The organism is Lacinutrix chionoecetis, assembly GCF_053604665.1.
The window spans coordinates 519,043-576,713 of the sequence record NZ_JBSHNQ010000086.1 but is presented as its reverse complement, the minus strand read 5'-3'; the positions used below and the strand labels follow the sequence as shown (position 1 = coordinate 576,713).

60 protein-coding genes (2 of these 60 only partly in view) are annotated in these 57,671 nt (G+C 34.2%); 22 read left to right on the top strand and 38 right to left on the bottom strand.

Features of this window, described 5'->3' with window-relative positions; all coding sequences use genetic code 11:
* From ACVC43_RS14800 to ACVC43_RS14790, 3 genes are all read left to right on the top strand, one after another.
* A protein-coding gene (locus tag ACVC43_RS14800; RefSeq protein WP_452225310.1) for a nucleoid-associated protein crosses the window boundary here: on the top strand, positions 1-268 show its 3' end. The gene continues 782 nt to the left of window position 1, outside the view; the window shows 268 of its 1,050 coding nt (coding positions 783-1,050); the start codon falls outside the window, past its left edge; its stop codon occupies positions 266-268.
* A 69-nt stretch (positions 269-337) separates the two neighbouring features.
* Positions 338-1,402: a magnesium/cobalt transporter CorA gene (gene corA / locus ACVC43_RS14795; RefSeq protein WP_452225309.1), complete on the top strand. Its 1,065-nt coding sequence runs from the start codon at positions 338-340 to the stop codon at positions 1,400-1,402.
* 78 nt (positions 1,403-1,480) lie between these two features.
* Positions 1,481-1,612 (top strand): hypothetical protein, encoded by a 132-nt coding sequence (locus ACVC43_RS14790; protein ID WP_452225308.1) that lies wholly within the window; start codon positions 1,481-1,483, stop codon positions 1,610-1,612.
* A 24-nt stretch (positions 1,613-1,636) separates the two neighbouring features.
* Here the strand turns inward: ACVC43_RS14790 and ACVC43_RS14785 are convergent, their stop codons facing one another.
* The 3 genes from ACVC43_RS14785 to ACVC43_RS14775 all read right to left on the bottom strand — a co-directional run bounded on the left by ACVC43_RS14785 (position 1,637) and on the right by ACVC43_RS14775 (position 3,227).
* Positions 1,637-2,209, bottom strand: coding sequence for a hypothetical protein (locus ACVC43_RS14785; protein WP_452225307.1), 573 nt, complete (start codon positions 2,207-2,209; stop codon positions 1,637-1,639).
* Between the two features lies 1 nt (position 2,210).
* Positions 2,211-2,912 carry a lipoyl(octanoyl) transferase LipB gene (gene lipB / locus ACVC43_RS14780; RefSeq protein ID WP_452225306.1) on the bottom strand — a complete coding sequence of 234 codons (702 nt, stop codon included), beginning with the start codon at positions 2,910-2,912 and terminating at the stop codon, positions 2,211-2,213.
* Positions 2,913-3,068: 156 nt separating this feature from the next.
* Positions 3,069-3,227, bottom strand: a complete 159-nt coding sequence (locus ACVC43_RS14775) for a YqaE/Pmp3 family membrane protein (protein WP_452225305.1) — start codon at positions 3,225-3,227, stop codon at positions 3,069-3,071.
* 106 nt (positions 3,228-3,333) lie between these two features.
* Between ACVC43_RS14775 and lysS the strand changes: the two genes are divergently transcribed.
* Together lysS and ACVC43_RS14765 are read left to right on the top strand one after the other, a co-directional pair.
* Positions 3,334-5,028, top strand: a complete 1,695-nt coding sequence (lysS, locus tag ACVC43_RS14770) for a lysine--tRNA ligase (RefSeq protein ID WP_452225304.1) — start codon at positions 3,334-3,336, stop codon at positions 5,026-5,028.
* 478 nt (positions 5,029-5,506) lie between these two features.
* Positions 5,507-6,301 (top strand): hypothetical protein, encoded by a 795-nt coding sequence (locus tag ACVC43_RS14765; protein WP_452225303.1) that lies wholly within the window; start codon positions 5,507-5,509, stop codon positions 6,299-6,301.
* Between the two features lie 655 nt (positions 6,302-6,956).
* Here ACVC43_RS14765 and ACVC43_RS14760 read toward each other — a convergent pair.
* Entirely contained in the window at positions 6,957-8,603 is a 1,647-nt protein-coding gene (locus ACVC43_RS14760; RefSeq protein ID WP_452225302.1) for a dipeptidyl-peptidase 3 family protein, read from the bottom strand.
* A 235-nt stretch (positions 8,604-8,838) separates the two neighbouring features.
* Here ACVC43_RS14760 and ACVC43_RS14755 point away from each other — a divergent pair, with 235 nt between their 5' ends.
* From ACVC43_RS14755 to ACVC43_RS14745, 3 genes are all read left to right on the top strand, one after another.
* Positions 8,839-9,636, top strand: a complete 798-nt coding sequence (locus ACVC43_RS14755) for a DUF3667 domain-containing protein (RefSeq protein WP_452225301.1) — start codon at positions 8,839-8,841, stop codon at positions 9,634-9,636.
* A gap of 105 nt (positions 9,637-9,741) precedes the next feature.
* Positions 9,742-10,863 carry a chromate efflux transporter gene (gene chrA, locus ACVC43_RS14750; protein WP_452225300.1) on the top strand — a complete coding sequence of 374 codons (1,122 nt, stop codon included), beginning with the start codon at positions 9,742-9,744 and terminating at the stop codon, positions 10,861-10,863.
* A gap of 49 nt (positions 10,864-10,912) precedes the next feature.
* Positions 10,913-11,374: a hypothetical protein gene (locus ACVC43_RS14745; RefSeq protein ID WP_452225299.1), complete on the top strand. Its 462-nt coding sequence runs from the start codon at positions 10,913-10,915 to the stop codon at positions 11,372-11,374.
* A gap of 130 nt (positions 11,375-11,504) precedes the next feature.
* Here ACVC43_RS14745 and ACVC43_RS14740 read toward each other — a convergent pair whose 3' ends face one another.
* The 3 genes from ACVC43_RS14740 to ACVC43_RS14730 form a co-directional block, all read right to left on the bottom strand.
* Positions 11,505-11,993 carry a hypothetical protein gene (locus ACVC43_RS14740; RefSeq protein WP_452225298.1) on the bottom strand — a complete coding sequence of 163 codons (489 nt, stop codon included), beginning with the start codon at positions 11,991-11,993 and terminating at the stop codon, positions 11,505-11,507.
* A gap of 83 nt (positions 11,994-12,076) precedes the next feature.
* The gene (locus ACVC43_RS14735) at positions 12,077-12,544 is read right to left on the bottom strand and encodes a hypothetical protein (protein WP_452225297.1); all 468 of its coding nucleotides are present in this window, start codon (positions 12,542-12,544) and stop codon (positions 12,077-12,079) included.
* Between the two features lies 1 nt (position 12,545).
* Positions 12,546-12,704 (bottom strand): hypothetical protein, encoded by a 159-nt coding sequence (locus tag ACVC43_RS14730; protein ID WP_452225296.1) that lies wholly within the window; start codon positions 12,702-12,704, stop codon positions 12,546-12,548.
* A gap of 150 nt (positions 12,705-12,854) precedes the next feature.
* On the opposite strand from ACVC43_RS14730, the gene ACVC43_RS14725 reads away from it, so the two are divergent.
* The 3 genes from ACVC43_RS14725 (at position 12,855) to ACVC43_RS14715 (ending at position 15,438) form a co-directional block, all read left to right on the top strand.
* A complete protein-coding gene (locus ACVC43_RS14725; protein ID WP_452225295.1) occupies positions 12,855-14,363 on the top strand; it encodes a hypothetical protein in 1,509 nt (502 codons plus the stop codon).
* Positions 14,364-14,446: 83 nt separating this feature from the next.
* The gene (locus ACVC43_RS14720; RefSeq protein ID WP_452225294.1) at positions 14,447-14,926 is read left to right on the top strand and encodes a hypothetical protein; all 480 of its coding nucleotides are present in this window, start codon (positions 14,447-14,449) and stop codon (positions 14,924-14,926) included.
* 122 nt (positions 14,927-15,048) lie between these two features.
* On the top strand, positions 15,049-15,438 hold the full coding sequence (locus tag ACVC43_RS14715) for a hypothetical protein (protein WP_452225293.1): 390 nt from the start codon (positions 15,049-15,051) through the stop codon (positions 15,436-15,438).
* A 73-nt stretch (positions 15,439-15,511) separates the two neighbouring features.
* On the opposite strand, the gene hemL is transcribed toward ACVC43_RS14715, so the two are convergent.
* The 4 genes from hemL to ACVC43_RS14695 are packed head-to-tail and all read right to left on the bottom strand — an operon-like array spanning position 15,512 to position 18,881.
* Positions 15,512-16,792, bottom strand: a complete 1,281-nt coding sequence (hemL, locus tag ACVC43_RS14710; protein ID WP_452225292.1) for a glutamate-1-semialdehyde 2,1-aminomutase — start codon at positions 16,790-16,792, stop codon at positions 15,512-15,514.
* A 5-nt stretch (positions 16,793-16,797) separates the two neighbouring features.
* Positions 16,798-17,622, bottom strand: a complete 825-nt coding sequence (locus ACVC43_RS14705) for a glucosaminidase domain-containing protein (RefSeq protein ID WP_452225291.1) — start codon at positions 17,620-17,622, stop codon at positions 16,798-16,800.
* 3 nt (positions 17,623-17,625) lie between these two features.
* Entirely contained in the window at positions 17,626-18,543 is a 918-nt protein-coding gene (locus tag ACVC43_RS14700) for a 1-aminocyclopropane-1-carboxylate deaminase/D-cysteine desulfhydrase (RefSeq protein WP_452225290.1), read from the bottom strand.
* On the bottom strand, positions 18,543-18,881 hold the full coding sequence (locus ACVC43_RS14695; RefSeq protein WP_452225289.1) for a hypothetical protein: 339 nt from the start codon (positions 18,879-18,881) through the stop codon (positions 18,543-18,545). Before ACVC43_RS14695 ends, ACVC43_RS14700 begins: the two co-directional genes overlap by 1 nt.
* 49 nt (positions 18,882-18,930) lie before the next feature.
* Here ACVC43_RS14695 and ACVC43_RS14690 point away from each other — a divergent pair, with 49 nt between their 5' ends.
* From ACVC43_RS14690 to ACVC43_RS14680, 3 genes are read left to right on the top strand one after another with little or no spacing between them, the layout of a single operon-like run.
* Positions 18,931-19,101: a DUF5522 domain-containing protein gene (locus ACVC43_RS14690; protein WP_452225288.1), complete on the top strand. Its 171-nt coding sequence runs from the start codon at positions 18,931-18,933 to the stop codon at positions 19,099-19,101.
* Positions 19,102-19,106: 5 nt separating this feature from the next.
* On the top strand, positions 19,107-21,098 hold the full coding sequence (locus ACVC43_RS14685; RefSeq protein ID WP_452225287.1) for a urocanate hydratase: 1,992 nt from the start codon (positions 19,107-19,109) through the stop codon (positions 21,096-21,098).
* A 23-nt stretch (positions 21,099-21,121) separates the two neighbouring features.
* Positions 21,122-21,664: a DUF4136 domain-containing protein gene (locus ACVC43_RS14680; RefSeq protein WP_452225286.1), complete on the top strand. Its 543-nt coding sequence runs from the start codon at positions 21,122-21,124 to the stop codon at positions 21,662-21,664.
* Positions 21,665-21,703: 39 nt separating this feature from the next.
* On the opposite strand, the gene ACVC43_RS14675 is transcribed toward ACVC43_RS14680, so the two are convergent.
* The 5 genes from ACVC43_RS14675 to ACVC43_RS14655 all read right to left on the bottom strand — a co-directional run bounded on the left by ACVC43_RS14675 (position 21,704) and on the right by ACVC43_RS14655 (position 27,640).
* Positions 21,704-22,030: a thermonuclease family protein gene (locus tag ACVC43_RS14675; protein ID WP_452225285.1), complete on the bottom strand. Its 327-nt coding sequence runs from the start codon at positions 22,028-22,030 to the stop codon at positions 21,704-21,706.
* Between the two features lie 105 nt (positions 22,031-22,135).
* The gene (locus ACVC43_RS14670) at positions 22,136-22,336 is read right to left on the bottom strand and encodes a hypothetical protein (RefSeq protein WP_452225284.1); all 201 of its coding nucleotides are present in this window, start codon (positions 22,334-22,336) and stop codon (positions 22,136-22,138) included.
* A 167-nt stretch (positions 22,337-22,503) separates the two neighbouring features.
* Entirely contained in the window at positions 22,504-24,591 is a 2,088-nt protein-coding gene (locus tag ACVC43_RS14665; protein ID WP_452225283.1) for an alpha-ketoacid dehydrogenase subunit alpha/beta, read from the bottom strand.
* A gap of 464 nt (positions 24,592-25,055) precedes the next feature.
* Entirely contained in the window at positions 25,056-26,123 is a 1,068-nt protein-coding gene (locus ACVC43_RS14660) for a branched-chain amino acid aminotransferase (protein ID WP_452225282.1), read from the bottom strand.
* Positions 26,124-26,365: 242 nt separating this feature from the next.
* On the bottom strand, positions 26,366-27,640 hold the full coding sequence (locus ACVC43_RS14655) for a dihydrolipoamide acetyltransferase family protein (protein WP_452225281.1): 1,275 nt from the start codon (positions 27,638-27,640) through the stop codon (positions 26,366-26,368).
* A gap of 197 nt (positions 27,641-27,837) precedes the next feature.
* Between ACVC43_RS14655 and ACVC43_RS14650 the strand changes: the two genes are divergently transcribed.
* Positions 27,838-28,311: an Lrp/AsnC family transcriptional regulator gene (locus ACVC43_RS14650; protein WP_452225280.1), complete on the top strand. Its 474-nt coding sequence runs from the start codon at positions 27,838-27,840 to the stop codon at positions 28,309-28,311.
* A gap of 77 nt (positions 28,312-28,388) precedes the next feature.
* Here ACVC43_RS14650 and ACVC43_RS14645 read toward each other — a convergent pair whose 3' ends face one another.
* The 15 genes from ACVC43_RS14645 to ACVC43_RS14575 form a co-directional block, all read right to left on the bottom strand.
* Positions 28,389-28,985, bottom strand: coding sequence for an acyltransferase (locus ACVC43_RS14645; RefSeq protein ID WP_452225279.1), 597 nt, complete (start codon positions 28,983-28,985; stop codon positions 28,389-28,391).
* Positions 28,986-29,069: 84 nt separating this feature from the next.
* Positions 29,070-29,822, bottom strand: coding sequence for an enoyl-CoA hydratase/isomerase family protein (locus tag ACVC43_RS14640; protein ID WP_452225278.1), 753 nt, complete (start codon positions 29,820-29,822; stop codon positions 29,070-29,072).
* A 50-nt stretch (positions 29,823-29,872) separates the two neighbouring features.
* Complete coding sequence (locus ACVC43_RS14635) at positions 29,873-30,157, bottom strand: GIY-YIG nuclease family protein (protein WP_452225277.1); 285 nt, start codon at positions 30,155-30,157, stop codon at positions 29,873-29,875.
* 160 nt (positions 30,158-30,317) lie between these two features.
* Entirely contained in the window at positions 30,318-32,855 is a 2,538-nt protein-coding gene (gene paaZ / locus ACVC43_RS14630; RefSeq protein ID WP_452225276.1) for a phenylacetic acid degradation bifunctional protein PaaZ, read from the bottom strand.
* An 83-nt stretch (positions 32,856-32,938) separates the two neighbouring features.
* Positions 32,939-34,150: a 3-oxoadipyl-CoA thiolase gene (gene pcaF, locus ACVC43_RS14625; protein ID WP_452225275.1), complete on the bottom strand. Its 1,212-nt coding sequence runs from the start codon at positions 34,148-34,150 to the stop codon at positions 32,939-32,941.
* A 282-nt stretch (positions 34,151-34,432) separates the two neighbouring features.
* A complete protein-coding gene (gene ypfJ / locus ACVC43_RS14620) occupies positions 34,433-35,293 on the bottom strand; it encodes a KPN_02809 family neutral zinc metallopeptidase (RefSeq protein ID WP_452225274.1) in 861 nt (286 codons plus the stop codon).
* A 27-nt stretch (positions 35,294-35,320) separates the two neighbouring features.
* A complete protein-coding gene (locus ACVC43_RS14615; protein ID WP_452225273.1) occupies positions 35,321-35,731 on the bottom strand; it encodes a PaaI family thioesterase in 411 nt (136 codons plus the stop codon).
* A 136-nt stretch (positions 35,732-35,867) separates the two neighbouring features.
* Entirely contained in the window at positions 35,868-37,022 is a 1,155-nt protein-coding gene (locus ACVC43_RS14610; protein ID WP_452225272.1) for a 3-hydroxyacyl-CoA dehydrogenase NAD-binding domain-containing protein, read from the bottom strand.
* Between the two features lie 56 nt (positions 37,023-37,078).
* Positions 37,079-37,861, bottom strand: a complete 783-nt coding sequence (locus tag ACVC43_RS14605; protein ID WP_452225271.1) for an enoyl-CoA hydratase-related protein — start codon at positions 37,859-37,861, stop codon at positions 37,079-37,081.
* 151 nt (positions 37,862-38,012) lie between these two features.
* Positions 38,013-38,513, bottom strand: coding sequence for a 1,2-phenylacetyl-CoA epoxidase subunit PaaD (paaD, locus tag ACVC43_RS14600; RefSeq protein WP_452225270.1), 501 nt, complete (start codon positions 38,511-38,513; stop codon positions 38,013-38,015).
* A 146-nt stretch (positions 38,514-38,659) separates the two neighbouring features.
* A complete protein-coding gene (paaC, locus tag ACVC43_RS14595; RefSeq protein WP_452225269.1) occupies positions 38,660-39,415 on the bottom strand; it encodes a 1,2-phenylacetyl-CoA epoxidase subunit PaaC in 756 nt (251 codons plus the stop codon).
* Between the two features lie 172 nt (positions 39,416-39,587).
* Complete coding sequence (paaB, locus tag ACVC43_RS14590) at positions 39,588-39,878, bottom strand: 1,2-phenylacetyl-CoA epoxidase subunit PaaB (protein WP_452225268.1); 291 nt, start codon at positions 39,876-39,878, stop codon at positions 39,588-39,590.
* Positions 39,879-39,955: 77 nt separating this feature from the next.
* The gene (gene paaA / locus ACVC43_RS14585) at positions 39,956-40,912 is read right to left on the bottom strand and encodes a 1,2-phenylacetyl-CoA epoxidase subunit PaaA (RefSeq protein WP_452225267.1); all 957 of its coding nucleotides are present in this window, start codon (positions 40,910-40,912) and stop codon (positions 39,956-39,958) included.
* Positions 40,913-41,128: 216 nt separating this feature from the next.
* Positions 41,129-42,202, bottom strand: a complete 1,074-nt coding sequence (locus ACVC43_RS14580; protein ID WP_452225266.1) for a 2Fe-2S iron-sulfur cluster-binding protein — start codon at positions 42,200-42,202, stop codon at positions 41,129-41,131.
* Between the two features lie 59 nt (positions 42,203-42,261).
* Positions 42,262-42,831 carry a TetR/AcrR family transcriptional regulator gene (locus ACVC43_RS14575; protein ID WP_452225265.1) on the bottom strand — a complete coding sequence of 190 codons (570 nt, stop codon included), beginning with the start codon at positions 42,829-42,831 and terminating at the stop codon, positions 42,262-42,264.
* Positions 42,832-42,912: 81 nt separating this feature from the next.
* Here ACVC43_RS14575 and ACVC43_RS14570 point away from each other — a divergent pair, with 81 nt between their 5' ends.
* On the top strand, positions 42,913-43,218 hold the full coding sequence (locus tag ACVC43_RS14570; protein ID WP_452225264.1) for a rhodanese-like domain-containing protein: 306 nt from the start codon (positions 42,913-42,915) through the stop codon (positions 43,216-43,218).
* Here ACVC43_RS14570 and ACVC43_RS14565 read toward each other — a convergent pair.
* From ACVC43_RS14565 to alaS, 3 genes are all read right to left on the bottom strand, one after another.
* Positions 43,213-43,827 (bottom strand): DUF4230 domain-containing protein, encoded by a 615-nt coding sequence (locus ACVC43_RS14565; RefSeq protein ID WP_452225263.1) that lies wholly within the window; start codon positions 43,825-43,827, stop codon positions 43,213-43,215. The genes ACVC43_RS14570 and ACVC43_RS14565 overlap by 6 nt on opposite strands.
* Before the next feature lie 223 nt (positions 43,828-44,050).
* Positions 44,051-45,058 (bottom strand): GSCFA domain-containing protein, encoded by a 1,008-nt coding sequence (locus ACVC43_RS14560; RefSeq protein ID WP_452225262.1) that lies wholly within the window; start codon positions 45,056-45,058, stop codon positions 44,051-44,053.
* On the bottom strand, positions 45,051-47,666 hold the full coding sequence (alaS, locus tag ACVC43_RS14555) for an alanine--tRNA ligase (protein ID WP_452225261.1): 2,616 nt from the start codon (positions 47,664-47,666) through the stop codon (positions 45,051-45,053). The genes ACVC43_RS14560 and alaS overlap by 8 nt, the downstream gene beginning before the upstream one ends.
* A 222-nt stretch (positions 47,667-47,888) precedes the next feature.
* Here alaS and ACVC43_RS14550 point away from each other — a divergent pair, with 222 nt between their 5' ends.
* The 6 genes from ACVC43_RS14550 to ACVC43_RS14525 all read left to right on the top strand — a co-directional run bounded on the left by ACVC43_RS14550 (position 47,889) and on the right by ACVC43_RS14525 (position 51,665).
* Entirely contained in the window at positions 47,889-48,860 is a 972-nt protein-coding gene (locus ACVC43_RS14550) for a M23 family metallopeptidase (RefSeq protein WP_452225260.1), read from the top strand.
* The gene (locus ACVC43_RS14545; protein ID WP_452225259.1) at positions 48,860-49,189 is read left to right on the top strand and encodes a MerR family transcriptional regulator; all 330 of its coding nucleotides are present in this window, start codon (positions 48,860-48,862) and stop codon (positions 49,187-49,189) included. The genes ACVC43_RS14550 and ACVC43_RS14545 overlap by 1 nt, the downstream gene beginning before the upstream one ends.
* Before the next feature lie 11 nt (positions 49,190-49,200).
* Positions 49,201-49,800 (top strand): LemA family protein, encoded by a 600-nt coding sequence (locus tag ACVC43_RS14540; protein ID WP_452225258.1) that lies wholly within the window; start codon positions 49,201-49,203, stop codon positions 49,798-49,800.
* Between the two features lie 8 nt (positions 49,801-49,808).
* Complete coding sequence (locus ACVC43_RS14535) at positions 49,809-50,249, top strand: TPM domain-containing protein (protein WP_452225257.1); 441 nt, start codon at positions 49,809-49,811, stop codon at positions 50,247-50,249.
* Between the two features lie 80 nt (positions 50,250-50,329).
* Positions 50,330-51,115, top strand: coding sequence for a TPM domain-containing protein (locus tag ACVC43_RS14530; RefSeq protein ID WP_452225256.1), 786 nt, complete (start codon positions 50,330-50,332; stop codon positions 51,113-51,115).
* Between the two features lie 76 nt (positions 51,116-51,191).
* Complete coding sequence (locus tag ACVC43_RS14525; protein ID WP_452225255.1) at positions 51,192-51,665, top strand: TPM domain-containing protein; 474 nt, start codon at positions 51,192-51,194, stop codon at positions 51,663-51,665.
* 5 nt (positions 51,666-51,670) lie between these two features.
* Here ACVC43_RS14525 and ACVC43_RS14520 read toward each other — a convergent pair whose 3' ends face one another.
* From ACVC43_RS14520 to ACVC43_RS14505, 4 genes are all read right to left on the bottom strand, one after another.
* A complete protein-coding gene (locus ACVC43_RS14520; protein ID WP_452225254.1) occupies positions 51,671-54,454 on the bottom strand; it encodes an outer membrane beta-barrel protein in 2,784 nt (927 codons plus the stop codon).
* Between the two features lie 114 nt (positions 54,455-54,568).
* Positions 54,569-55,876, bottom strand: a complete 1,308-nt coding sequence (der, locus tag ACVC43_RS14515) for a ribosome biogenesis GTPase Der (protein ID WP_452225253.1) — start codon at positions 55,874-55,876, stop codon at positions 54,569-54,571.
* 77 nt (positions 55,877-55,953) lie between these two features.
* A complete protein-coding gene (era, locus tag ACVC43_RS14510) occupies positions 55,954-56,835 on the bottom strand; it encodes a GTPase Era (protein WP_452225252.1) in 882 nt (293 codons plus the stop codon).
* Between the two features lie 136 nt (positions 56,836-56,971).
* Positions 56,972-57,671, bottom strand: partial view of a T9SS type A sorting domain-containing protein gene (locus ACVC43_RS14505; protein ID WP_452225251.1) — the end only. Its footprint extends 2,807 nt past the window's final position; the window shows 700 of its 3,507 coding nt (coding positions 2,808-3,507); its start codon lies beyond the right edge, outside the window — the gene reads right to left on this strand; its stop codon occupies positions 56,972-56,974.

Sequence of the window (57,671 nt, the reverse complement as noted above, 5' to 3'; positions counted from 1 at the left end):
CGAAGAAAAACACATACGCCTGTTCGAAGATTATAAAAAGGAATACGAAGGCGAGCAAAATGTATTACTTCGCAATCAATTTGATTTGGCAGAAGCCGTTGTAAAAAAAGACAAAAAGAAAATTAAAACCGATATAAAACTCGATACTAATATCCAGATTAAACTTGATATCGATGCACCAGATGCAGCTCAGGAATATTTAGAACGTGGTTACGACGAGGATAAAAAAATGCATTACTATAAGGTATTTTTTAACGCAGAAGGTTAAAATTTTAAGTTGGTCGTGCTCTTTGTGCTATCTTTATAATAAAGAATTTAGCTTAAACCCTCCTTTTGTATGACTCGTATTATAAGAAAAAACAAACACGAAATAGGTCTTGCTCCAGACGATTTAATTTTTAGAGGCGAAAAAAAAGCAGATAAAGTTTTATTAAGAATAATCGACTTTGATGCTACTAACCTCACAGAAGATGCGGTTAAAAGCGTTAGAGAAATTAGTCAGTTCCAGCACACAAACACTGTAACTTGGGTAAATGTAGATGGACTTCATAATACATCTATAATGGAAGAAATAACCGATGCTTTCGATTTGGACACATTAGTTATGGCCGAAGTTTTAAACACCGAAGCAAGACCACGCGTAATAGAATACGATAACTGCACGTTAATCACTATTAAAATGCTTAGAATTAACGAGTCCAACGGTAGAACTTTGGTAGAAAACCTGAGTCTTATTCTTACAAAAACCGTTTTAATATCGTTTCAAGAACAACGTGGTGACGTTTTCGAGCCTGTACGCGAGCGTATTAGAAAACAGAAAAAACGCATTAGAAATGGTGGCACAGATTATTTAACCTTTGCCTTATTAGATATTGTTGTCGATAATTACCTTTATGTAATAAGTATTTTAGGAGAAAAAATTGAGACTTTAGAAGAAACGCTTCTGCTTAATCCCAATCAAAAAGTTATAAACGAAATTAATAATTATAAGCGCGAATTAAACTTTTTACGTAAAAGCGTAAAACCTGCCAAAGAAATGATTTTTTCGTTGGCTAAAACAGATTCCGATTTTATAACCGAAAGCACCTATCTTCATTTTAAAGAATTGGAAGACAATATTAGCCAGGCCAACGATGCCTCGGACGATTATCGCGAAATCCTGTCCGACCAGTTAAATATCTACCACACCACCATTAGTAGTAAACTTAATGACATTATGAAGTTTCTTACTGTGTTTTCAGTAATATTTATTCCATTAACGTTTATCGCTGGAATTTACGGAACCAATTTTGAATACGTTCCAGAATTAAACTACAGATACAGTTATTTCATTATGTGGGCTGTAATGATTGTTGTCGCTATTGGGATGTTGCTGTTTTTTAAGAAGAAAAAATGGTTTTAGATAGTGAATTTAAACTGCTTTAAAATTTGAGTTTATTGAAATAATAAACATCAAAAAATTACTAATCAAAAAGTAACTGTGTATAAAAACCAAGTTTTAAATCTTGGTTTAAGTGTAGATGCTGCTTCATGGGAAACTGGTATTTATTTTTGTAAAATAAAAGGTTCTGAAAATTTTGAGAACACTATAAAAATAGTAGTGTCGCAATAAAAACTATTTTTTTAAGTTTTAAAATTACTGTAAAAAATAATCACGTAACCCTATTGCCTTTCGTTTTAAAAAACCAATAAAAGATTGATTTACGGTTTTTAATTGAGTATCGAAAACCACTTCCTTTTCTGTTTTAAAATAAAAAAACAGATTTCTTAGTGTTAGAGCAAAAGTAAATAGGATGATTATTAAATTTCGGTAGTATCTAACGTCTGTATCGTAAACTGTCTTGTTATTTAATTCTATTCTAAATGGATCCTCCTGTTGTTTTCCTTTGCCTAAATACAAAACAATATCTTGACCTATAGCATCTGGAGATAAAAGTGTTTCCCAATGTTCTTTGTTAATATCGGTTACATAATACTCATGCAATTGCCTATCAGATAAATTAATAATCAATCGTTCTCGCACCAAATTATTAAATAACATCTCTCTGTCTCTACCATCGTTTACGGTTTCTATTTGCGCATTAGAAAGTATGCCACTCACTTTTACAAAATCATTTTTATTTAAAGAAAAGTCGGGAAGTATATTATAACCAACAATAATGAGTAAAATAATGTTTAAGATGTAAAGTTGCCAAGGTTTCAAAAGCATTCTATTTTACAAACTCAGCTTCAAAAAGCTTAGCAAAATGCTTCAGTAATTTGCTTTTTACTTCAGCTTCATCGACCTCTTTTTTGCCTAATTCCACATTAAGCGAAGTCACTGCTTTACCACGAATACCACAAGGTATAATATTATCAAAATAACCCAAATTAGCATTTACGTTCAATGCAAAACCATGCATGGTTACCCAACGACTAGCACGAACTCCCATGGCACAAATTTTTCGGGCAAACGGTGTGCCAACATCCAGCCAAACACCTGTTTCACCTGGAGAACGCTCCGCTTTTAAACCATATTCTTCGAGTGTGAGAATAATCATTTCTTCTAAAAAACGTAAGTATTTATGGATGTCTGTGAAGAAATTATCTAAATCCAAGATAGGATAACCAACAATTTGTCCAGGCCCATGGTAGGTAATATCTCCTCCTCTATTTATTTTATAAAACGTGGCGCCTTTTGCAATGAGCTGTTGTTCATCTAATAATAAGTTAGATACATCACCACTTTTTCCTAAGGTATAAACATGAGGATGCTCCACAATCAAAAAGTAATTATTGGTTGCTAAGCCAGCATTTTCTCTTCTGTTTTTAATTTTCGTGTCTAAAACGCCTTTAAATAATGCTTCTTGGTAATCCCAAGTATCTTTAAAGTCTTTTGTTCCTAAGTCTTGAAGTACAACTTTTTTATTCATAGACAGCAAAATTACACTTTTTTAGGTTTGAATTGAATTTCACTTCGAGTGTTTTTCTGCATTGAAATAAAAGAAAAATGTATTGAGAATTTTTATAAAATAGTTCTCTATACAATTTATTATAATCGATTAAGACTAAATACTGCCGATTGCGGACTACTTCTCCGGATTATTTAATATCACTAAAGCAGCGATAACTCCAGGAACCCAGCCACAAAGCCATAATAAAAAAGTGATTACTATTGAGCCACAACCTTTATCGATAACTGCTAAAGGTGGGCAAATAATTGAAAGGATAACTCTCCAAATACTCATAAAAATATAAATTAATTGATTGATGATGTATAAATAAGACGCAAACTATTGCGATTTGTTACAAAGCATTATCTTTGTGGCTTTAAATTTTTACACAAATTAAATTATGTCACAGTTATCTGAGCAAGAGCTCATACGAAGAGAAAAATTAGCAAAACTTCGCACTATGGGAATTAACCCATATCCAGCCGATTTATTTCCGGTTTCTGAAACGTCTAAACAGATTAAACAGAATTTTAAGGAAGGTAAACAGGTTGTTATTGCGGGACGTTTAATGTCTCGTCGTATTCAAGGTAACGCCAGTTTTGCCGAGCTTCAAGATAGCGAAGGCAGAATACAAGTATACTTTAACAGAGATGAAATTTGTACAGGCGACGATAAAAGTAAATACAACGATGTTTATAAAAAATTGCTTGACATAGGCGATTTTATTGGTATTGAAGGCGAATTATTCACTACCAAAGTTGGTGAAAAAACCGTATTGGTTAAAGATTTTACATTATTAAGTAAAGCTTTAAAACCGTTGCCATTACCAAAAGTAGATGCCGAAGGCAACCAACACGATGCTTTTGTAGATCCGGAAATGCGTTACAGACAACGTTATGCAGATTTAGCTGTAAACCCACATGTAAAAGAAGTATTTGTTAAGCGTACCAAGTTATTTAATGCTATGCGTAACTTTTTTAACGATGCTGGTTATTTTGAAGTTGAAACACCAATTCTACAACCAATTCCTGGTGGAGCTGCCGCACGTCCTTTTATGACACATCATAACAGTTTAGACATTCCATTATATATGCGAATTGCTAATGAGTTATACTTAAAACGTTTAATCGTTGGTGGTTTTGATGGTGTTTATGAGTTTTCTAAAAACTTTAGAAACGAAGGGATGGACAGAACCCACAATCCGGAATTTACAGCTATGGAAATTTATGTAGCGTATAAAGACTATAACTGGATGATGGATTTTTGCGAAAAATTATTAGAGCATTGTGCCATTGCTGTAAATGGTACAAGCGAAGCTACATTTGGAGAACATAAAGTAGATTTTAAAGCGCCTTACAAGCGTATTACTATGGCAGATTCTATTAAAGAATTTACCGGATTTGATATTAATGGTAAAACCGAAGCCGAAATTCGTGAGGCGGCAAAAGGCATGGGAATAGCTGTAGATGCTACTATGGGTAAAGGCAAATTAATAGACGAAATTTTTGGAGAAAAATGTGAAGGTAATTACATACAGCCAACGTTTATTACGGATTACCCGAAAGAAATGAGCCCATTGTGTAAAGAGCATCGTGAAAATCCTGAATTAACAGAACGTTTTGAGCTTATGGTGTGCGGAAAGGAAATTGCTAATGCGTACTCAGAGCTTAACGACCCTATAGACCAGCGTGAGCGTTTTGAGCACCAGTTAAAACTGGCTCAAAAAGGAGATGATGAAGCTACCGAGTTTATAGATCACGATTTTTTACGCGCTTTAGAATATGGGATGCCACCAACGTCTGGAATGGGTATTGGTATGGATAGATTAATAATGTTTTTAACTAATAATCAATCCATTCAGGAAGTTTTATTCTTCCCGCAAATGCGTCCAGAGAAAAAAGCGATTCCTATGAGTGAAGAAGAAAAAGCGGTGTTTACCATTTTAAAAGGCAACTCACCAATAGACCTAAACGATTTAAAATCGCAATCTGGATTAAGTAATAAAAAGTGGGATAAAACCATTAAAGGTTTAACTAAACTTGGAGTTGCCAAGGTTAGCAAAACCGAAGCAGGTTTATTTGTTGAAACCCTGTAAGTAATGTAAAGTTTTAAAAAACATAAAGCATACGGTCTTGGATTGTATGCTTTTTTTTATAATCCCTTTTTATATCACAAATTGCTCATAGCTAAATATTCTAAGACGGAAGATCTTTAACAAAGTATCTAACTATAAACTTATAGTAGACATTTTTTTTCGATAATTTAACACCCATGCGTCTTACATCACGAATCTTCTTAATCTGTAAGTTAATATGTATGGCAAATAGTGAAATCACTAAAAAAGTAATCACTAAAATTATATAAAGAGACATTAAAATTTTATTGATAAATAACAATAAGATTTACGAGAAAACGCACGCATCGGTTTTACTGCAAACAGTTCAACTGGTTTTATATCGTTTACTGCCACCTTAAATTATGATAACTTTAAGAGTCTAAATCACTTGTTTATAGGTTAAAAACCTAATTTTGTTTTAGGGGAAATTCAACTATAACAACTATAATTTCAAATTATGAAAAAAATAATCTATTCGTTTACTCTTATAGCATTATCATTAATGTCCTGTCAAAACAGTTCTGATGACATAGATTCAAACTTAAATGGAGGTGATGGAGATGATAATGGTGATGGCGATGTAACAAACACAATTCTTCCAACTCAATTAGTTATTCAATATGCTAACAACGATACAGAGACTTTAAGCTTCACGTACGATGGTATAAAGCTAATAAAACAAGAATCTACAGATGGTTATTATATGGATTACATATATAATAACGACATATTATCGGAAATTAATTATTACGACACTGCATCTGGAGAAGAAATTTTAGAAACATATGGCTACGATTCTCAACAGAGAGTGGCAAACGTTTCTGTAAATATTGTAGGTGTTGGTGTTTACGATTATACGCAAACCTATAGCACAGACGGTACGATAATGACTCAATCTTCGGTAACTAATCCAAATGCCTCTACATACTCCATGACGTTTATTAATGGAAATATTACAAAGTCGAGTGAAGAATCACTTTATAAAACAAGTTACACTTACGATGATAACAATGCAGCCTTTAAGAACATTTTAGGTAAAGAACACTTTCTATTAATTGATTACGAAAACAATGATGCCACAAACTTTACATTAAATAATCTATTAACCGAAGCAACTGTAGATAACAATAATAATTTTATTAGTGGTACGCAATACACCTACACCTATACCGATTTAAATTACCCTAAGACAGTAATAGAAAACGAAGATGGTGATACTACGACATATACTTACATGTATAACAACGAATAAATTGTTACATGTAGATTGTTAAATAAAAAAGCCGCTGTTAGCGGCTTTTTTATTTAACAATCTTGAGCACGCTCTTCTCGTTTTTCTTTTTTTTGCTTGTTGTAATCTTTAAAATAGCCATCGTCGTCTACAGCATCCGAGAATAAACGCAAGAGTTCTTTTAGGAGTTTCATAGGTTTGAGGGTTTTATAATTTAATGATTTCCAAATACATACGCACATAACACCCTTTAGGTTTTAAAAATATAAAAGTTTTCAGGTAAATTAATTATAGTATTTATGGCTTCTATTAAACTTAAAATAGAACTAAGATTCAATTTTAATTAATTGGAATTATGAGGGAAGATTACGAAGAAATAGAAAAGACAACAACTTATAATAATTGTTTTTGTTAGAAATATTAACACCTCGCTCTCGTAAGTCTCTAATTTTTGTGAGTGTTTTCGCCACTTTTAATATAAGAAAAAGTGCTACAACAACCAGGATAATAATAAATGCCATGCGTTAATATTTAGCTAAATATTAAAAAAAGTATTTTTCAAAACCTTTTAGTTAAAAATAAATTTGAATTTTTTCGATAAGACGCAAATTACAATCGATAAAAAAAGCTTCAGGTTTATTTTCTGAAGCTTTTTTTATATTATTTTTCGTTATAACTACTCATCTAAGCCCAATATCTCAACACCTTGTTCGAAAACAACGTCTACAGGAATATTGTTATCGCTTAAACGGTTTAAATCCTTCTGAAGTGTTTTAGAAATACTGCCATAATTATCTACAAATTTTGTAACACCTTCGTAATCGCCATCACCTTGATAGGTTAAAATTACTTGCGATAACATTTCCATTGCAGCTTCCATTTTCTCGAAATTAACCTTATACGTGCCATCTTCATTTCTTGTAAATGCACCCATTTGATTAAAGAAATTAAATCTTATCATGTTTGCTTTGCCATGAGCACTCGACGCACCAAAGCGCACCGACCTAAAAATACCAGCCATAAAGGTTACCATATTATCTTTTAAATCTTCTTTTAGCTCTCCTTTTTCGTGCAATTGCTGCACCATATATAAACCAAGAATATCTGCTTTACCTTCCTCTAAAGCACTGGCATGCTCTTTAAGCGAAGTTCTAACTGTACCTTTACCACTAATGGTGTTTTTAATACCTAAGCCGTGTGCCACTTCGTGAAACATAGTATTTGCAAAAAAGGCATCGAAAGTAATGTGTTTACGTTGGGTCTCGTCTATTAAAACTTCCGAAATTGGCAGTAAAATTTTATCGAATTTAGCGCGCATTGCATTTTTAAGTTGTAAGCGACGCGTTCCTTTTTTAAGCTGTACTTCTTCGTCGTTTGGTAAATTTATAGCAATGGTTTTACTACCAGAATTACAGTCGCCTGCGTAAAATACCACATCGTAAGCATTTAAGTCGCTATCTGTACCAGGTTTTTCCTTCTTATACTTTGCATCTACAGGTAATCCTGTTTGAAGTTCTGGTAAAAAGCTACTAAACTTTGCCAGTTTTGCACTCCATTCCTGGTCTTTAATTAGCACATAACCTTCGTGTGCTGCTTTGTTACCAAACAATTGATCTTCGTAAGTTTCAATAGGACCAATAACAATATCCAAGGTATTGTTTTTCATATCCATCCAAGCAAAATCACTTTTTTGGTAGTCATCATCCAACAGTGCTTGGGCGCGCAAGGTCAGGTAATTTTTTAGTCCGTTATCTTCTGCTAAATCGGCCGCTTTTAATAATAACTCTGATACTTCTTTAACTTCTGCTTCAAATTTCTTGTGATAAGGTATGGTATATAGTTTACCTTCACCATCACGCCGTAAAAAAGTATAAAGGCTGGATTTGTCTTTTAAATTTGCATTTTCAAACTCTACTTTTGTAATATCTGCAGGATAGAAATTAGCACCTTTTGGCTTTTCGCCAACACCTTCAACAAATGGTCTATTATTTGCTAATCTGTCCCAAGGTCCATAATTTATTTTTACATATTTTTTGGTGTCTGCATCTGTAATACTGCTTAGTAAAGCATTACAATCGCCATATGCTTCGTACCAAAATAAGTCGTTCATTTTATTGGCTGCCTCTATTAATATAGGTAGCATTTGTTTTTCTTTTGCAGACAAAACACCTAAATCTGCTGTTAATTTTACACTTACGTATTTGTCTAAATTGGTTTGCATTTCTGTTTTCGTGGTTTCTGTTTCCGTGATTTTGGTTTGCTTTGGTTCGTCTTTACAAGAGAATATTAAAGCGAATGCTAAAAGAAATAATATTTTTTTCATGAGTTATAGTGCGTTAATTAATGGTTGTTGTAAAGGTAATTAATTTTGAAGCTACTTTAAAGTGTAGTACTACAGTTAATTATACAACACTTTAATTAGTCGATAAAAAAAATATTAAATTAGTGCTTAAATATAAACATTACAATGGTTTGAAGTTTCATTTTTTATCGACGGAAAAATTCTCGCTCACAAAACCATATAAAGTTATAATCATTACGCTAAAAACGATGTACAAATGAATATTTGCAAAAATTGTCAAAATAAATTCTCTGGGAATTTTTGTAATAGCTGCGGTGAAAAAATAATTTCGGATTCAGACTTTTCAATTAAGAACCTATTATCCCAAGCATTTGGTGCCATAACAAATTTCGATTCTAAACTGCTAAAAAGCTTTAAACTCATGTTTAAAAACCCTGGTAGTTTGGCTAAAAAAAATATTACTGGAATTAGAGTTCCCTATTTAAAACCATTTCAAATATTTGTGATTTGTAACCTTATATTTTTCATTTTCTTATCTGATACCGATTTGTTTCGCACACCTTCAAAGTGGCTTTTTAATGAGAATTTTAATTTTTTTGGAACTAATGTTTTAGACAAAGTCGAAGACATTATGCGAACTAAAAACATATCGGTAGAGGCAGTAAAGATAGAATATGATACTATATCCTCGAATTTATCAAAATCTCTTCTGATATTATTAATACCCCTTATTGCGTTAATTGGCGTTGTAATAAACAAAAAACTTAAATTTGGAAAACATCTTGTTTTTGCAACAATTTACTTTTCGCAACTACTGTTATGTACAACAATTATATATTTAATTGTAACCAACTTACCTGTACCAAATAAGTGGTTTTTTATAGTGCCTGTTATGTTAGTTACTTTTGGATATTACATTATATCAATAAAATCATTTTATAATAAAAACATGCTGTTTTCATCTGCATTCGGCATTTTTGGGATGTTTATAATTGCTATTTATATAAATCTTTACAGAACTTTTATAAATTTGATATCGTTAGCACTCGTGTAAAATATTTATTATAAAAATACTGAGTTGCACAACATGCAAATTTCATTTTTTCTAACCATTACGCTTAACTAACTTAATAAAACCAATATTTCGTCTGTATTTAAAATGACCCAAAACAATAAACTTATAGAAATTGCCAAGCTCTTTTTTAAATTAGGAAGCATAGCTTTTGGTGGTCCTGCGGCACATATAGCGATGATGGAAGACGAGGTTGTAAAAAAAAGAAAGTGGATGACACAAGAACATTTTCTCGATCTTGTTGGTGCCACTAATCTAATTCCTGGTCCAAATTCTACCGAAATGACCATGCATTGCGGGCATGAGCGTGCAGGATGGCAAGGGCTAATTGTAGCCGGTTTTTGTTTTATTTTTCCAGCGGTTGTAATTACCGCAGTATTTGCATGGCTTTATCAAGAATATGGGCAATTACCTAAAGTTGAACCTTTTATTTACGGTATAAAACCAGCTGTTATTGCAATTATAATAATGGCAGCTTACAGACTTGGTAAAAAAGCAGTAAAAACTATAGAACTCGCTATTTTAGGTATAATAACATTAGTTGCTTGCTTATTAGGAGTAAACGAAATAATTGCTCTTTTTGGTTGCGGTTTACTTGGACTGGCTATTTATTTTTACAAGAAAAACACCGGAAACTTAAAGAGTTTTATACCGCTATTACTATTTCAGTTAGGAGATCCTACCAAAATTGGAAGCCTTAAAATATTATTGACTTTTTTAAAAGTGGGCGCCATACTTTATGGTAGTGGTTATGTTTTATTTGCGTTTCTCGATACAGAATTAGTAGGAAATGGATGGCTTACAAGACAAGCTTTAATAGATGCCGTTGCTGTAGGACAAATAACACCTGGACCTGTATTATCGACAGCGACATTTATAGGTTGGCAATTAGACGGCATTACAGGAGCCTTGGCGGCAACTATTGGAATATTTTTACCATCCTTTATTTTCGTGTTGATACTAAATCCGTTAATACCAAAAATGCGAAAGTCTAAAATTATAGGTACCATTTTAGATGCCGTAAACGTTGCAGCAGTAGCATTAATAATAGCTGTCTGTATAGAAATGGCAAAAGACACACTTACAGATTGGCGTACAATCGCCATTGCTCTGGCGAGCTTAATTGTTGTATTTGTTTTTAAAAAACTGAATAGCGCCTTTATCGTTTTGGGTGGTGCCTTTTTTGGGTATGTATTGACATTTATCTAAAACGTTTAATGGTGTGTATATTTAAAATGATAAACCCAACAAAAAAGTCATGAATACAAACCAACACATAGAGCAATTAAAACAGATTCTTAAAAAAGAAAAACACCTTTTTAAAGCCAAAGCTTACATAAACGAACAAAATATTGATGTCGATGAAAAAGCTAACTTAATGGCGCACGCTCAAAGCATATTGAGAAAAAATAGAGAAAACAAAATGGCATGGACTTTAGTGAGCTGTCTTGCTGCAAGTGGTTTATTTATTTTTGCTACTTATTTTGTGGTTGTAAAATATAGCGCTAACGCACCTAATATAAATGAGCTTTTAGATACTATAGATATATTTTTATTTAGAGTTATCCCTATTGGCACAGCCTTACTTTCTCTTATTATAGCAACGGTATTATCTGAAGAAGAATCTTATGGCATGCGCTACATTAGAGCTTCTGTAGTGTCTGCATTAGTATGCTATATCCTTGCATTTTTTGTAGTGCTGGTCAGGTCTTTAGGATAATTTATTATTGCATAATCAATCTGTTTAATTATTAGTATTTCAAAAACAAAAAAAACTGCATTTGTTAGAATTTAAAATGGCACAACTTAAGTTGTGCCATCTAAGGTTTATTCATGACAAAAACCTATCATCAAAACAAAAAAATCATATAAATAATAATCCCTTCTGCAATACCTGTAATAATAGACATTCCAAGTATATCTTTAATTTTGGCTCTTAAAAAAAACACAGCACTTAAAATAGCTATAATTGCTGCTAAAAGAATTTCTAATGCACCTATTTGAGAAAGTAAATACGTGATTCCTGTAAAAGCTGCTGTGATTATTATAGTAATAATTCCGAATTTAATAATCTCTACTTTAGAGTAATTACCTTCTATAAAGCCGTTGCGTAAATCACGTAAAATAGATAAAATAAATAGTAGCGGTACCACAGATAGAAATGGTGCAAAAATTACTTTTATTCCTTTAACAATGGCTAAATCGTTATAATAGAAAAAGGCAATAGCCGTAAAGGCTAACAAGCCTGTTACAATTATAGATTGAAACGTGAATAACAATTCTCTTTTATTGGTATTCGATTTTGGTTTAGGGTTCTGGGTATTAAATACTTGATTCATAATGTTTAAATTTAGTAGACCTTTATAGTCTTAACAAACTTGAAATGTTGTTAAGGATCTTGATTATTTGTTTTGATTTTTTTTTAAACTGATAAAAAGAAAACATGGATGGCAAGCGATAATAAAACACCGCTTAGAACTCCGTTAACTTTTAAATTATTATAGAGTATAAAATTGAGCACATAACTACTAATAGCAGTAGAATTAATTAAATGTGCAAAAATTAGGTTCTGCTCTAATTTTTGATGGGTTACAAACTCTATAAGTTGCATCATTAATAAGCTTATTACAACAGAAATAATTAAAAGCAATGTTGCTGGTCTTTGGTTTTTTTGTTTGTAAGCATCTGTATTAGTAGGCATAAAATGCTCTATTAATATAAACCGCACAAAAAACAACAACGGTATAGGAAAAAGAATAGAGGCAATAATTTTTATCACATCTTTAACCGTTTTAATGTCGTCGTAGCCTAAAAAAACTAAATAGACAAAAACCAAAACAGAGATTCCAGTTGTAACTAAAAAAGCTGTATTTACTTGTTTAAGCTTCATTTTAAATGCCTAAAGGTGAAATAACACTGCTATTGTGCTTTTGTACAAACACGACACTTTTATTATACTCACTTATAAGGGTATTTTGAATGTGTTTAGAAAAAAGAGTTACCAAACTAAAGGCAACAACTAAGGCTATGGTTTTAAAATAATTTTTCATTGTCTTTGTTTTAATGATTATAGGGCAAATGTGCAACACAATCTTAAACTGAAAAAAACAATGTTTTACAAAAACTGACGATATATTTATTAAGTAAAATAAATTAAATACTATATTTATTGAAATAATAGAATATTAACTGACGATTAAATGACAAACCTAAACGAGATTATTTCCACCTTTTCTAAAGACGAACAACAACAATTCGTAAATTATCTTGAAAAAAAGAACAAAAGAAACGATACCAAAAACATTACATTATTTAAGTTGTTAGTTAAAAATGATGGCGACTCTAAAGCTATTTTCCATAAACTCTACAATAAAAATCAAAAGGATGCCTATCACGCGTTAAGAAAGCGCTTATACCAATCTATAATAGATTTTATTGCCAACAGCAATCTGGAGGAGGAAAATTCTACAGATATGCAAATTATTAAATACATTTTAGCGTCCAGAACCTTTTTAAGACATCAGCAATATACAGTGGCCTACAAAATTTTAAATAAGGCCGAGACACTTGCTTCAGAAAATGCATTGTTTCCTATTTTAAACGAGATATATCATACTAAAATTCAATATGCACATACAAATCCATCAGTGGATGTAGACAACTTGATAGCCAGGTTTGAAGCCAATCAACAAAACTATTTCTTAGAAGACCAGCTAAATATTGTCTATGCTAAAATAAGACGAGCCATTAAAGAGGAGACATTTAATAACAACAGTTTAGATTTTGAAGCGTATTTAGAAAACACCTTTAAACAAAACAATATTAGTTTAAATGATGCTATGAGTTTTAAATCGTTTTACCAACTCATCACCATTGTTAGTCTTTCGGCTTTTGTAACCAGTAATTATTTAAAAATTGAACCATTTGTAATAAAAACCTACCAGAAATTACAGACACATATAAGCAAAGAGAAGCAGCTATTCTACCATATTCAGGTACTCTATCTCGTAGCAAACACACTTTTTAGAAATAAAAAATTTAAAGAATCTATAGCTTATTTAGATGTTATGTTTGAGCATATGCTTAAAAAAAATAAAAAATACTATTCAACCTTTAAATTAAAATATAATCTTTTACTCTGTTTAAATCTAAATTACTCCAACAAACAAGAAAAGGCAATTTCTATTTTAGAAACACTAATCGCTAAAAAGCATAAAGATATTGAAGCTTTACTGGACATTAATTTAAGCTTAGCCATGTACTATATACAGTCCGAAAATTACAGAAAAGCATTTTCAATATTTAAATCTTTTTATCACACAGACCATTATTACGAAACTAAAACAAGTAAAGAGTGGGTGATAAAAAAGAATTTAACTGAAATTATTCTACATATCGAATTGCAGAATTTAGATTTAGTAGAGTCAAGATTATTAAGCTTTAAACGTAATTACAATTCGTATTTAAAAAGTATTAATCAACACCGCGTAATCACCTATTTACAATTTGTGGAAAGCTATTATAAAAAACCAGAAACAATAAATACCAAAGCATTTAAAGATAAAGTTGAGCAAGCTTTTGTTTGGGTTGAAGCAAAAAGAGAAGATATTTTTGTAATGAGTTATTTTGCATGGCTAAAAAGTAAGATGGAACATAAAACACTCTATAACACAACGTTAGAACTCATTAAAAAAAGCACAAATTGTTAATTAGAAGTTAAAAATTTATAGTTGTTTAAACCATTTGTTTTTTCTTATGTCATAATAGTGTTCAACAATTAAAAAAATATATCATGAAAAAATTATTATTAGTAGCATTGGCTTTAGTCGCTTTACAAGTGAATGCCCAAGACAAAAGAGAAGATAAAAAGGAGTTAAGAAAAGATAGAATGGAGCGTTATCAAAATTTGAAACCAGAAGAGGTAGCTAATTTACAAACGAAGAAGATGACTTTAGCTTTAGATCTATCAGAAGCTCAACAAAAACAAGTTGAAGCTTTAAATCTAAAAAATGCTAAAACCCGTAAAGCAAACATGGAGAAAAAAATGGCATCTAAAGAGGCAAAAAAAGAACTTTCGCAAGATGAAAAACTTAAAAGAGCCAACGATAAGTTAGATGCACAAATTGCAACGAAAAGAGAAATGAAAAAAATCTTAACTCCAGAGCAATATGAGAAATACAGCAAAATGTCTGGAAAAAGAAAAATGAAAGGCAAACGTGGTAAAATGAAGCACAAAAGAGGCACTAAAAAAGCCGAAGAAACCAAAGAATAATAGCAATCTGTTAAAAACGAATAAAAGTAAAAAAGTGCCGATTATCTAATCGGTACTTTTTTATTTGCAAAATTTAGCTAAATAGCTTTTCTTTGAGATATAAACGTTTAATAACTACGATAATGAAAAAAATATTTACATTTTGCTTTTTCGCTTTTGCACTTTTAATAGGTACGCAGTCTGCGGTAGCACAGGATAAAGTTGAAATTAATGAGAAAGCATCTAATACAGCTAAAGCATTAAAACAACAACTTAAGTTTGATGATAATACTTTAGAGCAAGTATATTTAGCTTACCAAGGTTATGAAAATAAAATGTATTCGATAGATACAAACTTAGAATCGGGAACACAGTATTACAAAGATGCTGTAACTAAAACTGATGCTGTGCTTCAGGAGAGAATGAAAGAACTACTTGGCAACGACATGTATGCAAGATATTTAATTATTGTTGAGCAAGACGGTTTAGAGAACACAGCCAATAAGAGTACTGCTGTTAAAAGAGTACGATAGAGAAAAAAAATCATATCAATAAAAAAAGCGATTACTTTGTAGTAATCGCTTTTTTTGTGCTTGTGTATATACTTTATTTAAACACCGCGTCACAGGCAGCAATTGTTTTATCTAAGTCGTTATAAGTTAGAGCATCTGTAATAAACCACGTTTCGAAAGCACTTGGAGCGATGTACACACCTTCTCTCAGCATGCCATGAAAGAACGATTTAAACGTATCATTATTCCCTTTAGCTGCAGTTTCAAAATCAACTACTTGAGCGTCATCAAAATGCACAGAAATCATAGAACCTACTCTGTTAATAGTGTGCACAACATTGTGCTGATTTAGCACTTTCACTAACCCTTTATGAAGATATTCGGTTTTTTTGGCTAAGCGATTAAAAACTTCAGCATCATTATTTAAAGCGGTAAGCATGGCTAAACCTGCAGCCATTGCCAATGGGTTTCCGCTTAACGTTCCGGCTTGATAAACTGGCCCTAAAGGCGCTAAATAATTCATGATTTCGTTTTTTGCAGCAAACGCACCAACTGGCAAGCCACCTCCTATTACCTTTCCAAAACAAACAATATCTGCCGTTACGTTGTATAATTCTTGAGCACCACCTTTTGCGAGGCGAAAACCCGTCATTACCTCATCGAAAATTAACAAAATATTGTGGGTATCGCATAATTGCCTTAAACCTTCTAAAAAGCCTATAACAGGAGGAATACATCCCATGTTTCCTGCCACAGGCTCAATTATTATACATGCTATTTCATTTTTGTTGGCTTGAATTAATGCTTCAACATTTGCTAAATCGTTATACCTTGCAAGTAAAGTGTCTTTTGCTGTGCCTTTAGTTACTCCTGGGCTATTTGGACTACCAAAGGTTACCGCTCCACTTCCTGCCTGTATTAAAAAGGAATCGCTATGTCCATGATAACAACCAGCAAATTTTATAATTTTATCTTTTCCAGTATAACCTCTAGCGAGTCTTACAGCACTCATACAAGCTTCTGTTCCAGAGTTGACAAAACGAATTTTATCTATATTAGGTACCATTGAAACTGCTAATGCTGCAATTTCGGTTTCTATTTCGGTAGGCATTCCAAAAGAAGTTCCTTTTTTTGCTTTTTCGACAACAGCATTCACAACCGGCTCAAAAGCATGACCTAAAACCATTGGTCCCCAAGAATTAATATAATCTATTAAGGTATTGCCATCTTCGTCGTACAAATAGGCTCCTTTAGCTTCTTTAACAAATATTGGTGTTCCGCCAACTGCCTTAAAGGCACGAACTGGTGAGTTTACACCACCAGGAATTACTTTTTCTGCTGCTGCGAAAAGTGTACTACTACGTTTATAAATCATTATTATTAATCTTTTGGTAAAGGCTTAACAAAAAGAACTTGTCCAACAAATAAATCGTTAGTTTCTAAGCCATTTAAATTTTTAAGTTCTGGAACCGAAATATTATATTTTCTTGATAAAGAATATAATGTGTCACCAGCTGCAACAGTATGCTTATCGTTTAAATCTATTGTTACACCTAACACCTCATTATCAAAACGATATAATTGGTAACGCTCAATTAGGCTTATTAATTTTTGAGGATATTTTCGGTCTGTGGCATAACCTGCCGCTCTTAAGCCTTTTGCCCATGCCTCATAATCGCCTTTACCTAACTCAAACAACCCTGCGTAACGCTTACGTTCTTTTAAAAACAAGGAATGGTCTCTAAAAGAATATTTTGAATTTTTATACTTACGAAAACACTCTTGGCTCGCATCGTCATCATGATATATTTTAGCGCCACTCCACTCTTTATGGCATTTAATGCCAAAATGATTATTTGCTTCTACAGAAAGTCTGCCTTTTCCTGCGCCAGATTCTAAAATACCTTGTGCTAAGGTAATACTGGCAGGTATGCCATAGTTACGCATTTCGTCTTGAGCAATATCGCTGTAAATAGCAATATACTCGTCTGTAGGTGTAGCGTAGACCTCAGGTGTGTCCTCAACAATTATTTCGGTATTTGTAGGCGCACTAATAACAACCTTGGTGTCTTTGTTCGTTTTATTTTCTGAAGTTTTAATAACACGTTTGGTTTTATTTTGCGATTTACGTGTAGTCACTTTTTTGCTTGAGCCACAGCTTAATACTAAAAACACTAAGCAAATAATTGTAATTATTTTATTCATTAATTATTGTATTAACGGTAATTTTTTTCTTTTTAGAATTGCATTCATTCCTGCAATACCTTGTAAACCTCCTGTATGAATGGCTAAAATTTTAGAACCATCTGGAAAATAGTTTTTATCAATTAAATCCATTATCCCAAAAAACATCTTACCAGTGTATATTGGATCTAATGGAATGTTATTTTTTGCCTTAAACTGATTAATAAACGTTACTAATTCTTCATTTATTTTAGCATAACCACCAAAATGATAATCGGTATTAAGCTGCCAGTTGTTTTGTTTTGCAAATTTACTAATATCTTCTTGTAAAAAGTCACCTTTTAAGGCCGAAAAACCCAAAATTTGTTGACAAGGATCAGCGCTATTTATTAAACCTGCAATTGTTCCGCCAGTTCCCACAGCTGTACATATATAATCAAAATTATAATCGCTCTCGGTTAAAATGGCCTCACAGCCTTTTACGGCTAATGTGTTTGTACCTCCTTCAGGGATAATATAGGCCTTGCCAAATTCATTTTTTAAGTTGTTTATAAATGTGGCGTCTTCTTTTTCTCTAAAATCATTTCTGCTAATAAATTTAAATTGCATGCCACACTCTCGAGCATATTTTAATGTGGGATTATCTGCTATTTTATTAATCAATTCCTCTCCTCTAATAATACCAATGGTCTTTAAACCAAACGCTTTACCAGCGGCAGCTGTTGCTGCAATGTGATTAGAGAACGCACCGCCAAATGTGAGTAAGGTGCGGTAATCTTGATCTTTAGCTGCAATAATATTTAATTTTAATTTTCTAAACTTATTACCCGAAATAAAAGGATGAATTAAATCTTCGCGTTTTATCTCCAAACTTATATCATTTTTTAATGATAGCTTAATGGGCTGGTTTATAGATTTTTCGGTTTTAAAAATAGAGTCCACTAACAATTTTTGCTTTTAAAATATGAAATAAATGCCCAAAACGGTCTTGATTTTAAATAATTAAGATTGTGTTCATTATAATAAGCTTCGCGTTCAAAAGAAATATTTCTGTAAGCACCGTACCAGTTTTTATATTGAATAAACCTTATAATAAATTCTAAAATATAAAACATATAAAAAGGAAGAACAAGAAACTCTAATTGCTGTTTTAAATGAATTTTCTCGTGGTTAATTAAAACAGCATCCTCCTTTAGAGCTTTGCGCTTTAAAAAAACAAAAGGAAAAATGGTTATACCTGTATAACCTTTTGGCACGATATATTTAGAAATGAATATCACAAATAGTGGGTTTCAAAAATCACTGTAATTTACATTATCTTTGTGAGAAATGAAGAAATTTATCCCATTAGAAGAAGGCGATTATTATTTAACGCCAGAAGGTTATAGATGCTTTACCGAACAATACCATTTAAAAAGAGGTTATTGTTGCGAAAGTGGTTGCAGACATTGCCCTTATGGGTTTAATAAAAAAACTAATTCAGCTAAAAAAAAGAATTAACCATAATGAGTTCAGCTTTTAAAACACAAATATTAGAAGGTATTCCAGAGCAATTACCAGCTCCTAAACCTTATGAAAAAGACATAAACCATGCTCCAAAACGTAAGGCTATTTTATCTAAAGAAGAAGAAAAATTAGCACTCCGTAATGCACTGCGTTATTTCGATAAAAAACATCACGAGGTTTTAATAAAAGAATTTAAAGAAGAATTAGATACCTACGGAAGAATTTACATGTACCGTTTGCGTCCAGATTATAAAATGTATGCCAGACCAATTAGCGATTATCCTGCAAAATCTCATCAGGCTGCCGCTATTATGCTCATGATTCAGAATAATTTAGATTATGCTGTGGCTCAACATCCTCACGAACTCATTACTTATGGTGGCAACGGAGCAGTATTTTCAAACTGGGCACAATACCGCTTAACAATGAAGTACCTCGCCGAAATGAACGACGAGCAAACATTAGTTATGTATTCGGGACACCCTATGGGATTATTTCCAAGTCATAAAGAAGCACCCAGAGTTGTAGTTACCAATGGCATGATGATTCCTAATTATTCGCAACCAGACGATTGGGAAAAATTCAACGCTTTAGGCGTAACACAATATGGACAAATGACGGCCGGAAGCTATATGTACATTGGACCACAAGGTATTGTACATGGTACAACTATTACAGTTCTAAATGGCTTTAGAAAAATAGGAAAGGAACCTAAAGGCAACCTATTCGTAACTTCAGGATTGGGTGGTATGTCTGGAGCGCAACCAAAAGCCGGAAACATTGCTGGTTGTATTACGGTTTGCGCAGAAGTGAACCCGAAAATTACACAAGTAAGACTTGACCAAGGTTGGATAGATGAAAAAATTACAGATTTAAACGAATTAGTAGCTCGTGTAAATAAAGCTAAAGCTGAAAAAGAAACCATTTCAATTGCTTACTTAGGAAATATAGTGGATGTCTGGGAGAAATTTGATGAAGCCAATATACATATCGACTTAGGAAGCGACCAGACCTCACTGCATAACCCATGGGCTGGTGGTTATTATCCAGTTGGCTTATCGTTTGAAGAAGCCAATGAGATGATGGCAAACAACCCAAAACAATTTAAAAAAGAAGTTCAAAAAACATTATGTAGACATACAGAAGCTATAAATAAACACACTGCAAAAGGCACCTATTTTTTCGATTATGGCAATGCGTTTTTGTTAGAAGCCTCTCGTGCAGGCGCAGATATTATGGCAGAAAACGGTATTGATTTTAAATACCCAAGTTATGTACAGGACATTATGGGCCCTATGTGTTTCGATTATGGTTTTGGTCCTTTCCGTTGGGTTTGTGCATCTGGAAAACCTGAGGATTTAGCTAAAACAGACGACATAGCGTGCGCTGTTTTAGAAGCAATAAAAAAACAATCGCCAAAGGAAATTCAACAACAAATGGCAGATAATATTCAATGGATAAAAGGCGCACAGCAAAATAAATTAGTAGTGGGATCTCAAGCTAGAATATTATATGCAGATGCAGAAGGACGTGCAAAAATTGCCGAAGCTTTTAATCAAGCAATTTCTAATGGAGAAATAGAAACTGTAATTTTAGGGCGTGATCATCATGATGTTTCTGGTACAGATTCACCATATAGAGAAACCTCTAATATTTACGATGGATCACGTTTTACAGCAGATATGGCTATCCATAATGTTATTGGCGACAGCTTTCGTGGTGCAACCTGGGTGAGTATTCACAATGGTGGTGGTGTTGGTTGGGGAGAAGTAATTAATGGCGGATTTGGTATGGTTCTTGATGGTAGTAAAGAAGCGTCAAAACGCTTAAAATCAATGTTATTCTGGGATGTTAACAACGGTATCTCAAGACGAAGCTGGGCGAGAAACGAAGGTGCCGTTTTTGCAATAAAACGTGCTATGGAAACAGAACCCAATTTAAAGGTAACATTGCCCAATAATGTAGATGACGCTATAATAGACTCGTTATAACTATTAAAAAAAAATTGAAAAAGATGAAATTATTAAAAACTTTACCCATTTTAGCACTGCTTATTGTAGTTAGCTCATGTTCTTCGGTTCGTGTGGTTTCAGACTACGATAAAAATGCAAATTTTAATTCGTATAAAACTTTTGCGTTCTTTAAAACAGGAATTGATAAAGCAGAAATTAGCGATTTAGATAAACGTCGTATTTTACGTGCCATTGAAACCGAAATGCTTGCTAAAGGTTTTACTAAATCTGAAAACCCAGATTTATTAGTAAGTATTTTTACAAAATCGAGACAGGAAGTGAACGTTTGGAATAACGGCTTTGGGCCTTATGGCTATGGTTGGGGTTGGAGCCCATTTTATTGGAACAACTATAACAATGTGAGCACGAGTACTCAAGGTAGCTTATATATTGACCTTATTGATGCTTCTAAGAAAGAATTGGTGTGGCAAGGCAAAGGCTCTGGCTATTTAACTTCTTCTTCTAAAATTGAGAAAAAAGAAGCAAGGATTAAAGAATTTGTAGCAGAGATTATGACAGCATATCCTCCAGGGATGGACAAATAAAAATTTACAAAAGCGATTCTATTTTGAATCGCTTTTTTTTTACGGAAAATAAACCTTCGCATGACCATTTGCAACCAGCCACTGGTTAACATCTATACCATCTACCATAATAGTGGCCAGATACCTACCGTATTTACCTTGCTTATCTTTGTAGGTTATTAACTCTACCTCCTTATCGAGAATCATTCCTCTTACAATGTCTCTTACTTTTTTGCCTTCAACTTTCTCAGGACCTCGCATTTCTGGAGTATCAATACCATAAAGTCTTAATTTCATTTCTTGAGAATGAAGAAACCCTAAATCGACTACAGCTGTTACAGTATCACCATCATAGACACCTATTATTTTAGCGTAATAATTGTACATAATATTTTAATATTAAAATTTAAACATAAAAGTTAATCAATTTTTAATCAATAAAAAAAGGCAATTCATTTAGAATTGCCTTTTTTATCTTATAAGAAGAACGTTTTATTCTTCTTCTACTTTTATTTTAGTATCACCACCATCAGTTTTAATTTTCACCTCTTTATCTTCGGTTTCCATTTTTACTTTCGTTTCATCTCCATCTACTTTTCTCTCAATTTCAGCACCTTCTGCTTCCATTTCTTCAATTAATTCTTCAGCTTCTGTTTTGTTCTCTTCTCTGCATGAGCTAAAAGAAACTGTCATAAAAGCTACAGCTAATAAAGGTAAAATTATTTTTTTCATTTTTAAATGTGTTAATTGGTTAAGGGATAAATGTAAAAGAAAAATTTAAAGCATCAAAGAAAATGTTAAAATACAATCGGTATTCCAATACTATTATTGAAAATATTAAAGAAATTAGATTTTTATACCTAATAACTTAACAACTGCTCTATCTTTTCTTTTACCTTTTCTGTTGAAGGAATCATGGTTTCTTCTAAAACTGAATTTAAAGGAATTGCCGGCATATTTTCACTACCAATAGTCATAACTGGGGCATCTAAATATTTAAAACACTCTTCCTGAATTTTTCCAGCTAAAGCTCTGGCGAAACTATTATTTGAAGGTTCTTCCGTCACAACTAAACACTTGCCGGTTTTTTTAACCGATTTCATGATTGTGTCTTCATCTAAAGGAAATAATGTACGCAAATCAATCACTTCAATTTGATCTTGCATTCCTAATTCTTCGGAAGCATTCATTGCCCAATGTACGCCCATTCCGTAAGTAACAATAGTTAATGTTTCCAAGTTTTCTTGTTTCCAGATTTCTTGTAAAACCCAAGCTTTACCAAATGGTAATACATAGTCTTCACTTGGCTCAATCGACGTTGCTCCTTTTGTACCTGGCACTTTTGACCAATACAAACCTTTGTGCTCTAAAATAACTACAGGATTTGGATCGTAATAGGCTGCTTTCATCAAGCCTTTTAAGTCGGCTCCATTACTTGGATACGCTATTTTTATACCACGAATATTTGTAATCACACTTTCTACTGAAGACGAATGATATGGTCCACCACTTCCGTAAGCTCCAATTGGTACACGAAGTATCATAGAAACTGGCCATTTACCATTAGACAAGTAACAACTTCTACTTACTTCTGTAAATAGCTGATTTAATCCAGGCCAAATATAATCGGCAAATTGAACCTCAACAATTGGTTTTAATCCGACTGCACTCATTCCGACAGTTGAACCTACAATAAACGCTTCTTGAATTGGTGTATTAAACACACGATCGTCTCCAAATTTTTGAGCTAATGTTGCCGCTTCTCTAAAAACACCACCTAATCGTCCACCAACATCTTGACCGTAGAGCAAGCATTCTTTGTGCTTCTTCATTAATTCTTCGACTGCGAAAAGTGCACAATCTACCATCACTACTTTTTCAGCACCTTTTGGAGCACGTGTTCCTTTTTCTTCGGTAATTGGTGTTGGTACAAAATCGTTAGTAAACAAATCTTCAGGTTTTGGGTCTTCGGCTTTTAATGCTCTTTCAAATTGCTTTTGCACTTCCGCGTAGGCGGAAGTCTCAATCTTTTTTACATCACTCACTGAAAAACCAGCATCCAATAGTTGTTGTTTTATTACTGGATAAGGATCTCGTGAACGTGCTTCGTCTAAATCATCACGATACCATTCCATTCGCACACCAGATGTATGATGATTTAATAATGGTACTTTTGCATGCACTAAAAATGGTCTGCGTTCTTTACGAATCGTTTCAATTACTTTTTCTATTGCCTCATAACTCTCTGTAAAGTTTGCACCATCAATAGAAATAGCTTCTAAACCATGAAAACCTTGAGCATATTCAAACGCATTTTGTGCTCTGGTTTCGGCAGCATTTGCACTAATATCCCAACCATTATCTTGTACCAAATACAATATTGGCATTTGTTTTAATGCTGCCATTTGGAAAGCTTCTGAAATTTCTCCTTCGGTTACTGATGCGTCGCCTAAAGAACAGACTACAAGCCCATCCTCGGTCCTTCCCAAAGGGAAGGAAGCCTTTATGTGCTCACTCAACTCTATATTTTCCGCACCTTGTTTTTCAATATACTGCATTCCCATGGCAACTCCTGTTGCTGGAATGGCTTGCATTCCTGTTGCTGAGGATTGGTGTGGAATTTTTGGTTTATCGTCATCCTTTAAACTTGGATGCGAATAATAGGTTTTTCCTGCTGAAAACGGATCGTCTTTTTTAGCCAATAATTGCAACATTAAATCATAAGGTTCTAAACCAAATGATAATAACATTGCATCGTCTCTGTAATACGGAAATGCATAATCTTGTGGTAATAATTGCAAGCCTAAAGCTATTTGAATGGCTTCGTGACCACGAGATGTTGCGTGTACGTATTTTGAAACTTGCTTAAAATTAGCCTCGTATAATTCTGACATAGCTTTTGCTGTACAGAGTTTTGAGAATCCTTTTTTTAGTATGTCTTTTTTCATTTTATGCTGAATTTATTTCAGTACCAACGACCGCGAAAGCGGTTATCTTATTCATTTCCCACGAAAGTGGGAATCTCATTAATTAAACATTTTCTTTTATTATGGATTCCGCATCACACTTCGACTGCGCTCAGTGGAACAGTGCGGAATGACAATTCTGCTGTCAGTTCGAGTGAAATTGCTTTTTTGCAATTTAGTATCGAGAACTCTTATGGCTTCTCGATACAATTTGTTCATGCTTCACAAATCACTCGAAGTGACAAAACGTTATTTCGTTTCGGACGGTAACTTCCGCGTTAGCGATTGATGCGGTATCCTTTTTTTGCTGCCATATATGGCAAAAAAAGATTTAGCGGAAAGCGCGACTTTTTGCGCTCCTGCAAGGTTTAAAAACCTTGTAGGTATAAGCAAAAAGGAACGCCCAAACAACACTAGAACCTACAGGGTTACGAAAACCTCGCAGGTTAAGCTAACTCGTTCTCAACCTTAATCATCCAACCAAATTTATCTTCTACTTTACCTGTTTTTATAGCGTTTAAGGTGTTATTAACTTCTAAGCCAACTGGGTGTTTTTCTGACACGTGAATGGTGTGATCTCCCATTGCAATTTCTTGAATGTAGGCGATACCAACTGCGGTTCCGGTGCCAAATGCTTCTTCTAAACTGCCGTTTAATGCTGCGTCTCGAATTTCTTGTATGGTGATTGCCCTTTCGGTTACTTCAAAACCTTTATCTCTTAAAATATCCATGACGCTCATGCGCGTAATACCATCTAAAATAGAGCCATCGCGTTTTGGTGTGAGAAATTTTCCGTCTATTTTGAAGAAGATATTCATAGTCCCAACTTCTTGAATATAGTTATGCTCTACAGCATCTAACCATAATACCTGATCATAGCCTTTTGCTTTGGCATATTCGGTTGGTCTTATGGCTGCTGCGTAATTTCCTGCGGCTTTTGCTTCTCCTGTTCCGCCTGAGGCTGCGCGTATGTATTTATTTTCTGCCCATAATTTAATTGGCTTACTAAAAAACGGACCTGCTGGTGATGCCATAATTATAAACTTAAAATGGGTTGCGGCGCGCATACCAATAAATGGCTCATCGGCATACATAAAAGGCCTTAAATATAAGGCGCTTCCGTCTATTGGTGGAATCCAATTTTGTTCTATCGCTACTAATTGCTTAAGTCCTTCGACAAATAAATCTTCTGGAAAAAGTGGCATTCCCATTCTATCTGCACTAAAATTTAATCGTGCTGCATTTTTTGATGGTCTAAAAAGCATTGGATTTCCATCTGTGTCAAGTGTCGCTTTCATGCCTTCGAAAATGGCTTGACCGTAATGCAGTGCCATTGCTGCAGGATGCGTTGGAATTAATGCTAAAGGTTCTATTCTTGGATTAGTCCATTGACCATTTTCATAATCGCAAATAAACATGTGATCTGTGAATGTTGTACCTAATGGGATATTGTTGAAGTCTATGTTTTTGACTCTTGATTCTTTGACTTTGGTTACTGAAATGTGGTGTTTCATATGTTTGTTTTTTTTTGACACGAATTGTACTAATTTTTACTGACCTTGGCTGATTATTCTTGTCGTAATTTTTTAACCTGTTTGTCAGTTCGAGTGAAATTTCTTTTTTGAAATTTTTTATCGAGAACTTTTTGGTGGCTTCTCGATACAAATCTTCGTGCCTCAGATTCACTCGAAGTGACAATATTTTAATTTATAAAAGACCTGTCAGGTTTTAAAAACCTTACAGACATCTTAACATTTTATATTTTCCGATTTACATCAAACTGCTCAAAATAATCGGCTACGCGACGTACAAAGCTTCCTCCAAGAAAACCATCGACAACGCGATGGTCGAATGACAATGATAAATACATCATGCTTCTAATAGCGATTTCATCTCCATTTTCAGTTTCGATAACTTCTGGTCTTTTTTTGATGATTCCTAAGGCTAAAATCGCCACTTCTGGTTGGTTAATTATTGGTGTTCCCATAACACTACCAAAGGTTCCAACGTTGGAAATGGTAAAGGTGCTTCCTTTAATATCGTCGCCTGCTAATTTATTTTCTCTTGCTTTTCCAGCGAGTTCATTTACGTTAGCTGCGATTGTTTTTAAATCTTTAGTATCTGCATTTTTTACTACAGGAACAATTAAATTTCCACTTGGTAAAGCTGTTGCCATACCAATATTAATATCTTCTTTTACGATGATGTTGTTACCATCTACAGATGCATTTATATTCGGGAAATCTTTAACTGCTTTTGCTACTGCTTCTACAAATAAAGGCGTGAATGTTAAACGTTCTCCATGTTTTTCTTGGAATGCTATTTTGTTTGCATTACGCCAGTTTACCATATTGGTTAAATCGGCTTCAACATAAGCAGTAACGTGTGGTGACGTATGTTTTGAATACACCATATGATCTGCAATCATTTGACGCATGCGGTCCATTTCGATGACTTTTCCTTTGCCTTTATCGAATTTTAATTGCGGAATACGATATGCTGTTGGATCTTTCTCTGCAGTTGGTTGCGCGAATTTAAATGGTCGTCCTTCTTCTATATATTGAAACACATCGCTTTTTCGTAATCGCCCTTCGTTTCCTGTTGCAGGAATACGTGCTAATTCTTCAAAGCTAATGTGATGTTCTTTTGCTATTTTTATGATTAATGGTGAAAAGAAAGTATTTGTGTTATTTATTGAAAATGATGTTGGAGTTGAAGGTTTCTGAATAGTTTTTGGTTTTTTAACTTCATTTTTCTTTTTCTGAGACGTCTCGACTGCGCTCGACGAGACAATTGATTTCTTTTCAGATTTAGCTTCATCTGAAACTTCAAGAATTGCCATAACTTCTCCAACTGGCACAACATCTTTAGCCTGAAACAAAGTTTTTACTAAAGTTCCTGAAGCTGGTGCAGGCACTTCGTTATCTACCTTATCTGTTGCTACTTCGAGTATAATATCACCTTCATCGAAGCTATCTCCTTCGGAAATTAACCAATTAATGATTGTTCCTTCAGAAATACTTTCACCCATTTTGGGCATTTTTAATTCAAATTCCTTCAATACTTTTAATTTAATTGTCAGAAATAAAAATAAGTATTTTCAATATTTTATTTAGTTAAAATCTGACTTTAAAAGCTATAACAGAATAAGATTCCTTTATTTGTTAATTTTTAAGAATTAAAAACTTTTTATTAATATATTAGCCTTACTTAAAAAAATAAAATTCTATGGCTGCGACACTCGATAAAATTGATGTAGAAATCCTTTCTCTTCTACAAAAAAACAGTAATCGAACCACTAAAAGTATTGCTACTGCTTTAGGAATGACCACAACTCCTATTTTTGAACGCATTAAAAAATTAGAAAAAGAAGGCTATATAAAAAAGTATGTTGCCATTTTAAACAATAAGAAAATAGGCTTAAAACAGACCGTTTTTATTGGTATTACACTACAAGGACACACAAGAAGTTACTTGGAAAAATTTGTAACTCAAATTAATAGTTTTCCAGAAGTTATTGAATGTCACAGAGTGAGTGGTAATTTTGATTACTTGCTAAAATTAGTGGTTGAAGATATTGAAGCTTACGAAACGTTTATCATCTCAAAACTCACTTTGTTGCCTTATTTAGGGAACGTACAAAGTTTGATTACATTATCTACTGGAAAAGAAACTAATGAGATTGATTTGACTCAGGTTTAGTTGTTATTAGTAATTAGCTGTTTAGCTTCTCGATACAATTCCGATAAAAAATCGGAATCACTCGAAGTGACAATACTTTATTTTTTAAAAGTATCTCTCAACGTTTTATAGGCTTCTTCTTGAGTTGGTAAATCTTTTGGTACTTCTCTTAATGGCTCGACTTCTATAAGTGTTTCGTGACAATCCGTAGGTAATTGTTGATATAACTGCGTGCCTTTTGTTTTCCAGGCTATCATTTCATCACTTACTTGTTTGATGACTTTTGCTGGATTACCAACGACCAAACTGCGTTTAGGGATTATAGTTTCGGCTTTTACGAATGCCATGGCTCCAACTATGGATTCGTCTCCAATCTCGGCATCGTCCATAATTACTGTGTTCATTCCAATTAGACAATTTCTGCCCAAATTTGCGCCATGAATAATGGCTCCATGACCAACGTGTGCACTTTCTTTAAGTGTGATTGATTTACCTGGAAACATGTGTACTGTACAGTTTTCTTGTACGTTTACACCATCTTCTAAAATGATTTGTCCCCAATCACCACGAATGGCTGCTCCTGGACCAACGTAACAGTTTTTGCCAATAATAACATTTCCTGTTACTGCAGCCAATGGATGCACGAAACTGGATTCGTGAACGACAGGTGTGTAGCCTTTGAACGAATAAATCATGTATAATTTATTACTTGTCATTCAGAGCGAAAGCGAAGAATCTTTTAATGAGATTGCTACGTCCTTCGTCCTCGCAATGACAGATTATTTAAATCCTTTTAATTTCTCTTTTGTAAATTCTGAAAGCACTAATCTTCCACTTGTTTCTGCGCGTTCTGCTAATAAATTATCCCAATCTTCTGTTCCTTTCCAGAATACTTTTTTCATTTCCATCATTGCGTCTGTGTTGTACGTACATAAGTGTTCAGCTGTTGTTTTTACAGCTTCGTCTAATGCTTCGGCACTTTCATACAATTGGGTAAATAAACCTTTTTCTTTTGCCCATTCTGGTGAATAAAAAGTATTAGCATCTATAGCAATTTGCGACATGGCACTTAATCCCATTTTACGCTCAATAGCTGGCCCTACGACAAATGGCCCAATTCCAATGTTTAGTTCACTTAGCTTGATTGCTGCGAATTTTGTAGCCATACAGTAATCTGTAGAGGCTGCTAATCCAACGCCTCCACCAACAGTTTTACCTTGGATGCGTCCAATAATAAATTTTGGACATTTACGCATTGCATTTATCACATTTGCAAAACCTGAAAAGAATACTTTTCCTGTTGCTGCATCGTTAATATTAATCAATTCTTTGAAACTTGCGCCTGCACAAAACGTTCTGTCGCCTCCGCTCTTTAGAACGATAACTTTTATGTCGTCGTTAGTTCCTGCATCGGTAATGGTTTGTGCTAATTTTGCTAATACATCTCCAGGCAAGGAGTTGTGAGCAGGATGAAAAAACTCTATGTATCCTACTTCGTTTTGTATATCTATTTTTACGTATGGGTCGCTCATCACATTTATGTGTTCCCGTGAAAACGGGAATCTGATTTTATTAGTTAATATTATAAATTTTTATACAAATCCATCCAATCAGGATTCAATTTTTCTATGAGTTCAATTTTCCAATCTCTATTCCATTTCTTCATTTGCTTCTCTCTCAATTTAGCCTCAGCTTCTGTTTCAAACTCTTCTGAATAAACAAGCTTGTCTAAATTATATCTTGCGGAAAATGTAGTTGGATGAACCTTATTTTTATGTTGATATATTCTTTTCTTTAAATCTTTTGTTTTTCTAATATACAAAACGCCATCTTTTTTATTTGTGATAATGTAGATATAGTGTTTCATGTTCACTTTCCGCGAAAGCGGAAAACTTTTTTATATTAAACCCTGTTTTAATCAGGCTACTGATTTCTCACAATAACTGCGGAAATCTTTTTAATATTAAACATATTGCTTCTATTTATGAGATTCCCATTTTCGTGGGAACTTTGAACAATTCAATTTTTTACAAAAGATTGAATTGTTCAAAGTGATGGTTAAGATGTTTACGTTCTAATAAATAAGACTCATATTTATTCAATTCACCAAAAACTAAGTTTTTTAATTTAGCCTTTGGATGTTCTTTAAAGTACTCAATATATTTTTCTCTCTGTTCTTTAAAAATTTTAATTGCTGTTTCTAAATCAGCATGTTTTAAATCATCTAATTTATCTTTTTCTAACTGCGGAAATTGGCTGTTTTTTGGAAATTTATCGTAATTATATAAACTGGCGTGTACCTTTTCTAAAATCTTTTCCGGTGTGGCAATTTCAAAATCTTGTATCTCACCTGAGGTTATTTTATAGGTATATTCCAAATGCTCAATCATGTGTTGAGGCGTCATGATTCCCCATTTTGGTTTGGTATCTTCTTTCAGTTTATTTAAACATTCTTCAATCTTTTCCGAAGTCATTTCAACAAAAACTTCCTGTTTTTTCTGAACCATAGTTAAAATGGTTGCAACAGCAACTAACGGACTGTCTCTTTCGGTTTTTTCGCTCTCTGGTCTGTTTTCAAAATTAGCATCAAAAACCTCAACGTACCATTTAACAATTCCGCTTGGATGTTCCGCAGAAGCGACATCTCTATCTACTTTTTCTTTACACGTTAAGCGAACATATATCGTGTCGTTATGATATAACGGTCGTAAAAACCGAATACTATCCAAGCCATAATTGGCAGCGACTGGACCTTTGTTTGGATGCACAAATAATCCTGCTGCGGCAGAAATTATAAAATAACCATGTGCTGTACGTTTCTCGAAAATACTACCGTCTAAAGAGGTAATGTCTGTATGTGCATAAAAATGATCCCAAGTAACATTGGCAAAATTCACGATGTCTGTATCTGTAATCGTTCGATTATGCGTTTTTAGAGACATGCCTGGTTGAATGTCTTCCCAATGGTATTTAAATGGATGCATTTCTGCTTCCTTATATTTTGCATTTTGCTGGTAAATGCCTGTAATTTCGGTTATTGTAGTTGGTGAACCTTGAATAGCAGTACGTTGCAAATAGTGTTTTATGCCTCGCATGCCTCCCATTTCTTCTCCTCCTCCAGCACGACCTGGACCACCATGAACCAAGTACGGTAATGGTGAACCATGACCTGTACTTTCTTTAGCGCTTTCTCTGTTTAATACTAAAATTCTTCCGTGATGACTTGCTGCATTTATGACGTATTCTTTTGCAATTTTATCGTCATTTGTAGCGATTGAAGATACTAATGACCCTTTTCCCATTTGGGCTAAAGTAATGGCTTCGTCTAAATTTTTATACGGCATTATGGTACTTACAGGACCAAATGCTTCACGTTCGTGAATAACCGTATTTTGGAAAGGATGATCTGCTCTAAGTAAAATCGGACTAATAAAAGCGCCTTTTTTGGCATCTGCACCAATGGTTTCAATTGTATCTAAACTACCATAAACAATTTGTGCTTCTTTAGCTAAATCATTTACTGAATCTCGAACAGCCTGAACTTGTTGATGACTTACAAGCGAGCCCATCCTGACTTCCTTCAATCTTGGATCACCAATAGTGACTTTATCTAAAGCCTTTCCTAATTGAATTTGAACATCTTCAACTAAATTTTCTGGAACAATAATTCGACGTATTGCTGTACATTTTTGACCAGCTTTAACTGTCATTTCTTTTCTTACTTCTTTAATAAATAAGTCGAATTCTGGTGTTCCAGGCACTGCATCTTCTCCTAATATTGATGCGTTTAAGGAATCTGCTTCCATAGTAAAAGGCACCGATTCTTGAATTAGTCTTGGATGTGCTTTAAGCAATCTTCCTGTTTGTGCAGAACCTGTAAAGGTTACGACATCTTGAGATTCTACGGTGTCTAAAATATTTTTAACGGTTCCGTTTATAATTTGTAATGCGCCTTCTGGTAAAATACCTGAATCGATAATAGTTCTTGCTACTGCTTCAGCTAAATACGATGATGAAGGAGCTGGTAAAACCACAGCAGGAACTCCAGCCATCCAGTTTACTGCACATTTTTCTAACATGCCCCAAACTGGGAAATTAAATGCATTAATATGCACAGCGACGCCTTTTTTTGGCACCATAATATGATGTGCCATAAAGCGTCCGCCACGAGATAAATCAATAGCATCACCTTCTACGTGATACGGTTGATTTGGAAAAAGCTTTCTTAGCGAAGCATTAGCGAATAAGTTTCCGAAACCACCTTCGATATCGATCCAGCTATCCACTTTTGTTGCTCCTGTTCTGTAACTTAATTCGTAAAACGCCTCTTTTCTTTTGGTAAGATATAATGCTAAACTTTTAAGCATGTTACCACGTTCTTGAAAAGTCATTTTCCGAAGAATTTCTCCTCCTTTTGTTCTTCCGTAGTTTAGAATTTCAGGAATATCTAAACCTTCAATTGCGACGCTTGTAAAAGCTTCGCCAGTAACAGCGTCTAATATCGGTGTACCTTCCTCTTTACCTGTAGTCCAGTTTCCTTGGACGTAGTGTTGTATTTTTTTCATACTAATGCCCACGAAAGTGGGTATCTCATTAATTAGACTTATATATTAAATACCTACAAGGTTTTTGAAACCTTGCAGGATTTTTAAGCATTTACATTTTCAATCACGCATGCATAACCTTGACCAACACCAATACACATGGTAACCAAAGCGTAGCGTTTGTTCTGTTCCTGCAACTCTAATGCTGCTGAATACGCCAAACGTGCACCAGTTACACCAAGTGGATGACCAATAGCAATTGAACCTCCATTTGGGTTTAATCTTGCGTCATCGTCTGCAATTCCCCAAGCGCGTGTGCACGCTAAAGCTTGTGCAGCAAATGCTTCGTTAAGCTCAATGATGTCTATATCGTCCATGGTTAAACCTGCTTTTTTGAGTGCTTTATTTGAAGCTTCAACAGGACCAATTCCCATAATCCGTGGTTCTACTCCAACTACTGCAGAACTTACTATGCGTGCCAATGGTTTTAAATTGTATTTTTTTACGGCGTCTTCTGATGCTATAATTGTTGCAGCAGCTCCATCATTTAATCCTGAAGAATTTCCAGCTGTTACGCTTCCACCTTCTTTTTTGAAAGCTGGACGTAATTTTCCTAAAACATCTAAAGAGGTTGTTGGTTTTACAAATTCATCTTTAGAAAATTGGATTGGATCTTTTTTTCGTTGCGGAATTTCAACCGTTACTATTTCTTTTGCTAAGCGTCCGTTTGCTTGCGCTTTGGTAGCTTTCATCTGGCTCCAATACGCAAACTTATCTTGATCTTCTCTTGAAATATTATACTTTTCTACAAGATTTTCGGCAGTGTTTCCCATACCATCTGTTCCATATAATTTTTCCATTTTCGGATTGATAAAACGCCAGCCGAAAGTAGAATCGTACATTTTTGAATCGCCTCCAAATCCAGTTGATGGCTTTGCAATAACGTATGGTCCACGCGTCATATTCTCAACGCCTCCAGAAATAAACACGTCGCCATCTCCTGCTTTTATGGCACGATTGGCGTGAATAATTGCTGATAAACCTGAGCTACACAAACGGTTTACAGTTTCTCCTGGAACTGTAAATGGTAATCCTGCTAAAAGCGACGACATTCTCGCAACGTTACGATTATCTTCTCCTGCTTGGTTTGCACAACCCATAATGACATCGTCGTAAGCTTCTTTTGGTATGTTTGGGTTTCGTTTAACAATCTCCTCAATTACAATGGCGCCTAAATCGTCTGTTCTCACAGCAGATAATGTGCCTTTGTAATTGCCTATTGGTGTTCTAATTCCGTCTATAATATATGCTTCCATGTTAAATGCCTGCGAAAGCAGGTATCTTATTAATTGTTATTACTCTTTTTTTGGCGTTACTTTTTGCTCATACCTACAAGGTTTAGATACCAAACCAAGTTTGGCACTTCGCCTTACAGGATCACAAAAAGTCGGGCTTTCCGTTATATCTTTTTCTCGTTCCTCAAAAAAGGATGCCACTTCAATCCCTAACGCACTTGCTTGCTATGTTTTCACTTAATCAAAGTTAATTTTCGGTTTACTAAAAGATTCCTTACCGATGGCTATCGGGATTAGCAGGAATTAATTGAGAAGTGCCGAAAACGTATCCCCATTTCTAATATCTCCTGTATTATAACCTTTCATAAACCACTGCATGCGTTGTTGTGATGTACCGTGTGTAAAACTATCTGAATTCACACTTCCTCTTGTTCGTTTTTGTATAGCATCGTCTCCTACTGCATTTGCGGCGCTTAAAGCCTCCTCTATATCTCCTTCTTGTAAATACTTTTTATTGTGGTGTGCCCAAACACCTGCATAAAAATCGGCTTGAAGTTCTTGAGCAACAGATAATCTATTGGCCTCAGTTGTACTCGCTCGTTGTTGTAACTGTCTTACTTTTTGCGACGTTCCTGTTATGGTTTGAATATGATGACCAATCTCATGTGCAGTAACATACGCAATAGCAAAATCGCCACCTTTTGCTCCGAAACGCGTTTTTAATTCGTCGAAAAAAGCTAAATCCATATATAGTTTTTGGTCTCCTGGACAATAAAAAGGTCCAGAAGCCGAACTCGCATTTCCACATGCAGTTGAAACTGCATCGGTAAATAAAACCATTGTAGGTTTTTTGTAAGTTTCTAAGTTATTATCCCTGAAAATCTTAGTCCAAACATCTTCGGTATCAGCCAAAACAGTAGCCATAAAGTCACCCATGACTTTTTCTTCGCTTGTTAACTCTCTTTGCTCCACTTGTTGCGTGGTTTGACTACTTCCTACCTGTTCAAGAATTGGCGCTAATTGCTGCCCTGTCTCTCCTCCAAATAGCTGTAAAAGGATTACAACTACTGCAATTGCTCCGCCTCCAGCTACTAATTTACCTTTGTTGCTCATGCCACGTCGGTCTTCGACGTTACCACTTTGTCTTCTACCTTGCCATTTCATGTTTTAATATTTTAATTGTTTGTTATATTAGTTTTCTTCCCAGTTTTTTTGAGTACGATAAACCACGCCTTTAAATAATGCTACCAACTCATCTCCTCGCTTTACTTCAATAATATTGAAGCCTAATTTATTATTTACTTTTTCAATTACAGATTCTGCAATTATATAATCGCCTTCATTTAATGCTTCTATATGATTTATACTTGTTTCAATAGAAACAGCATATTTACCATGCGTGTTTGCTGCAAACCCGAAAGCAGTATCTGCTAAAGAGTAACTAATTCCTCCATGCGCCTTGTTCATGCTATTTAGCATGTCTTTTCTTATGGTCATTGCTACTTTACAACGCCCTATTTCACTTTCTAAAACTTCTATTCCCAACCACGTGCTGTACGCGTCTTGAGATAACATTTTATGTGGGATTTGTTCACCTTTCATATTTATTTCCCACGAAAGTAGGAATCTTATTGTTTTATTATTGAAACTCTTCGACAAGCACAGAGTGACATTTCATTTCAATTTATTCTCGATACAAAATTGCTGTAAAAGCAATTTCACTCGAACTGACATTCTATTAAAAAAATGTTTTGTTTTCTCTTTTCATTTTACGCAATAATGGACTGCAACGGTATCTATCTTCATGGTATTCATTATACAACTCATCCATTTTATTAACGCACCAATCGATTCCTTTTTCATTTGCCCAAGCTAATAATCCTTTTGGGTAATTAACGCCTTTTGTCATTGCATTGTCTATATCTTCTGCTGAAGCAATGTTTAAAAACAAAGCATCTGCTGCTTCGTTGATTAGCATGACTAATACTCTATCAAAAATTGCTTGCGCTAATACTGTATCTTCTTTTGGTTTTGGTTTTACAGCTCCTTCAGAATAATTATAATATCCTTTCCCAGATTTACGTCCTAAATAACCTGCTTCTGCAAAACGTTTTTGGGTGAATGCTGGTTTGTACCTTGGATCGAAATAGAAAGCAGTAAAAACAGTTTCTGTTACTGTGTAATTAACATCGTTGCCTATAAAATCCATCAATTCGAACGGTCCCATTCTGAAACCTCCTAAAGATTTCAAACTATGATCAATCGTTGCAAAATCGGCTAATCCTTCTTCATAAATTCTTAATGACTCTCCGTAAAATGGTCTTGCTACTCTGTTTACTATAAATCCTGGTGTGTCTTTAGCAACTGCTACAGTTTTTTTCCAATCGTTAATGGTCTGTATTGATTTTTCAAGCACTTCGTTTGATGTTTGAATGGCGGGAATGACCTCAACTAATTTCATTAAAGGTGCTGGATTAAAAAAATGAATACCGATACAACGTTCTGGTTTAATAAGTGATGCTGCTATTGATGCAATGGACAAACTTGAGGTGTTGGATGCTATAATACAGTCGTCTGATACGTAACTTTCTAATTCTGAAAATACCGCCTTTTTAATATCAAGATTTTCAATAATAGCTTCGATAGTTAGATTTGAATCTGCTAAATCCTTTAAGCTATCAACGTAAGAAATATTGGACTGGATTCTATTTTTTTCTTCAGAATCCATTCTTCCTTTTTCGATTAAACGCAGTAATATTTTCTCTAATGCAGCTTCAGCTCTACTTAAAGCCGCTTGATTGGTATCGTATAATTTTACTTTGCAACCAGAAGTTGCAGCCACTTGCGCGATGCCACTTCCCATTGTTCCAGAACCTATTATTCCTATATTCATTTTATTGCTTTGAAAACCTACACGGTTTTTAAAACCTTGCAGGTTGATGTCGTTAATTAATTACCTTTAAAATTAGGTTTTCTTTTTTCTATGAATGCAGCTACGCCTTCTGCATAATCTTCACTTTGAGCTGCTTCTATTTGTAATTTAGACTCTAAAGCCAATTGTGACTCTAAATCGTTAGTCATAGATTTATTGTACAATTCTTTAATCATGCCTAAGGCTTTGGTTGGCATATTTGCCAGCTTTGAAGATAGTTTATTAATCGTGTCGTTAAATTCTTCAAGCGGCACGCACTTGTAAATCATACCCATTTTCTCTGCTTCTTCAGCTGAAATTTTATCACCTAACATGGCTAATGCTAATGCTTTTTGAAAACCTATTAGTCGTGGCAAAAAAAATGTTCCTGCACTATCAGGCACTAAACCAATTAAACTAAACGCTTGAATAAAACTCACTTTTTCGTGTGCTACTACAATATCACAAGCCAAAGCAATATTTGCTCCTGCTCCTGCTGCGACACCGTTTACTGCTGCGATTATTGGCTTTTTTATAGCTCTTAATCTTGTAATTATTGGATTATAATGTTCATCGAGAATCTTTTTAAACCCTGGATTTAAATCTGGATCTGTGACTTCTTTTAAATCTTGACCAGCACAAAATGCTTTTCCGTTTCCGGTAAGCACGATTGCTCTTACCTCTTTATTTTTTTCGCAGGCATCTAAGGTGTCGTGTAATAAAAATGCCATTTCACGATTGAAGCTATTGAATACTTCTGGTCTGTTTAGCGTTATTGTTGCTATTTTATTTTCGATATTAAGCAGAATGCTTTTGTTCATTTTTTTTACTTTTATTTTGAGACCTCTCGACTGCTCTCGAGGTGACATTATCATATTTTTAAGTGGATTCCGCATTTAGTGCGGAATGACAAATTCTTCAATTTATAATCTCACTACTCTTTAATGAGATTCCTGCCTTCGCAGAAATTTGTTATTTTAAACATTTAAAATAGTCAAACGGTTCTTGGCAATCGTCACATTGAAATTGTGCTTTGCATGCTGTGGAACCAAACTGACTTATTAATCTTGTATTTTTTGAACCACAATTGGTACACTTTACCAATCGTTTTCCATTTAGCAAAACCTCTTTATCTGCTTCAGCATTTAATGGCGCAGCTATACCATAATCTTCTAAAGCTTTTCTACCTCTTGGTGTTATCCAATCGGTTGTCCAAGCTGGAGCAAGAATTAATTCTATTTCTGAATTATATCCTGCTTCTTTGAGTGCTTTTTTTATATCATCTCCTATAACATCCATTGCTGGACAACCACTATAGGTTGGCGTTATTTGCACTTTTACACTATTATTTTCTATGACTGCCGAACGAACAACTCCCATATCCATAATGGATAATACCGGAATTTCAGGATCTGAAACTTGTTCCAAGATTGGAATTAAGATTTCGTCTATGTTTTGTTCTGTTGTTGTCATGTTCACTTCCCATGAAAATGGGAATCTTATTTTATTGCTTCTCGATACAATTTGCTCATACTTCCCAAATCACTCGAAGTGACGTTTACTTTTTAACCGAATAGCTTTTGCTTTTCGATTATGAGATTCCTGCCTGTGCAGGAATTTTACCATTCCATATTAGGATAAGCACGTTGCATGTATTGCATATCGCTTAATAAATAGCCTAAATGTTCGGTATGTATTCCTTTTTTTCCTCCTTTTTGGAAATATTTTGATTCTGGAATTTCTAAAGTTGCTTCGGTTAAGATGTCGTTTACTTTAGCATAATAAGACTCTTTTAATTTTGTGACATCAACTCCAATATGTTCTGAAACCATTGCTATGTCGGCTTCGGTTTGATGAAATAATTCGTCTGTGTACGTCCATAGGTTATTAACGGCTTCCTGTGTTTTCGCTTTACTTTGTTCTGTTCCGTCTCCAATTCGCTTCACCCAATCTGACGAAAAACGTTCGTGATAACTTACTTCTTTTATTGATTTTGTTGCAATGGCTGCCAATGTAACATCATGACTTTTTTGCAATTCGTTTAAAAGCAACAAGTGGTATACATCGAACAAAAACTGACGTACAATGACGTAAGCAAAATCTGTATTTGGCTGCTCTACTAATAATACGTTTAAATAGTCTCGTTCCTTTCTTAAAAAAGCAATATCATCTTCAGTTGTGTCTTCTCCCTTTATTTTTGCTGCATATTGGTAATAACTTCTTACTTGTCCGAATAAATCTAAAGAGATATTAGTACATGCAATATCAGTTTCTAAACTTGGACCATGACCACATAATTCTCCTAATCGTTGTCCGAGGATAAGACTGTTATCTGCAATACCAAGTATATAATTATATAAGTTTTCGTTTTTCATGTTATAACCTTTCCGCCTTTCAGGCACCTTTCCTTGAAAAGGAAAGAAATTGTTAGTGATTAACTGTTTTTTTAATGAGATGCTTCGACAAGCTCAGCATGACATTTAGTTTCAATTTTTGATTTACTTTCGGTGGATGAAATCCCGAAACAAGTTCGGGATGACGCAAGCGTCACATATGTTTCACCTCATCTGGTAAATCGTAAAATGTTGGATGACGATATACTTTGTCTTGAGCTGGCTCAAACATTTCTCCATTATTCTCTGGGTTTGATGCTGTAATGTGTTTAGATTCTACAACCCAGATACTAACGCCTTCACTTCTTCTTGTGTATACATCGCGTGCATTTTCTAATGCCATATCTTCGTCTGTTGCGTGTAAACTTCCGCAGTGACGATGTTCTAATCCGTTTTTACTTCTTACGAAGACCTCCCAAAGTGGCCAGTTTTTTTTGTTTGACATAATTTATATGTATTTTTTCATCTGGTTCTCGATACAAAATTGCAAAAGTGCAATTTCACTCGAACTGACAATGACAATTATATTGCTTGTTTTTGTTTTCTATCTTGTTTCTTTTCTGCATAAGCCATTGCTGCATCTCTAACCCATTCGCCGCCTTCCCAGGCGTTTACTCTTGCTTTCATTCTTTCTTTATTGCATGGTCCATGACCTTTTACCACTTGCCAAAACTCATCCCAATTAATTTCTCCAAAATCGTAACTTTGGCGTTCTTCGTTCCATTTTAAATCTGGATCTGGAATGGTGAGTCCTATTAAATCTGCTTGTGGTACGGTTTGATCTATAAATTGCTGACGTAACTCGTCGTTAGACTTTCGTTTTAGCTTCCATTTCATTGATTGCTCGGTATGCACAGATTCTGCATCTGTTGGACCCAACATCATTAAACTTGGCCACCACCAACGGTTTAAAGCGTCTTGTGCCATATCCTTTTGCTCTGGTGTACCATTAGCTAATTTTATCATGATTTCGTAACCTTGTCGCTGATGAAAGCTTTCTTCTTTACAAACACGAATCATCGCTCTTGCATATGGCCCATAACTGGTGCTACATAATGGTACCTGGTTAATTATGGCTGCACCATCGACCAACCAACCTATTGCTCCCATATCTGCCCAAGTGACTGTTGGGTAATTAAAAATACTTGAGTATTTGGCTTTTCCAGTATGCAATTGCTCGTATAATTCTTCTCTTGAAACACCTAAGGTTTCGCAGGCACTATATAGGTATAAGCCATGACCAGCTTCGTCTTGTACTTTTGCAAGTAATGCTACTTTTCGTCTTAATGATGGTGCTCTGGTTATCCAATTGCCTTCTGGCAACATGCCTACAATTTCGGAATGTGCGTGCTGCGACATTTGCCTGATGTGCGTTTTACGGTACTTTTCTGGCATCCAGTCTTTAGGCTCTATTTTTTCGTCGCGCGCAATGCGTGCTTCGAATTGTTCTTCCAGATTTTTTATTTGTTCTTCACTCATTTTCTTTAGCTTTAAGCTATTGGCAATTGGCCTTTAGCTGATTGAACTTTGTTTTTTTAGCTGTTGGCTGTTGACCTTTTGCTGTTGCGGACTTCGACAAGCTCAGTCCAAGCGTTAAGGATTGAGGCATTGTTGGAGCTCCTCGAAGAGAGCGACTGCCGAAAGCCTGACGCTTTTTTGCCATTAAAAGCAAAAAAGGGTAACGCCATTATTATTTTACACGTCGAAATCGACCACTACTTTTTTTGATGTTGGCACTGCTTGACAGCTCAACACATAATTTTGTGCAACTTCTTTGTCTTCTAATGCGTAGTTAATTTTCATTTCTACGTTGCCTTCTTTTATTTGACATTTACAGGTGCTGCAAACGCCTCCTTTGCATGCGAAAGGCAAATCGGCTCCTGCACCTAATGCGGCATCTAAAATATTATCGTATTCTTTTGTCATGGTGAAAGAAAACTCTTTACCACCATCTACAATTGTAATTTCTGTGCCTTCTACATTTTGCTTAGAAAGTCTTTCGGCTCTTTTTATATCTTCGTCTGACAATCCGGTTACAAACAACTCGAAATGTACCAAGTTTTTTGGTAGTCCTTTCTTTATTAAATAGTCGCCTACGTAATTTACCATTTTCTCCGGACCGCAAAGAAATACTTCGGAGGTGTCTGGAATATCGATAAATGTTTTGGTTAAGATATCCATTTTTTCATCATCAAATCTCCCGTTAAACAATTCGATATCTCGACGTTCTTTAGTTAGGAAATAGTAGATTTCCAATCTTCCAAAATATTTATTTCTAAGCTGTTCTAATTCTTCTTTAAAGATAATAGATTTTGCTGTTTTATTTACATAAAATAGCTTGCTGGTCGCGTTAGGCTCTTCGGCTAAATGTGTTTTAACCATTGATAACACTGGAGTAATACCACTTCCAGCTGCAAAAAACAAATAATTTTTAGCTGCTTCTGGTTTTGAATCCACACCAAAAGTACCACTTGGTGCCATAACTTCTAACTCATCACCTTTTTTGAGTTCTTTAACGGCGTAATTTGAAAATACACCTTCAGGAATTTGTTTGATTGCCACTTTCCATTCTTTATCCAGAGGACTTGAGCATAAAGAGTATGAACGACGAATATCTTCGCCATTAATTATCTTTTTTAAGGTTAAATGCTGTCCTTGCCTAAATTTAAAAACATCTTGAAGCGCTTCTGGGATATCGAAAGACACTACAGCACAATCACCTGCTTCTATGTAAATGTCTTTAACTTTTATATTATGAAATTCTGCCATTTGTATTTTTTAACTAACACTTGTTAGTTTCAATTACAAATATACAAAAATTCAGAGAATTATTGTTTGATTCCGTTAATTAGGATATTGCTAAGATTGTTTGTTAATTCTAATGGGTTTAAGTCTTCTTTTTTAGGAATCCAAAGGTGCAACGAACGTAAAGTAGATAGTATTGAAAATAGCATAACTTCGGGATTTTCGTTTATAATTTCGCCTTTATTAATACCTTCTATAATTATGGTTCTAAAATTAGCTTCGTAATCTGTTCGTAGTTTTAAGTAATACGCTAAGCTTTCTTCAAGATGCATCCAATCGTTATTTAAAGAGGACATCCCAAACGTGTTTTTGGTAGTTATTGTAATGTGAAGTGATATAACCTGCTTTAGTTTCTGGATATTATTTATTTTTGAAGACATAATCACTTCTATACCATTAGTGAACGCTTCTGCAATAGAAATTATAATTTCGGTTAAAATAGCCTGCTTAGAACTAATATGATTGTATAAGCTGGACGCTTTGATGCCCATTTCTTTTGCAATATCTCGCATACTTACAGCACTATACCCTTTTTCCTTAAAAAGTTTAGCTGATGTTTTTATTATTTCTTCTTTGCGGGTTTGGTGTTTCATTCTTATTTTTAATGCGCTATAAAGGAGAGAGAACCACTATAAATATGCTTAATATTTTGTAAATTTAAACAAAAAGAAACTATGGGATTTTTAGACTTTATTTTTGGCGCTAAAAAGCGACAAGTTGAAACATATTTAAACAATGGCGCTATAATTTTAGATGTAAGAACTCAGCGAGAATGGGATAATGGGCATATTGAAAATTCTAAACATATTCCTTTAAATGAATTAAATAATCGCGTTGAGGAAGTTAAAGCTTTAAATAAGCCTGTAATTGTTTGTTGCCAAAGCGGTGTGCGCTCTGCGAAAGCTGCTAAATTTTTAAATTTAAATAATGTTGATGCTACTAATGGTGGTGGATGGGTTAGTGTTAAAAACAGATTATAGTTTTAAATCCTGAAAGGCTTCTGGAGAATTTATTGGATTTTCGTTGTATTGCAAGGTCCAGCCTAAAGAGTTTGTAAGAATATAAAATTTAGACAACTCACTTATTAATCTGTTTTTTGCATTTGTTTTTAAATCTGAAGCTTCAATTTTCTTCATTAACTGCGCGTTTACTGTTTTCTTTATTGCGTTATAGTCTTTGGCTTCAAATGGATTTAGAAAATCGGCTTGAATGTCGTAATATTCAAAGTCTGGACTAATTTTTATTTCTTCTTCTGGTATACTTAAAATGGTTAAAGTCTTGGTTGCTTCATCTATTTTATATTCAATTTTACTTAAATCGTAGGCAACTGTTACGTCTGCATTTACAACTACAAGCGCCTTTTTTTCTACAGAAATTAAACTCGCAAATAAATTTTTAGAATTATTATAATTGAATACTTGGCTAAAATGGCCTTCTGTAACCACAAGCTTCCCAACATTTTTAATAGATTCTTGAATTAAGGCTGAGTTTTCCTTTAGAACCATTTTGTCTTCACGTTGATCTCCACAATATTTAAAGGTAAAAAGTATGATTAATGTGACGATAACACCAAATAATATTTTTTTCATGAATTGAAAATAAGTAAAAACAATCTAAGACAAAATAGGGAAATAAAAAAACATCAACTTCTAAAAAGCAGTTAGCTTAATTAGGAATTGATGTTTCAAATTATAGTATTGATTAATAGCGAATTAAATATAAAAATAGAAACCTGTAGTTTATAATAAAATCGACAAATGACTTGAAAATTAGCCAAAGAACCTAATAGAGCACATTTAAAAATGCTTAACGTTAATTAAAAGACGCGTTAGGGAAATCTTTTTTAAGTGCTTCCATTTGTTGATTTAATTTTTTAAGAAATATTTGATGCGCCTGAGAATTTTTGTTGAATGGTTTATGCTGAAGTCCTTTTTGAATGGTTTCTACCTTTAGCATTGTTTCTTGTGTTACTGCCGCCATCCAGACTTGCACAAACTTTTCCCAAATATAAGTTACGGCTGTATCGTTAGGGTGTAACATATCGCTCTTATAGAAACGATAATCTCTAAGCTCGTCCAACATAATTTCATAGGAAGGGAAATAATTTAAACTTTTAGACTGCTCTTGCGTTGACAACACCGATTGAATTGCCGAAATTAAATGCGATTTGCTTTGCGTATTTTCAATAAAACCATCTTTTATATGCCTTACTGGCGACACCGTAAACACAATTGTAGCCTCTTTATTTACAGATTTTATAGCTTCAATGCTGTTTTCAATACTTTGCTTGATACTGTCAATAGATAACAAGTGTTTATCGAATTGGTTTTGAGCTACTTTGTGGCAATTAGCCACAGTTTCTCCATTAGAAACCAAATTATAAACCCAAGCAGTACCAAATGTAATTATTATGTGAGTTGATTGGGTAATTTGCTTGTTCGTAAGTAATAATTGCGCGTTTAACGTTTGTAGTAAACCATCTTTAGAAGTATTACTTAAACTGGAATGCGCATCGAAACAATGCCATTGCTCATTGTGTAAAAATATGTCTTTTTCAGAATACAGATTTTTATCGATGGCACGTGCCAGTAAATTTTCGATTGCCTTTGAATGAAATAAAATACCAAATGGATTAGAAACATTCTGAAACTTAAAGTAGCTAAATTTAGCACCAATATTTTCTGAAAAACACGAGCCTAAAAGCAAGAGTTTTGAGTTATAATCTATTTGATTATGTTCTTGCTGTTTAAGTTTTATTTCGGTTTGTAGTTTCATTGCATTAGATTCTGAAACAAGTTCAGAATGGCGTGTATTATTCAATATATTTTTTTGCTTGTGATAGTGCCTCCTCAATACCAGTTGGATTTTTTCCGCCAGCAGTGGCAAAAAACGGCTGTCCGCCTCCGCCTCCTTGTATTAATTTTCCTAATTCTCTAACTACAGTTCCCGCATTAAATCCACGTTCTGCAACCAACTCTTTAGAAATATAGCAGGTTAATAAGGCTTTTCCGCCAGCATCAGATCCAAATAACAGGAATAAATTTTTATGTTTCTGTCCTAGCTCAAAGGCCACATCTTTAATACCTGAAGCATCTAAATCTACTTTCTCTGCTAAAAACAGTACACCATTAATTTCGCTTAAATTACTGGCTAACTCACCTTTCATGTTTTTGGCTTTGTCTTTTAATAAGCCTTCTATTTGCTTTTTAAGATCGGAATTTTCATTTTGAAGTTTAACTAAAGCTTCTTTAGGATCTTTAGCGTTATTTAAAAGCGCCTTCATTTCAGAAAACACCTTGCTTTTTTCAACATAAAAGTTTTTAACAGCATCGCTTGTAATGGCTTCAATTCTACGAATCCCAGCAGCAACAGCTCCTTCACTTACAATTTTAAAATGCCAGATATCACTTGTGTTTTGTACATGTGTTCCACCACATAATTCTATAGATTGCCCAAATCGAATAGTACGTACAGCATCTCCATATTTTTCGCCAAACAAAGCCATTGCACCATCTGCAAGTGCTTTATCCATTGGAACGTTTCGGCTTTCCTCTAATGGTAATTTACCTTCAATTCTTCGGTTTACAAAATTTTCTACTTCTTGTAATTGCTCTTCGGTAACTTTAGAGAAATGAGAAAAATCGAAACGCAAATATTTAGAATGTACTGCACTTCCTTTCTGCTCTACGTGCGTGCCTAGAATTTCACGTAATCCTTGATGTAATAAATGTGTTGCCGTATGATTACATTCTGTTCTGTAACGCTGCTTAGCATCTACTACAGCTTTGAATGTTTCGTTTATATGCTCTGGTAAATTTTTAGCAAAATGAATAATTACATTGTTTTCTTTCTTAGTATCTACAATGTAAATAACATCTCCATGTATGTCTTCCAAGTAGCCCTTATCGCCTACCTGACCACCTCCTTCTGCATAAAAAGGTGTTAAATTGAATACTAATTGATACATTTCACCATCTTTTTTGGAGGTGACTTTTCTGTATCTCGTTATTTTAACATTCGCTTCTAAAGCGTCGTAACCAATAAATTCTTGTTCGGCATCTTCAATTAGTGTAGTCCAATCTTCAGATTTTAGTGATGACGATACTCGACCTCGATTTTTCTGTTTTTCGAGCTCCGCATTAAATTCTTCTAAATTGTAGGTATAACCTTTTTCACGCAGAATCAAATCGGTTAAATCTTCAGGAAAACCATAGGTGTCTTTTAATTCAAAAACTTTAGCTCCTAAAACTTCTTTTCCTTTTGTAGTTTCAACAATACGGTCAAGCAATAGCAAACCTTGATCTAAAGTCCTTAAAAACGAGGTTTCTTCTTCTTTAATTACGTTTTCAATTAATTGTTTTTGTACTTTTAATTCTGGAAATGCGTCTCCCATTTTAGCACTCAAAACATCGACTAATCTGTAAATAAATGGTTCTTTTTTATCTAAAAACGTAAAGCCATAACGTACGGCACGACGTAAAATTCTTCTTATTACATAGCCAGCACCAGTGTTACTTGGTAATTGCCCATCGGCAATAGAAAATGCTACGGCACGCACATGATCGCTTATTACACGAATAGCAATATCTATTTTCTCTTCTTTTCCGTAATCTTTATCTGTAATGGTTTCAATTTCACGAATAATTGGTGTAAAAACATCGGTATCGTAATTAGATTTTACATCTTGCAATACCATGCACAAACGCTCGAAGCCCATTCCTGTATCTATATGTTTGTTTGGTAAATTTTCAAGTGAACTGTCTGCTTTACGGTTGTATTGCATAAATACTAAATTCCAGATTTCCACCACTTGTGGATGATCCATATTTACCAAATCTTTACCGTTTACTTTTGCTTTTTCTTCTTTAGAGCGAATATCTACATGGATTTCACTGCAAGGCCCGCAAGGTCCTTGATCGCCCATTTCCCAAAAGTTATCCTTTTTATTACCTTTTAAAATACGGTCTTCACTAATGTATTGTTTCCAGATATTGTAAGCTTCGGTGTCCATTTCCAGGTTGTCTGCATCCTCACTTCCTTCAAAAACTGTGACGTATAAAATATCTTTATCGATTTTATAAACTTCGGTTAATAACTCCCAAGCCCAAGCAATGGCTTCCATTTTAAAATAATCTCCAAAAGACCAATTACCTAACATCTCGAATAAGGTATGGTGATAGGTATCGTAACCAACTTCTTCTAAATCGTTATGTTTTCCAGAAACACGCAAGCATTTTTGAGTATCTGTTAAGCGGTTATTTTTTGGTTGCGCATTACCTAAAAAAAACTCTTTAAAAGGTGCCATTCCAGAGTTTACAAACATTAAGGTTGGATCATCCTTTAAAACCATTGGTGCAGATTGCACGATACTGTGTTTCTTTTTTTCGAAGAAATTTAAAAATGTAGAGCGAATATCTTGAGACTTCATCTGTTGTTTTTATTCTTTTTTATATTGTAAGATGGAATTTACCAAGGCACACTTTAGTTAGTGATACACTCATGCGTTGGCTCATTCCATGTAATAATGTTAATAATCTTGTTTTGCTAATTACAAACCTTAGAAAACAATTTATATATTTGTTTTACGTTTTTATTGAAAGTTTCTCGATTTCGAGTTCGCTTTCATTGCAAAAATAGCATAAATTAGATAATGAGTAAGGTAAAATATTATTATGATTCTGATACGTTGTCGTATCGCAAGATTGCACGTAAAAAACGTCGTACTTTTAAGTACCTTTTAGCTTTTTTATTTGCCGCAGCTTTATTTGGCGTGCTGACTGTTTTTTTAGCAAGTCAGTTTTTCGAATCTCCTAACGAGAAAGCTTTAAAGCGTGAGTTAAGCAATATGCAATTACAGTTTAATTTGCTTAATAAAAAAATGGATGAAGCAGAAGCCGTACTGGCAAATGTTGAAGAAAGAGATAATAATATTTACAGGTTGTATTTTGAAGCCAATCCGATTCCAGACGAGCAACGTAAAGCTGGTTTTGGTGGCGTAAACCGTTATAAAGTATTCGAAGGCTTTGATAATTCTAAACTCATTAAAGAGAGCAATAAACGTTTAGACATCCTGCAAAAAAGAATTGTTGTACAATCGAAATCGCTTGATGAAATTGCTGTTTTAGCAGAAGAAAAAGAAAAATTTTTAGCAGCTATTCCTGCTATTCAACCAGTTACAAACGAGGACTTAACACGTATGGCCTCTGGTTTTGGTATTAGAACCGATCCTTTTACAAAAGCAAGAAAAAAACATTGGGGAATGGATTTTACCGCACCAAGAGGAACACCTGTTTATGCTGCTGGCGATGGTGTGGTTGAACGTGCAGATAGTAATAGTTCTGGTTACGGAAACCACATAAGAATAGAACATGGCTATGGCTACGTGTCACTTTATGCACATTTATATAAGTATAATGTAGGCAAAAACCAAAAAGTTAAACGCGGAGATTTAATAGGTTTTGTAGGAAGTACAGGTAGAAGCGAAGCGCCTCATTTACATTACGAAATCTTTAAGGATGGTGAACGTATTAACCCTATTAACTTTTACTATGGTAGTTTAACTGCCGAAGAATTTAGCAAACTGCTTGAGCATGCTTCATTAGAAAACCAATCTTTAGATTAATGCAAATCGAACTTCCAGAAAAACGTTATTATGCCATTGGCGAAGTTGCCAAAGCTTTTAACGTTAATACGTCTTTAATACGATTCTGGGAAAAGGAATTCGATATTTTAAAACCTAAAAAAAACGCAAAAGGCAATCGTAAATTTACACCAGAAGATATTAAAAATCTTAAATTTATTTACCATCTGGTGAAAGAACGCGGCTTTACTTTAGAAGGTGCAAAAATCCATTTAAAAGAAGAAAAGCAGAAAAGCCTTACTAATTTTGAAATTATTAGTAAATTGGAAGGCATAAAAGCACAACTTACTAAACTTAAAAACCAACTTTAAAACCATTTATCATGAAAAAATTTTTAATTCCTTTAATTGTTATTGGCATCATTATTTTTGCACTATACTCTTGGGGAGTAGGTATAAACAATACTGCTGTAGAACTCGAAGCCAACGCAAAAACAGCGTGGTCTAACGTAGAAAGCAGTTATCAACGAAGAAACGATTTATACAGTAGCGTAATAAAAACGGTCCAAGGTTCTGCAGATTTTGAAAGAACAACTCTTAACGAAGTTATTGAGGCACGATCTAAAGCTACGTCTGTTAATATTGATGCTAACAATTTAACTCCAGAAAACGTGGCTAAATTTCAAGAAGCACAAAGCCAATTAAGCGGATCGTTTAGCAGGCTTATTGCATCGTTTGAGCGTTATCCAGAATTAAGAACGACTGAGCAGTTTAAAGAATTTATTTCGCAACAGGAAGGTACAGAAAACCGAATTAATGTGGCCAGAGATCGCTATAACGAAGCCGTAAATAAATATGATATTTACACCACAAAATTCCCTAACAAAATTCTTGCAGGCATGTTTGGCTTTAAGGAAATGGCAAGATACAAAGCAGATCCAGGCTCGGAAAAAGTACCTGACGTTGAATTTAAATTTGAATAATTCTATTCATGCAAAATCCAGTTGAAGCATTTTTAACAACTATTGAAGAACAAGAAATTGTAGCTGCCATTCGTGAAGCAGAATTGCTAACCTCTGGTGAAATTCGCGTACATATAGAAACCACTTCTAAAGGCAATATTGAAAATCGTGCTTTAGAAGTGTTTTCTATTTTAAAAATGGAACGCACCGAATTACACAATGCTGTTTTAATTTACGTTGCAGTTAACGACAAAGCTTTTGCCATTTATGGAGACAAAGGCATCAATGCAGTCGTTTCTAATACCTTTTGGGACGACACTAAAAACGCCATACAAAGTCATTTTAAAAACGGAAACTATAAACAAGGTTTAGTTGATGGTATTTTATTGGCCGGACAACAATTAAAAACACATTTCCCATACAAAGCAACAGATATTAATGAGTTGCCAAATACTATATCTAAAGGATGAATATTTTGAATCTTCAGTTTTCAGTCTTCAGTTCTCAGTATGTATTTAAATGCAATAGAAAGGTTATAAAACTAATTGTTTTGTTTCTGTTTTTATGCTCACAGTTTTCATTTGCGCAATATAAAATTCCAGATGTTCCAAAATTTCAAACCAGTGTTTACGATTACATAAATTTACTTTCCCCAGCAGAAAAAAGCACGCTTGAAAATAAACTTGTAAAATACTCCGATACGACCTCAACGCAAATTGTTGTTGCTATCATAGCATCAACTCAAGGCGAATACATAAACTACCTTGGTACGCAATGGGCAGAACAATGGGGAATTGGCGACGAACAAAAAGACAACGGTATTTTTATACTGTTAGCCAAAGACGACAGAAAAATAAGTATTAATACTGGTTATGGCACAGAACATTTAATGACAGATGCCATGTCGCGTCGCATTATTGAACGCGATATTATTCCCTATTTTAAACAAGAAAATTACTTTGGTGGTCTAAATCGAGGTGCAGATGCCATTTTCGAGGTTATGCAAGGCGAATACCAAGGCACGCGACAAAGCAGTAGCGAAGGCGGTATTCCTGTTGGTGTTATCTTTTTTATGTTTATTGTATTTATAATAATTCTTGTTTCTATAACAAAAAACAGAAGAGGTGGTGGTAACAATGGTACCGGTTTCGATAGCCGAAGTACTACTGGTAGTATTCTTGAAGCTATTATACTTAGCAACTCTGGACGTGGAGGCTACAGAAGTGGTTCTGGTGGTTTTGGCGGTGGCTTTGGAGGAGGCTCTGGAGGTGGTGGCTTTGGTGGCGGTTTTGGAGGAGGCGGCTTTGGTGGTGGTGGTGCTTCTGGTGGATGGTAATTTATAACACTTGATGCTACTCTATCATGGTTCCAAGATTTTGTTTGCTTACTAACTCATATCTATATTTTAAAAAATGAAAAACCTCCTGTTTCTTTTAAGCTTTCTATTATGTCTTTCTTGTAAACAGCATGTTCGGGATACATTCTATAATCATGCGGTTGTTCAGGATAATAGTGATTTATTTTCTAATGTTGAAGAAAAAAAACTTTCAGAAAAAATAATTAATTACGAAAAACTCACAACTAACCAGATTTGTATAATTACAATTGATTCTGTACCTAATAATAGAGCTATATTATCTCACGCAACAAACCTTGCCAACCAACTTGATATTGGCTTGAGAGCGAAAGACAATGGGCTTTTAATATTAATTTCTAAGTTCGACAGACAAGTGGCTATTGCAACCGGAGTGGGAACCGAAAAATCTGTTACAGATATAGTAGCCTCTGCAATTATTGAAAAAACAATAGTGCCTAACTTTAAAGATCAGCAATATTTTGAGGGTGTAAGTGTAGGATTAGATTCTATTTTTATGAAGTGGCAGTAAGAGTGTTAATCGAAAAAATAATACCCATTATCTTTAGTTTCTCCTTTAGAGCCTAAACTATTAAATTTCCAACTAAAACTTAACATAAAATACTGTTGTAAGACAGTACTTTGGGAATCTTCAATATAATCCTCGGTTGCTGTACGTCTTGCATTGGTATTTTGGTTTAATAAATCGTAAACCTTTAGAGTAATATCACCTTTATCTTTAAGTATGGAATAAGCTAATGTCGCATTCCAAAACCAAGCCGTTTTTTGAAACCCATCTGCAACATCCGGATTGTAATTAAAACTAATATCGTTTCGCCACTCTACCTTTTTTGGTAAAAATGAAGCGGTCCTTAAACCGGCTGAATGTCTAGTAAAATTTCTATCTTCAAAAGCATCAATATCAAACGCGTTTTTGGTAAATGTAATTCTATAATAGGGTTTAAATTCGAATACTTTATCCCAGATATAATCAACTCCAACATTAGGTGTAAAATTAGTGACGTTGCTAGAATATAAGACATCGTTATTAAAGTTTACATTTCTTGAAAAATTTGTCCAGGCACCTATTTTAAATTTTACTTTTCTAATAGAATCTAACTTAACATCTTTACTAAAACTACCATACAGACCTAAATTATAATTACCGTCTACGTTTTCGAAAGTTCTTGTACGTTTTAAGGTTTCGGCATCTACGGTTGTTTTAGAGACTACTTGATTATTTGCCACTTCGGCATTTGCATTTATATATAAACCTGTTCTTTTTTGCCAGTCGAAATTATTAAAACCTAAATACACTCTATGTCTATTTACTGGTTCCAGATTAGGGTTTCCCACTACTACGTTTAACGGATTAGAAACATCGGTAAATGCTTGTAGTTGTCGTAATGCAGGGGGATCGTTAGACAATCTGTAATTTGCATACACAGATGATTTTTCGCTAAAGCGATAGTTAATGTAGGAATTGATTTCTAAATTATTGAAATCGCGTTCGACGTTAAACTGCGGTCTCAATAAATCTTTATTTTCAAGTGTTCTTAAATTATAACTTACATTAAATCGCGATGACCATTTTTCGCCTTGATAGCTTAAGGCAACACCAGGAATACTTCTTGAATCTGTGTATTCAAAATCGGTACTTAAATCTATATTAAAATCAATAAACGCTTCCGAAACATCATCGAAATCGAAAGTACTCTTCCTGTTTTCGTCTTTATCACGAGCGTACTCGTATTCAAAATTTAAAAATAATTTTTTTGCTACAATTGGCAATCTGTAAGTAAACTCTGCACTTATACCATTACTTTTATTTTCTCCATCTGTGTATTGATTTCGAATAATCGATTCTGGATTGGTACCAAACACTTCGGTATTAGAATCTATAAAGTCATCGCTATCGTTTTCACGAATACTATTCTCTAATTCAAAACGTAAAAATGCTCCGTTCATTCCAAAACGCTTGGTCATAGACAACTTATTTGAAAACTCTTTGGCAATGCTTTCTACGTTAGAGTTTACTGAAGATTGATTGGTTAATACCTGATCTTCATTTAAGGTTTCATCGTAGCTATTAAACAGGGTCCTTGATTTAGAAGCAGTAAATGAAGGCTCAATATTAATTTGGAAGGTGGAATCTGTTTCAATCTCAAAGGCTAAATTGGCCGTGTGTGTATTGGTATCGTTATCTGAATTTGATGAAGAATTTGTGAAAAATCTTGAATCGGACAGAATGGTTTCTCTTTGGGAAGACGCGTCGTTCTCCGAGCTACTTCCGGAGTAAAAATAATCGGCAGAAACATCGGTAGTTTTTCCTATTTTATCTGCAATATTTAATCCAGCATTTTGCGACGTTGTAATTCCTTGCCCACCTCCAAAAGAGCGACCTCCAATAGAAAACGAACCGTTACTGCTAAAAGATGTATTACTACTGCGTCCAAACATTTTAGAAATTTCCCCAAAACTAAAGCCAGGCGAATTTGTATTGTTTCCTCCGGCCAGTATACTCACGCGCTGGTCGTTATCAAAAATATTTACCATGCCTGCAAACTCGTAACGCTCGTCTGTACCTGCTCCAGCAGAGAGACGACCAAAAGTACCTCGATTGTTTTCTTCTTTTATGGTAAGGTTTATGGTTTTGTTTTCTTTGTCTCCGGCTTCTCCTGTAAAGGCTTCAGATTTTGTTTTTGTATCTACAATCTGTATTTTTTCAATAATATCCTTTGTTAAGTTTTTTGTTGTTATAGAAGGATCGTTGCCAAAAAAAGGTTTTCCGTTTACCAATATCTTGTTCACTTCTTTTCCGTTTACCGTAATTTTACCTTCATCGTCTACCTCAACGCCTGGTAACTCTTTAAGCAAATCTTCAACGTTAGCATCTTTTTTCGTTTTAAAAGATTTTACATTAAACTCTAAAGTGTCTTTTTTAATAGTTACAGGTGCTACAGATTTGAGAATCACCTCGTCTAAAGCGTTTGATACTTCTAAAGAAATGGTTTCTAAATTATGAACAGCTTTATCCATTTTAAGCTGCTTAAAATAGGTTTTATAACCTATGTAGGAAACGTATAGATTTAAATAGTCGTCTCCGGTTGAGTCCTCTAAGGAAAACTCACCATTTTTATCTGAAATTGTATATGTAACTAGGGAGCTATCTTTTACACGCTGCATAAAAACGGTAGCTGCTTCTAAAGGGTATTGATCTTCTGCAGCAACTAATTTTCCAATAACTTTAAAATCCTTGGTTTGCGAAAAAGAGAAGGAAACGCACAAAAGTAAAGCGATAAATAGTAGGTTACGAATCATTTTGTTTGATTGGTTTAGTCGATTGGCGAAATCTATAGCGTTAGTTGAAAAACGAAAATAGCACACAAATAGTATGATTCTCTTAAAGGAATGATAAAATTTTAGATTGCAATGTTATTTTTTTCGCATGTAAACACTTACTGGCACACCAGTAAAATCGAACAATTCTCGTAATTTGTTTTCTAAAAAACGCTTATAAGGTTCACGAACATATTGTGGTAAATTACAAAAGAACGCAAACTGTGGTTGCGGTGTTGGTAATTGCATGATGTATTTTATTTTTACGAATTTACCTTTGTATGCTGGTGGTGGATAGTTTTCTATAATTGGTAAAAAGGTATCGTTAAGTACACTGGTTTTAATTTTTTTACTTCGGTTTTTATAAACCTCCACAGCTGTTTCAATGGCTTTATAAATACGTTGCTTTGTTAATGCAGACATAAATACAATTGGCACATCTGTAAACGGCTCGCATTGCTGGCGAATGTGTTTTTCGAAAGCGATTGTTGTTTTGTGGTCTTTTTCTACCAAATCCCACTTATTCACTAAAATTACAATCCCTTTACGGTTTCTTTGTGCTAACCAAAAGATATTTTGTACTTGCCCATCGAAACCTCGATTAGCATCGACAACTATTAAACAGACGTCGCTATGCTCGATAGCACGTACACTTCGCATTACAGAATAAAATTCTAAATCCTCTTTTACTTTAGATTTTTTTCTAATTCCTGCAGTATCAACCAAATTAAAATCGAAACCAAAACGATTGTATTTTGTATCTATAGAGTCGCGTGTAGTTCCTGCGATGTCTGTAACAATGTATCTGTCTTTTCCAATGAGTGCGTTAATAAAAGAAGATTTTCCTGCATTTGGGCGACCAACTACAGCAAAGCGTGGTAACTCGTCTAACTCTTGATCTTGTTCTTTTTCTGGTAAAGCTTCCACTAAAGCATCTAACAAATCTCCTGTTCCACTTCCATTTATACTAGCGACCGTGTAATAATCTCCTAAACCTAAAGAATAGAATTCTACAGCGTCTTCGGCGCGTTTTCCATTATCAACCTTATTAACCACCAAAAATACGGGTTTCGATACTTTTCTAAGCAGCTTAGCAACATCCTCATCCATGCCAGTTACACCAGACTCCACATCTACCATAAATATAATAGCATCGGCTTCATCGATTGCCAATTCTACTTGCTTATCGATTTCTTCTTCAAAAATATCGTCGCTTCCTTTTACATATCCTCCTGTATCGATTAATGAAAATTCCTTTCCATTCCAATCGCTTTTCCCATAGTGACGATCACGTGTAACACCACTTACGGCATCTACAATCGCCTCTCGACGTTGAATTAATCGGTTAAAAAAAGTTGATTTCCCAACATTTGGTCTTCCTACAATAGCTACTATATTACTCATATCTTATATTTTATCTGCATTACATATCCTGTAAGCGGCTGCAAAGGTACTCTTAATTAACGGATTATCAATTTTTATTATTGATTGTACCCAAAACGTTTTAATTGACGTTGATTACTACGCCAGTTCTTATTTACTTTAACATAAAGCTCTAAATGAATTTGTTTGCCAAAAAACTTTTCTAAATCCTTACGTGCTTCTACACCAACACGTTTTAACGCGCTTCCTTTATGCCCTATAATAATACCTTTTTGTGTTTCGCGCTCTACCATAATTACAGAGCGAATTCTAATAATATTTTCTTCTTCAAAAAACTCTTCGGTATCGATTTCTACAGCGTATGGAATTTCCTTTTTATAATGTATTAAAATTTTCTCACGAATGGTTTCATTTATAAAAAAACGCTCTGGCTTATCTGTTAATTGGTCTTTTGGATAGTAAGGTGGTGATTCTGGCAGTAATTCGATAATTCTATCGAAAACAGCTCTAACATTAAATCCTTCGAGTGCAGAAATAGCAATAATTTCGGCGTTTGGTACTTTTTCTGCCCATAACTGTACTTGTTCTTCTAATTGTTCTTGATTAGATTTATCTATTTTATTTAATAATAATAAAACAGGGATTTTAGCATTGGTTATTTTTTTAAAAAATGCTTCATCTTTTAGCTCTTTTTCGCCAATTTCAACCATATAGATGAGCAAATCGGCATCATCGAAAGCAGACTTTACAAAATCCATCATTGAGGCCTGTAGCTCGTAAGCTGGTTTAATTATACCTGGCGTATCGCTTAATACTACTTGAAAATTTTCTCCGTTTACAATACCTAAAATACGATGTCTTGTTGTTTGCGCTTTAGAAGTTATGATTGATAATTTCTCTCCCACAAAGGCATTCATTAATGTCGACTTACCAACATTAGGATTTCCAATAATATTTACAAAACCTGCTTTATGACTCATAGTAATTTTTGTTTTATAGACTGTAAAGTTACGATGTTTGATTTTTATATGGCAATTATGTAAGTAATACTTAAAAATAAAAAGGAAGCTCCTTAACAAAAAAGAAGCTTCCTTTGAAAATTAAAATACTAAATTATTAATCTTTAATTATTCGTAATAATTTAATTTTATCCAATTGCTTAATTTTAACAATATACATTCCTGTCTCTAATTTGTCTCCAAATTTGTAAGTTACATTGCTGTCAAACCTATCGTTAATTAATCTTTTATTGAATAAATCGTAAACTTCAATTTCAATTTGACTATTTAAATCTGTAGAAACATGCAAACTAAAAGAATTACTTGATGGGTTAGGAAACACATGAGCATCGAATAATTGTATTTCTAAATTTGCTTGTTTTTGGTCAACCATACATAATGGTCCATTATTACGGCTTTCGCCTGCAATGATTGTAAAGTCTCCAATAACCATCCCTACATAAATTGGTTGAGAACAACTGGTATGCAATTCACCAACTACTACTCCATTGACAATAAGATATATAGTATTAGAAATCCTGTTGTTCTTACCAGTACCAATAAATGTAAATTGCTCACTGGTAGAATGGGTTCCGCTATAAATTATTTCACCTTTCTTTGTTTCTATTTCAATATAAGCATTGGAAATAGCACCATTATACTGTAGAGTTAATGATACCATACCTCCATCGCACTCACAATCATCATCTGTTGGTGGTGCTGAAGGACAAGTGTCTATACTACTAACACTACCTTGACTATCAACATAACCAATAACTTGAATACCTCCTGCGAATGTTACACCCAAAATGTCCTGA

Bases quoted from the DNA above. Each gene is read 5' to 3' on its own strand.
- alaS (WP_452225261.1), bottom strand. From the start codon at position 47,666: ATGAAGTCTCAAGATATTCGCTCTACATTTTTAAATTTCTTCGAAAAA.
- lysS (WP_452225304.1), top strand. From the start codon at position 3,334: ATGTCACAGTTATCTGAGCAAGAGCTCATACGAAGAGAAAAATTAGCA.
- ACVC43_RS14670 (WP_452225284.1), bottom strand. From the start codon at position 22,336: ATGACAGTTTCTTTTAGCTCATGCAGAGAAGAGAACAAAACAGAAGCT.
- ACVC43_RS14575 (WP_452225265.1), bottom strand. From the start codon at position 42,831: ATGAAACACCAAACCCGCAAAGAAGAAATAATAAAAACATCAGCTAAA.
- ACVC43_RS14760 (WP_452225302.1), bottom strand. From the start codon at position 8,603: ATGAAAAAAATATTATTTCTTTTAGCATTCGCTTTAATATTCTCTTGT.
- hemL (WP_452225292.1), bottom strand. From the start codon at position 16,792: ATGATTTATAAACGTAGTAGTACACTTTTCGCAGCAGCAGAAAAAGTA.
- ypfJ (WP_452225274.1), bottom strand. From the start codon at position 35,293: ATGAAATGGCAAGGTAGAAGACAAAGTGGTAACGTCGAAGACCGACGT.
- ACVC43_RS14785 (WP_452225307.1), bottom strand. From the start codon at position 2,209: ATGCTTTTGAAACCTTGGCAACTTTACATCTTAAACATTATTTTACTC.
- ACVC43_RS14725 (WP_452225295.1), top strand. From the start codon at position 12,855: ATGACAAACCTAAACGAGATTATTTCCACCTTTTCTAAAGACGAACAA.
- ACVC43_RS14745 (WP_452225299.1), top strand. From the start codon at position 10,913: ATGAATACAAACCAACACATAGAGCAATTAAAACAGATTCTTAAAAAA.
- ACVC43_RS14720 (WP_452225294.1), top strand. From the start codon at position 14,447: ATGAAAAAATTATTATTAGTAGCATTGGCTTTAGTCGCTTTACAAGTG.
- pcaF (WP_452225275.1), bottom strand. From the start codon at position 34,150: ATGGAAGCATATATTATAGACGGAATTAGAACACCAATAGGCAATTAC.
- ACVC43_RS14550 (WP_452225260.1), top strand. From the start codon at position 47,889: ATGAGTAAGGTAAAATATTATTATGATTCTGATACGTTGTCGTATCGC.
- era (WP_452225252.1), bottom strand. From the start codon at position 56,835: ATGAGTCATAAAGCAGGTTTTGTAAATATTATTGGAAATCCTAATGTT.
- ACVC43_RS14525 (WP_452225255.1), top strand. From the start codon at position 51,192: ATGAAAAACCTCCTGTTTCTTTTAAGCTTTCTATTATGTCTTTCTTGT.
- ACVC43_RS14685 (WP_452225287.1), top strand. From the start codon at position 19,107: ATGAGTTCAGCTTTTAAAACACAAATATTAGAAGGTATTCCAGAGCAA.
- paaD (WP_452225270.1), bottom strand. From the start codon at position 38,513: ATGACAACAACAGAACAAAACATAGACGAAATCTTAATTCCAATCTTG.
- ACVC43_RS14775 (WP_452225305.1), bottom strand. From the start codon at position 3,227: ATGAGTATTTGGAGAGTTATCCTTTCAATTATTTGCCCACCTTTAGCA.
- paaB (WP_452225268.1), bottom strand. From the start codon at position 39,878: ATGTCAAACAAAAAAAACTGGCCACTTTGGGAGGTCTTCGTAAGAAGT.
- ACVC43_RS14660 (WP_452225282.1), bottom strand. From the start codon at position 26,123: ATGAAACACCACATTTCAGTAACCAAAGTCAAAGAATCAAGAGTCAAA.
- ACVC43_RS14615 (WP_452225273.1), bottom strand. From the start codon at position 35,731: ATGAAAGGTGAACAAATCCCACATAAAATGTTATCTCAAGACGCGTAC.
- lipB (WP_452225306.1), bottom strand. From the start codon at position 2,912: ATGAATAAAAAAGTTGTACTTCAAGACTTAGGAACAAAAGACTTTAAA.
- ACVC43_RS14650 (WP_452225280.1), top strand. From the start codon at position 27,838: ATGGCTGCGACACTCGATAAAATTGATGTAGAAATCCTTTCTCTTCTA.
- corA (WP_452225309.1), top strand. From the start codon at position 338: ATGACTCGTATTATAAGAAAAAACAAACACGAAATAGGTCTTGCTCCA.
- ACVC43_RS14675 (WP_452225285.1), bottom strand. From the start codon at position 22,030: ATGTACAATTATTACGCTAAAATAATAGGTGTCTATGATGGTGATACT.
- ACVC43_RS14680 (WP_452225286.1), top strand. From the start codon at position 21,122: ATGAAATTATTAAAAACTTTACCCATTTTAGCACTGCTTATTGTAGTT.
- ACVC43_RS14655 (WP_452225281.1), bottom strand. From the start codon at position 27,640: ATGGGTGAAAGTATTTCTGAAGGAACAATCATTAATTGGTTAATTTCC.
- ACVC43_RS14665 (WP_452225283.1), bottom strand. From the start codon at position 24,591: ATGAAAAAAGACATACTAAAAAAAGGATTCTCAAAACTCTGTACAGCA.
- ACVC43_RS14535 (WP_452225257.1), top strand. From the start codon at position 49,809: ATGCAAAATCCAGTTGAAGCATTTTTAACAACTATTGAAGAACAAGAA.
- paaC (WP_452225269.1), bottom strand. From the start codon at position 39,415: ATGAAAAACGAAAACTTATATAATTATATACTTGGTATTGCAGATAAC.
- paaZ (WP_452225276.1), bottom strand. From the start codon at position 32,855: ATGAAAAAAATACAACACTACGTCCAAGGAAACTGGACTACAGGTAAA.
- ACVC43_RS14735 (WP_452225297.1), bottom strand. From the start codon at position 12,544: ATGAAGCTTAAACAAGTAAATACAGCTTTTTTAGTTACAACTGGAATC.
- ACVC43_RS14715 (WP_452225293.1), top strand. From the start codon at position 15,049: ATGAAAAAAATATTTACATTTTGCTTTTTCGCTTTTGCACTTTTAATA.
- paaA (WP_452225267.1), bottom strand. From the start codon at position 40,912: ATGAGTGAAGAACAAATAAAAAATCTGGAAGAACAATTCGAAGCACGC.
- ACVC43_RS14605 (WP_452225271.1), bottom strand. From the start codon at position 37,861: ATGAACAAAAGCATTCTGCTTAATATCGAAAATAAAATAGCAACAATA.
- ACVC43_RS14610 (WP_452225272.1), bottom strand. From the start codon at position 37,022: ATGAATATAGGAATAATAGGTTCTGGAACAATGGGAAGTGGCATCGCG.
- ACVC43_RS14635 (WP_452225277.1), bottom strand. From the start codon at position 30,157: ATGAAACACTATATCTACATTATCACAAATAAAAAAGATGGCGTTTTG.
- ACVC43_RS14580 (WP_452225266.1), bottom strand. From the start codon at position 42,202: ATGGCAGAATTTCATAATATAAAAGTTAAAGACATTTACATAGAAGCA.
- ACVC43_RS14705 (WP_452225291.1), bottom strand. From the start codon at position 17,622: ATGAATAAAATAATTACAATTATTTGCTTAGTGTTTTTAGTATTAAGC.
- ACVC43_RS14730 (WP_452225296.1), bottom strand. From the start codon at position 12,704: ATGAAAAATTATTTTAAAACCATAGCCTTAGTTGTTGCCTTTAGTTTG.
- ACVC43_RS14740 (WP_452225298.1), bottom strand. From the start codon at position 11,993: ATGAATCAAGTATTTAATACCCAGAACCCTAAACCAAAATCGAATACC.
- ACVC43_RS14565 (WP_452225263.1), bottom strand. From the start codon at position 43,827: ATGAAAAAAATATTATTTGGTGTTATCGTCACATTAATCATACTTTTT.
- ACVC43_RS14545 (WP_452225259.1), top strand. From the start codon at position 48,860: ATGCAAATCGAACTTCCAGAAAAACGTTATTATGCCATTGGCGAAGTT.
- ACVC43_RS14520 (WP_452225254.1), bottom strand. From the start codon at position 54,454: ATGATTCGTAACCTACTATTTATCGCTTTACTTTTGTGCGTTTCCTTC.
- ACVC43_RS14570 (WP_452225264.1), top strand. From the start codon at position 42,913: ATGGGATTTTTAGACTTTATTTTTGGCGCTAAAAAGCGACAAGTTGAA.
- ACVC43_RS14540 (WP_452225258.1), top strand. From the start codon at position 49,201: ATGAAAAAATTTTTAATTCCTTTAATTGTTATTGGCATCATTATTTTT.
- der (WP_452225253.1), bottom strand. From the start codon at position 55,876: ATGAGTAATATAGTAGCTATTGTAGGAAGACCAAATGTTGGGAAATCA.
- ACVC43_RS14645 (WP_452225279.1), bottom strand. From the start codon at position 28,985: ATGATTTATTCGTTCAAAGGCTACACACCTGTCGTTCACGAATCCAGT.
- ACVC43_RS14640 (WP_452225278.1), bottom strand. From the start codon at position 29,822: ATGAGCGACCCATACGTAAAAATAGATATACAAAACGAAGTAGGATAC.
- chrA (WP_452225300.1), top strand. From the start codon at position 9,742: ATGACCCAAAACAATAAACTTATAGAAATTGCCAAGCTCTTTTTTAAA.
- ACVC43_RS14690 (WP_452225288.1), top strand. From the start codon at position 18,931: ATGAAGAAATTTATCCCATTAGAAGAAGGCGATTATTATTTAACGCCA.
- ACVC43_RS14755 (WP_452225301.1), top strand. From the start codon at position 8,839: ATGAATATTTGCAAAAATTGTCAAAATAAATTCTCTGGGAATTTTTGT.
- ACVC43_RS14765 (WP_452225303.1), top strand. From the start codon at position 5,507: ATGAAAAAAATAATCTATTCGTTTACTCTTATAGCATTATCATTAATG.